56 protein-coding genes and 1 riboswitch (2 of these 57 running past the window's edge) are annotated in these 54,848 nt (G+C 68.4%); of the genes, 20 read left to right on the top strand and 36 right to left on the bottom strand.

What is annotated here, in order from left to right:
- Both B5Y19_RS08760 and purD read right to left on the bottom strand, forming a co-directional pair.
- A protein-coding gene (locus tag B5Y19_RS08760) for an alpha/beta fold hydrolase (RefSeq protein ID WP_055728503.1) crosses the window boundary here: on the bottom strand, positions 1-259 show its 5' end (the start). 656 nt of this gene lie to the left of the window's left edge; the window shows 259 of its 915 coding nt (coding positions 1-259); its start codon is at positions 257-259; its stop codon lies beyond the left edge, outside the window.
- 33 nt (positions 260-292) lie between these two features.
- Complete coding sequence (purD, locus tag B5Y19_RS08755; protein WP_055728502.1) at positions 293-1,570, bottom strand: phosphoribosylamine--glycine ligase; 1,278 nt, start codon at positions 1,568-1,570, stop codon at positions 293-295.
- Between the two features lie 231 nt (positions 1,571-1,801).
- Between purD and xseA the strand changes: the two genes are divergently transcribed.
- Positions 1,802-3,397, top strand: coding sequence for an exodeoxyribonuclease VII large subunit (xseA, locus tag B5Y19_RS08750; RefSeq protein ID WP_079591352.1), 1,596 nt, complete (start codon positions 1,802-1,804; stop codon positions 3,395-3,397).
- A 3-nt stretch (positions 3,398-3,400) separates the two neighbouring features.
- Here xseA and B5Y19_RS08745 read toward each other — a convergent pair whose 3' ends face one another.
- On the bottom strand, positions 3,401-4,213 hold the full coding sequence (locus tag B5Y19_RS08745; protein ID WP_244555535.1) for a dienelactone hydrolase family protein: 813 nt from the start codon (positions 4,211-4,213) through the stop codon (positions 3,401-3,403).
- Between the two features lie 110 nt (positions 4,214-4,323).
- Here B5Y19_RS08745 and B5Y19_RS08740 point away from each other — a divergent pair, with 110 nt between their 5' ends.
- Complete coding sequence (locus B5Y19_RS08740) at positions 4,324-4,545, top strand: DUF2093 domain-containing protein (RefSeq protein ID WP_055730260.1); 222 nt, start codon at positions 4,324-4,326, stop codon at positions 4,543-4,545.
- On the opposite strand, the gene lpxK is transcribed toward B5Y19_RS08740, so the two are convergent.
- The 5 genes from lpxK to B5Y19_RS08715 form a co-directional block, all read right to left on the bottom strand.
- Positions 4,498-5,535, bottom strand: coding sequence for a tetraacyldisaccharide 4'-kinase (gene lpxK, locus B5Y19_RS08735; RefSeq protein WP_055730261.1), 1,038 nt, complete (start codon positions 5,533-5,535; stop codon positions 4,498-4,500). The genes B5Y19_RS08740 and lpxK overlap by 48 nt on opposite strands.
- Positions 5,535-6,839 (bottom strand): 3-deoxy-D-manno-octulosonic acid transferase, encoded by a 1,305-nt coding sequence (locus B5Y19_RS08730; protein WP_055730262.1) that lies wholly within the window; start codon positions 6,837-6,839, stop codon positions 5,535-5,537. The genes lpxK and B5Y19_RS08730 overlap by 1 nt, the downstream gene beginning before the upstream one ends.
- Positions 6,836-7,573, bottom strand: a complete 738-nt coding sequence (locus B5Y19_RS08725; RefSeq protein ID WP_055730263.1) for a lysophospholipid acyltransferase family protein — start codon at positions 7,571-7,573, stop codon at positions 6,836-6,838. Before B5Y19_RS08725 ends, B5Y19_RS08730 begins: the two co-directional genes overlap by 4 nt.
- 26 nt (positions 7,574-7,599) lie before the next feature.
- Complete coding sequence (locus B5Y19_RS08720; RefSeq protein ID WP_055730264.1) at positions 7,600-7,842, bottom strand: DUF4170 domain-containing protein; 243 nt, start codon at positions 7,840-7,842, stop codon at positions 7,600-7,602.
- A gap of 88 nt (positions 7,843-7,930) precedes the next feature.
- Complete coding sequence (locus B5Y19_RS08715; protein ID WP_055730265.1) at positions 7,931-8,758, bottom strand: 3'(2'),5'-bisphosphate nucleotidase CysQ; 828 nt, start codon at positions 8,756-8,758, stop codon at positions 7,931-7,933.
- A gap of 247 nt (positions 8,759-9,005) precedes the next feature.
- Here B5Y19_RS08715 and B5Y19_RS08710 point away from each other — a divergent pair, with 247 nt between their 5' ends.
- A complete protein-coding gene (locus B5Y19_RS08710) occupies positions 9,006-9,527 on the top strand; it encodes a DUF6101 family protein (protein ID WP_055730266.1) in 522 nt (173 codons plus the stop codon).
- A 36-nt stretch (positions 9,528-9,563) separates the two neighbouring features.
- Here the strand turns inward: B5Y19_RS08710 and ubiA are convergent, their stop codons facing one another.
- Both ubiA and B5Y19_RS08700 read right to left on the bottom strand, forming a co-directional pair.
- The gene (gene ubiA, locus B5Y19_RS08705; protein ID WP_055730267.1) at positions 9,564-10,535 is read right to left on the bottom strand and encodes a 4-hydroxybenzoate octaprenyltransferase; all 972 of its coding nucleotides are present in this window, start codon (positions 10,533-10,535) and stop codon (positions 9,564-9,566) included.
- Positions 10,536-10,550: 15 nt separating this feature from the next.
- The gene (locus tag B5Y19_RS08700; protein ID WP_079591351.1) at positions 10,551-11,030 is read right to left on the bottom strand and encodes a hypothetical protein; all 480 of its coding nucleotides are present in this window, start codon (positions 11,028-11,030) and stop codon (positions 10,551-10,553) included.
- Between the two features lie 191 nt (positions 11,031-11,221).
- On the opposite strand from B5Y19_RS08700, the gene B5Y19_RS08695 reads away from it, so the two are divergent.
- The 3 genes from B5Y19_RS08695 to B5Y19_RS08685 all read left to right on the top strand — a co-directional run bounded on the left by B5Y19_RS08695 (position 11,222) and on the right by B5Y19_RS08685 (position 13,803).
- Entirely contained in the window at positions 11,222-11,968 is a 747-nt protein-coding gene (locus B5Y19_RS08695) for a 16S rRNA (uracil(1498)-N(3))-methyltransferase (protein WP_055730269.1), read from the top strand.
- 176 nt (positions 11,969-12,144) lie between these two features.
- Entirely contained in the window at positions 12,145-13,524 is a 1,380-nt protein-coding gene (locus B5Y19_RS08690; RefSeq protein ID WP_055730270.1) for a glutamate--cysteine ligase, read from the top strand.
- Positions 13,525-13,638: 114 nt separating this feature from the next.
- Positions 13,639-13,803 (top strand): Flp family type IVb pilin, encoded by a 165-nt coding sequence (locus tag B5Y19_RS08685; protein WP_197282489.1) that lies wholly within the window; start codon positions 13,639-13,641, stop codon positions 13,801-13,803.
- Positions 13,804-13,819: 16 nt separating this feature from the next.
- Here the strand turns inward: B5Y19_RS08685 and B5Y19_RS08680 are convergent, their stop codons facing one another.
- Positions 13,820-14,701 carry a LysR substrate-binding domain-containing protein gene (locus B5Y19_RS08680; protein WP_055730272.1) on the bottom strand — a complete coding sequence of 294 codons (882 nt, stop codon included), beginning with the start codon at positions 14,699-14,701 and terminating at the stop codon, positions 13,820-13,822.
- Positions 14,702-14,882: 181 nt separating this feature from the next.
- Between B5Y19_RS08680 and B5Y19_RS08675 the strand changes: the two genes are divergently transcribed.
- Both B5Y19_RS08675 and B5Y19_RS26320 read left to right on the top strand, forming a co-directional pair.
- Positions 14,883-15,239 carry a YjiS-like domain-containing protein gene (locus B5Y19_RS08675; RefSeq protein ID WP_139384318.1) on the top strand — a complete coding sequence of 119 codons (357 nt, stop codon included), beginning with the start codon at positions 14,883-14,885 and terminating at the stop codon, positions 15,237-15,239.
- Between the two features lie 164 nt (positions 15,240-15,403).
- Complete coding sequence (locus B5Y19_RS26320) at positions 15,404-17,320, top strand: methyl-accepting chemotaxis protein (RefSeq protein WP_055730273.1); 1,917 nt, start codon at positions 15,404-15,406, stop codon at positions 17,318-17,320.
- 70 nt (positions 17,321-17,390) lie between these two features.
- Here the strand turns inward: B5Y19_RS26320 and B5Y19_RS08665 are convergent, their stop codons facing one another.
- The 3 genes from B5Y19_RS08665 to B5Y19_RS08655 are packed head-to-tail and all read right to left on the bottom strand — an operon-like array spanning position 17,391 to position 21,600.
- Positions 17,391-18,299, bottom strand: coding sequence for a DUF937 domain-containing protein (locus tag B5Y19_RS08665; protein WP_055730274.1), 909 nt, complete (start codon positions 18,297-18,299; stop codon positions 17,391-17,393).
- Between the two features lie 20 nt (positions 18,300-18,319).
- Entirely contained in the window at positions 18,320-19,738 is a 1,419-nt protein-coding gene (locus B5Y19_RS08660; RefSeq protein WP_055730275.1) for an MATE family efflux transporter, read from the bottom strand.
- Positions 19,735-21,600 (bottom strand): monovalent cation:proton antiporter-2 (CPA2) family protein, encoded by a 1,866-nt coding sequence (locus B5Y19_RS08655; RefSeq protein WP_055730276.1) that lies wholly within the window; start codon positions 21,598-21,600, stop codon positions 19,735-19,737. The genes B5Y19_RS08660 and B5Y19_RS08655 overlap by 4 nt, the downstream gene beginning before the upstream one ends.
- A 200-nt stretch (positions 21,601-21,800) precedes the next feature.
- Between B5Y19_RS08655 and ispH the strand changes: the two genes are divergently transcribed.
- The 3 genes from ispH to rnhA are packed head-to-tail and all read left to right on the top strand — an operon-like array spanning position 21,801 to position 24,204.
- The gene (gene ispH / locus B5Y19_RS08650; protein WP_244555534.1) at positions 21,801-22,772 is read left to right on the top strand and encodes a 4-hydroxy-3-methylbut-2-enyl diphosphate reductase; all 972 of its coding nucleotides are present in this window, start codon (positions 21,801-21,803) and stop codon (positions 22,770-22,772) included.
- A gap of 23 nt (positions 22,773-22,795) precedes the next feature.
- Positions 22,796-23,761, top strand: coding sequence for a homoserine kinase (locus B5Y19_RS08645; RefSeq protein WP_055730277.1), 966 nt, complete (start codon positions 22,796-22,798; stop codon positions 23,759-23,761).
- Positions 23,758-24,204 (top strand): ribonuclease HI, encoded by a 447-nt coding sequence (gene rnhA / locus B5Y19_RS08640; RefSeq protein WP_079591349.1) that lies wholly within the window; start codon positions 23,758-23,760, stop codon positions 24,202-24,204. Before B5Y19_RS08645 ends, rnhA begins: the two co-directional genes overlap by 4 nt.
- Before the next feature lie 54 nt (positions 24,205-24,258).
- Here the strand turns inward: rnhA and B5Y19_RS08635 are convergent, their stop codons facing one another.
- From B5Y19_RS08635 to B5Y19_RS08625, 3 genes are all read right to left on the bottom strand, one after another.
- A complete protein-coding gene (locus B5Y19_RS08635; RefSeq protein ID WP_079591348.1) occupies positions 24,259-24,840 on the bottom strand; it encodes a hypothetical protein in 582 nt (193 codons plus the stop codon).
- A gap of 187 nt (positions 24,841-25,027) precedes the next feature.
- Entirely contained in the window at positions 25,028-25,603 is a 576-nt protein-coding gene (locus B5Y19_RS08630; protein ID WP_079591347.1) for a hypothetical protein, read from the bottom strand.
- 375 nt (positions 25,604-25,978) lie between these two features.
- Positions 25,979-26,428 (bottom strand): GNAT family N-acetyltransferase, encoded by a 450-nt coding sequence (locus B5Y19_RS08625; RefSeq protein WP_055730819.1) that lies wholly within the window; start codon positions 26,426-26,428, stop codon positions 25,979-25,981.
- A 450-nt stretch (positions 26,429-26,878) separates the two neighbouring features.
- On the opposite strand from B5Y19_RS08625, the gene B5Y19_RS08620 reads away from it, so the two are divergent.
- Positions 26,879-28,681, top strand: coding sequence for a mechanosensitive ion channel family protein (locus B5Y19_RS08620; protein WP_079591346.1), 1,803 nt, complete (start codon positions 26,879-26,881; stop codon positions 28,679-28,681).
- A 151-nt stretch (positions 28,682-28,832) separates the two neighbouring features.
- On the opposite strand, the gene B5Y19_RS08615 is transcribed toward B5Y19_RS08620, so the two are convergent.
- Positions 28,833-29,318, bottom strand: coding sequence for a peroxiredoxin (locus B5Y19_RS08615; RefSeq protein ID WP_055730816.1), 486 nt, complete (start codon positions 29,316-29,318; stop codon positions 28,833-28,835).
- Between the two features lie 50 nt (positions 29,319-29,368).
- Positions 29,369-30,223: a protein-disulfide reductase DsbD domain-containing protein gene (locus B5Y19_RS08610; protein ID WP_055730815.1), complete on the bottom strand. Its 855-nt coding sequence runs from the start codon at positions 30,221-30,223 to the stop codon at positions 29,369-29,371.
- Positions 30,224-30,469: 246 nt separating this feature from the next.
- On the opposite strand from B5Y19_RS08610, the gene B5Y19_RS08605 reads away from it, so the two are divergent.
- Positions 30,470-31,081, top strand: a complete 612-nt coding sequence (locus B5Y19_RS08605; RefSeq protein WP_055730814.1) for a YqgE/AlgH family protein — start codon at positions 30,470-30,472, stop codon at positions 31,079-31,081.
- A 206-nt stretch (positions 31,082-31,287) separates the two neighbouring features.
- Here B5Y19_RS08605 and B5Y19_RS08600 read toward each other — a convergent pair whose 3' ends face one another.
- From B5Y19_RS08600 to coxB, 12 genes are all read right to left on the bottom strand, one after another.
- Positions 31,288-34,230, bottom strand: coding sequence for an EAL domain-containing protein (locus B5Y19_RS08600; protein ID WP_079591345.1), 2,943 nt, complete (start codon positions 34,228-34,230; stop codon positions 31,288-31,290).
- A gap of 77 nt (positions 34,231-34,307) precedes the next feature.
- Complete coding sequence (locus B5Y19_RS08595) at positions 34,308-34,907, bottom strand: GNAT family N-acetyltransferase (RefSeq protein ID WP_055730813.1); 600 nt, start codon at positions 34,905-34,907, stop codon at positions 34,308-34,310.
- A 6-nt stretch (positions 34,908-34,913) separates the two neighbouring features.
- On the bottom strand, positions 34,914-36,164 hold the full coding sequence (locus B5Y19_RS08590) for a M16 family metallopeptidase (RefSeq protein ID WP_055730822.1): 1,251 nt from the start codon (positions 36,162-36,164) through the stop codon (positions 34,914-34,916).
- An 86-nt stretch (positions 36,165-36,250) separates the two neighbouring features.
- Complete coding sequence (gene thrC, locus B5Y19_RS08585) at positions 36,251-37,666, bottom strand: threonine synthase (protein WP_055730812.1); 1,416 nt, start codon at positions 37,664-37,666, stop codon at positions 36,251-36,253.
- Between the two features lie 70 nt (positions 37,667-37,736).
- Positions 37,737-38,498, bottom strand: a complete 762-nt coding sequence (locus B5Y19_RS08580; protein ID WP_055730811.1) for an SURF1 family protein — start codon at positions 38,496-38,498, stop codon at positions 37,737-37,739.
- Positions 38,495-38,869 carry a DUF983 domain-containing protein gene (locus B5Y19_RS08575; RefSeq protein WP_055730810.1) on the bottom strand — a complete coding sequence of 125 codons (375 nt, stop codon included), beginning with the start codon at positions 38,867-38,869 and terminating at the stop codon, positions 38,495-38,497. The genes B5Y19_RS08580 and B5Y19_RS08575 overlap by 4 nt, the downstream gene beginning before the upstream one ends.
- An 81-nt stretch (positions 38,870-38,950) precedes the next feature.
- On the bottom strand, positions 38,951-39,814 hold the full coding sequence (locus tag B5Y19_RS08570) for a cytochrome c oxidase subunit 3 (RefSeq protein ID WP_055730809.1): 864 nt from the start codon (positions 39,812-39,814) through the stop codon (positions 38,951-38,953).
- 53 nt (positions 39,815-39,867) lie between these two features.
- Complete coding sequence (locus B5Y19_RS08565) at positions 39,868-40,479, bottom strand: cytochrome c oxidase assembly protein (protein WP_055730808.1); 612 nt, start codon at positions 40,477-40,479, stop codon at positions 39,868-39,870.
- A complete protein-coding gene (locus B5Y19_RS26065) occupies positions 40,479-40,652 on the bottom strand; it encodes a cytochrome c oxidase system small membrane protein (protein WP_055730807.1) in 174 nt (57 codons plus the stop codon). The genes B5Y19_RS08565 and B5Y19_RS26065 overlap by 1 nt, the downstream gene beginning before the upstream one ends.
- Positions 40,649-41,593 carry a heme o synthase gene (locus B5Y19_RS08560; RefSeq protein WP_055730806.1) on the bottom strand — a complete coding sequence of 315 codons (945 nt, stop codon included), beginning with the start codon at positions 41,591-41,593 and terminating at the stop codon, positions 40,649-40,651. The genes B5Y19_RS26065 and B5Y19_RS08560 overlap by 4 nt, the downstream gene beginning before the upstream one ends.
- 145 nt (positions 41,594-41,738) lie before the next feature.
- Complete coding sequence (gene ctaD, locus B5Y19_RS08555; RefSeq protein WP_079591344.1) at positions 41,739-43,370, bottom strand: cytochrome c oxidase subunit I; 1,632 nt, start codon at positions 43,368-43,370, stop codon at positions 41,739-41,741.
- A gap of 20 nt (positions 43,371-43,390) precedes the next feature.
- Positions 43,391-44,269: a cytochrome c oxidase subunit II gene (gene coxB / locus B5Y19_RS08550; RefSeq protein ID WP_055730805.1), complete on the bottom strand. Its 879-nt coding sequence runs from the start codon at positions 44,267-44,269 to the stop codon at positions 43,391-43,393.
- A gap of 351 nt (positions 44,270-44,620) precedes the next feature.
- Between coxB and B5Y19_RS08545 the strand changes: the two genes are divergently transcribed.
- From B5Y19_RS08545 to B5Y19_RS08515, 7 genes are all read left to right on the top strand, one after another.
- Positions 44,621-45,139, top strand: coding sequence for an invasion associated locus B family protein (locus B5Y19_RS08545; RefSeq protein ID WP_055730804.1), 519 nt, complete (start codon positions 44,621-44,623; stop codon positions 45,137-45,139).
- Positions 45,136-45,744, top strand: coding sequence for a hypothetical protein (locus B5Y19_RS08540; RefSeq protein WP_079591343.1), 609 nt, complete (start codon positions 45,136-45,138; stop codon positions 45,742-45,744). Before B5Y19_RS08545 ends, B5Y19_RS08540 begins: the two co-directional genes overlap by 4 nt.
- A gap of 74 nt (positions 45,745-45,818) precedes the next feature.
- A riboswitch (glycine riboswitch) is annotated at positions 45,819-45,912 on the top strand.
- 159 nt (positions 45,913-46,071) lie between these two features.
- A complete protein-coding gene (gcvT, locus tag B5Y19_RS08535) occupies positions 46,072-47,235 on the top strand; it encodes a glycine cleavage system aminomethyltransferase GcvT (protein WP_055730803.1) in 1,164 nt (387 codons plus the stop codon).
- A 33-nt stretch (positions 47,236-47,268) separates the two neighbouring features.
- A complete protein-coding gene (gcvH, locus tag B5Y19_RS08530) occupies positions 47,269-47,643 on the top strand; it encodes a glycine cleavage system protein GcvH (protein ID WP_055730802.1) in 375 nt (124 codons plus the stop codon).
- A 177-nt stretch (positions 47,644-47,820) separates the two neighbouring features.
- The gene (gcvPA, locus tag B5Y19_RS08525; RefSeq protein ID WP_055730801.1) at positions 47,821-49,161 is read left to right on the top strand and encodes an aminomethyl-transferring glycine dehydrogenase subunit GcvPA; all 1,341 of its coding nucleotides are present in this window, start codon (positions 47,821-47,823) and stop codon (positions 49,159-49,161) included.
- Positions 49,161-50,732, top strand: coding sequence for an aminomethyl-transferring glycine dehydrogenase subunit GcvPB (gene gcvPB, locus B5Y19_RS08520; RefSeq protein ID WP_055730800.1), 1,572 nt, complete (start codon positions 49,161-49,163; stop codon positions 50,730-50,732). Before gcvPA ends, gcvPB begins: the two co-directional genes overlap by 1 nt.
- 124 nt (positions 50,733-50,856) lie before the next feature.
- A complete protein-coding gene (locus B5Y19_RS08515) occupies positions 50,857-52,116 on the top strand; it encodes a L,D-transpeptidase family protein (protein ID WP_055730799.1) in 1,260 nt (419 codons plus the stop codon).
- A 6-nt stretch (positions 52,117-52,122) separates the two neighbouring features.
- Here B5Y19_RS08515 and B5Y19_RS08510 read toward each other — a convergent pair whose 3' ends face one another.
- The 5 genes from B5Y19_RS08510 to B5Y19_RS08490 all read right to left on the bottom strand — a co-directional run.
- Complete coding sequence (locus B5Y19_RS08510) at positions 52,123-52,926, bottom strand: dienelactone hydrolase family protein (RefSeq protein WP_055730798.1); 804 nt, start codon at positions 52,924-52,926, stop codon at positions 52,123-52,125.
- A gap of 143 nt (positions 52,927-53,069) precedes the next feature.
- A complete protein-coding gene (locus B5Y19_RS08505) occupies positions 53,070-53,546 on the bottom strand; it encodes a F0F1 ATP synthase subunit B family protein (protein ID WP_055730797.1) in 477 nt (158 codons plus the stop codon).
- Positions 53,547-53,557: 11 nt separating this feature from the next.
- Positions 53,558-54,145 (bottom strand): F0F1 ATP synthase subunit B family protein, encoded by a 588-nt coding sequence (locus B5Y19_RS08500; RefSeq protein ID WP_244555533.1) that lies wholly within the window; start codon positions 54,143-54,145, stop codon positions 53,558-53,560.
- Positions 54,146-54,258: 113 nt separating this feature from the next.
- Positions 54,259-54,486 (bottom strand): F0F1 ATP synthase subunit C, encoded by a 228-nt coding sequence (locus B5Y19_RS08495; protein ID WP_038360954.1) that lies wholly within the window; start codon positions 54,484-54,486, stop codon positions 54,259-54,261.
- A gap of 64 nt (positions 54,487-54,550) precedes the next feature.
- A protein-coding gene (locus B5Y19_RS08490; RefSeq protein WP_055730796.1) for a F0F1 ATP synthase subunit A crosses the window boundary here: on the bottom strand, positions 54,551-54,848 show its final stretch. Its footprint extends 467 nt past the window's final position; the window shows 298 of its 765 coding nt (coding positions 468-765); its start codon lies off the right edge, out of view; the stop codon is at positions 54,551-54,553.

Genomic DNA, 54,848 nt, shown 5'->3' with positions numbered 1-54,848 from the left:
CGCGCTTCGTATAGGTTTCCTTGCCGCCGTCGCCATGCGGCGCGGCCGACCAGCCATAGCCGCGCAGGTCCGGACAGACGACTGTGTGCGTCTTCGCCAGCTCCGGTGCCAGCCGGTGCCATTCGGCATGGGTCTGCGGAAAGCCGTGGATCAACACCAGCGGCGGCCCTTCGCCGCCGACGCGGGCGAAGATCTTGCCGGCCGGCCCGTCGATCCAATGCGCCTTGAAGCCGGGGAAGAGGGTGTCGATGTTCGTCATGCGCGGCAGCATAGCGCCGCGCCGACTGTCCTGTCAGCCTTGCTCGCGCTTCACCGCCTGCCAGCCGATGTCGCGGCGGCAGAAGCCTTCCGACCAGTCGATCCTGTCGACCGCCTGATAGGCGCGCGCCTGCGCCTGCCCGACGTTCTCGCCGAGTGCGACGACGTTGAGAACCCGCCCGCCATTGGCAACAAGGTCGCCGTTCGAAAGCTTCGTCCCGGCATGGAAGACGAGAACGTCGTCCAGCTCCTCGGCCTTCTCGATGCCGCGGATGACGCTGCCGGTCTCCGGCTTGCCGGGATAGCCTTTCGCCGCGAGCACGACGGTGAGCGCCGCCTCGTCGCGCCAGCGCAGGTCGACCGTGTCGAGCAGGCCGTCGCAGGAAGCAAGCAGCGCCGGCAGGATGTCGCTCTTGAGGCGCGGCATCAGCACCTCGCACTCCGGGTCGCCGAAGCGGGTGTTGTATTCGATCAGCTTCGGCCCCTGCGCCGTGATCATCAGCCCGGCGAAGAGCACGCCCTGGAACGGCGTGCCGCGCTTGGCCATGCCGGCGAGCGTCGGCCGGATGATCTCGGCCATGACCCGCTCTTCCATCGCGGACGTCATGACGGGAGCGGGCGAATAGGCGCCCATGCCGCCAGTGTTCGGCCCGGTGTCGCCGTCGCCAACGCGCTTGTGGTCCTGCGCCGAGGCGAGCGCCAGCGCGTGCGTGCCGTCGCAGAGCGCGAAGAAGCTCGCCTCCTCGCCGACCATCCATTCCTCGACCACGACCTCGGCCCCGGCGCTGCCGAGCCCACCGGCGAACATCATCTCGATCGCCTCGTTCGCCTGGTCCAGCGTCTCGGCCATGATCACGCCCTTGCCGGCGGCGAGCCCGTCGGCCTTGATCACGATCGGCGCGCCCTGCCGGGCGACATAGGCCTTGGCCGTGTCGGCGCCGGTAAAGCGGCCGAAGCCGGCAGTCGGGATGTTGAATTCGGCGCAGAGCTCCTTGGTGAAGCCCTTCGAGCCTTCGAGCTGGGCGGCCGCCTTGGACGGGCCGAAGACCTTGAAGCCGGCCTGCCGGAGATCGTCGGCGATGCCGGCGACGAGCGGGCCTTCCGGCCCGACGACGACGAGGTCGATCCCCTGCAGGCGGCAGAAGGCGACGACGGCCGCATGGTCGGCGACGTCGATCGCGACATTCTCGCCGCATTGTGCGGTGCCGGGATTGCCGGGGGCGATGAACAGCGTGTCGCAGAGCGGCGAGGCCGAAATCGCCCAGGCCAGCGCATGCTCGCGTCCGCCCGAACCGATCAGAAGAATTTTCATGCTGGCTCCCATCCGCATTGGCGGTTTCGTGAGCCCTCATCCTGAGGAGCGTTCCGGAGGAACGCGTCTCGAAGGATGCTCCAGTGCCCTCTGGATCATCCTTCGAGACGCCGCTGACGCGGCTCCTCAGGATGAGGGCTGAGGTCGGCCGAAAGGATCCTTGCGCAATAGCTGCCCCGGGCCGCGCGGGCAACGCTTCTGCTGCCTCCCCCGTCCCGCTATGGTCCGGCCATGGATCGCGAATCGTCCCTGCCGACCGGCAATGCCCCCGAATGGTCCGTTTCGGACCTCTCCGGCGCGCTGAAGCGCACCATCGAGGATGCCTTCGGCTTCGTGCGCGTGCGCGGCGAGATTTCCGGCTATCGCGGCCCCGTCGCCTCCGGCCATGTCTATTTCTCGCTGAAGGACACCAACGCCAAGATCGACGCGGTGATCTGGAAGGGCGTGTTCGGCCGGCTGAAGACGCGACCGCAGGAGGGCCTAGAGGTCATCGCCACCGGCAAGATCACCACCTTCGCCGGCAAGTCGAGCTACCAGATCGTCATCGATTCGCTGGAGCCGGCCGGCGTCGGCGCGCTGATGGCGCTGCTGGAGGAGCGCCGCAAGCGACTGGCGGCCGAGGGGCTCTTCGGCGAGGAGCGCAAGCAGCTCATTCCCTATCTGCCCTCCGTCATCGGCGTCGTGACCTCGCCGACCGGCGCCGTCATCCGCGATATCCTGCACCGGCTGGAGGACCGCTTCCCCCGCCATGTCCTGGTCTGGCCGGTCCGCGTGCAGGGCGAGACCAGTGCCGCCGAGGTCGCCAACGCCATCGCCGGCTTCAACGCGCTGCCGGAAGGCGGGCGCATCCCGCGGCCGGATGTCATCATCGTTGCGCGCGGCGGCGGCTCGCTCGAAGATTTGATAAGCTTCAACGAGGAGGTCGTGGTCCGTGCGGCGGCGGCTTCCGAGATTCCGCTCGTCTCCGCCGTCGGCCACGAGACCGACACCACGCTGATCGACTTCGCCGCCGATCTGCGCTGCCCGACTCCGACCGGCGCGGCCGAGAAGGTCGTGCCGGTGCGGGCCGAGCTGATGGGCTTCATCGCCGATCTCTCGCGCCGCCACGCCGGGGCGATGCTGCGCCTCTCCGATCGCCGCCGCAGCGACCTGCGGGCGCTCGCCCGTGCCTTGCCGGGGCCCGAGGAGGTTCTCTCCGCCCCGCGCCAGCGGCTCGATCTCGCGGCGGCGCGGCTGGCGCCGGCGCTCGCCCGCAATGCCCGCGCGCATGAGCAGGTGTTGCAGGCGCTGTCGCGCCGGCTGGAGGCGCGCTCGCCGCGCGTCGCGCTCGCCCGGTTGCGGGCGGAGCTCGCCGGTTTCGGGCGCGTGCTCGCTGCGGCCAGGGGCAATGCCATTGCCGGCGAGCGCACCCGTATCGCCCATGCTCGCGACCGGCTGGCGACGCTGGAGGCACGGGCGCGCAACGCCTTCGGCCAGAGCCTGCTCCAGCGCCGCGAACGCGGCATTGCGCTGGACGAGCGGGCTGGGCGCGCCTTCGGCCAGGGGCTGCATCGGCGTGCCGACCGGCTCGCTTCGCTCTGGGCCTTGATCCGTTCGCTGGGGCCGGAGGCCGTGCTCTCGCGCGGCTATGCCCTGATCCGCGACGAGGCCGGCGCGCTGGTGCGCAGCGTCGCTGCGGCCCAGCCGGGCCGTGCGCTGACGATTCAGCTCGCCGATGGCAGCTTCGGCGCCACCGTCTCGGGCGCGGAGCCCGACGTGGCCAAGCCGGCCGCGCCGCGCCCCGCCCGCAAGGGTCCGGCGACGGGCGCGCAGGGCGACCTGTTCTGATCCTCAGGGCGCGCCGAGGAAGGCGTTGACCCGCTTCAGCGCATCTTCGCGCGCGGCCATGTTGGTGCCGACGGTGACCTTGCCGGTGCCGCTCGCGGAATAGGCGATGTTCTCGCGCTCCTTCACCTCGAGGCGCGGATGGTCGAAATCATGCAGGACGCCGGGATAGAGCACGATGCCGACCTGCTCGCCGCGCGCCTGCGCCGCCTTGGCGAGGTAGCTGCAGGGCGCGGCAGGCGTCCAGTCGTCGGCATCCCCCATCAGGATCAGCAGTGGCAAGCGGGTGGAGAAGCTGGCGGATTCCGACTGCACCCGGCAGGCGGGGTAGAAGGCCACGGCGCGCTTGAAGTCGGGCCGGCCATCGGCGGGCGCGCGCTCCTTGCGGATCGCCGAGAGCACCGTCGAACCGCCGCCCGACCAGCCGATCAGCGAGACCATGTCGGGGCGGATGTCGCCGCGCTGTTGCAGCCAGGTCCGCGCCGCGGCCGCGTCGGCCACGCGCTCGCGTCCGGCGCGCACGGTCAGATCCTTGACGCCGCATTGCGAGCCGAGCCCGCGCGAGCCGTAGCTGTCCGGCATCAGCACCGCGAAGCCGGCGGCGGCGAGCCTCTCGCCCCAATCGGCGTGGCGCATCGACAGCATGCCTTGCTCCCGCCACAGCCCGCCGCAACCATGCAGCGCGATCACGGCAGGGAACGGCCCCGGCCCGGCGGGACGATAGAACACGCCGCCGAGGCGATTTTCACCGGCCGGAATGGAGACATGTTGATACCCCCCGGCAAGGGCGACCGACGCTGTGAGCGACAGGAGGCTCATCGCGCATGCCATGAGGCGCTGGAGACTGGACATCGTCGAACAGAAGGTTATCACAAGCGGCTGAGTATCCCGGCTTTCCGTTTCCCGATCAATGATTTGATGCGAATTTGATGAACATCGTCGAGCGTCTTCCGCCCGCAGGCCCCGAAGCGGCCATCGACTACGGCCCCGGCGATTTCCGCGTCGTGAAACCGGGGGCTTTCGTGCGCTGTGCCGTCACGGGAGCGCCGATCCGCATCGAGGATCTGCGCTATTGGTCGATCGAGTGGCAGGAGGCCTATGCCTCACCCGAGGCGGCCCTGTTGCGGCTGCGCCGCGCCGGCCGGGCCTGACGGCCCTGCGAGCAGCGCCTCCACCCGCTCGGGCTCGCCGAAGACGAGCCTGACCGGCACGACGGCGACGCGCTCGGCGGCGGCTGCCGGCCAGAGCGCGGCGAGCTTCGTCCAGTCCTTTTCGGTGGTGGCGATCGGTGCCGCGATGCGGTCGGCCTCCGCCAGTACGCTTGCGACATCCGCCGGGGTGTAGGCGTGGTGGTCGGCGAAGGTACGCTCAGCGGCGATTGACGCTCCGACCTCCCGCAGCGTCGCGGCGAACTTCTCCGGGCGGCCGATGCCCGACAGCGCCACCACGCTCCGGCCCCGCAGCCGCTCGGCCGCGGCTTCGTCGGCCTTGAGCCGGGCGGTGAGGACGGGTTTGCCGCACGCCTGTGCCAGCATGGCTATCCGGGCTCCTGGCTCCCCCTCGCCGATGACGATGACGGCGTCGACCGCCTCGATCTGCTGCGCCAGCGGTGCCCGCAACGGGCCGGCCGGAAGGCACAGGCCGTTGCCGGCGCCGCTCGCCCCGTCGACGACGGCGAGCTTGAGGCGCTTGGCCAGCGCGGGATTCTGCAGCCCGTCATCCATCAGGATCACGCTCGCGCCGAGGCCGCGCGCGAGCCGCGCGCCGGCCAGCCGGTCGCGCGCGATGACGGTGCGGGCATGCCGCGCCATCAGCATCGGCTCGTCGCCGACATCGGCCGCGACATGGCGCTCGGGATCGACCTCGACCGGGCCGGCGAGCCTGCCGCCATATCCCCGCATCAGCACGAAGGGCGCCTCGCCTCGCCGCGCCAGCAGCCCGGCCAGCGCGATCGCGGTCGGCGTCTTGCCGGCGCCGCCGGCGACGAAATTGCCGACGCAGAGCACCGGCGTACCGATATCGGCGCCCGGCTGCCGCATCCGGCCCAGCGTGATCGCGCCGTAGAGGGCGCCGAAAGGCTGCAGCAGGCGGGCCGGCAGCGTCGGGTGCGGCAGCCACCAGAAGCGCGGCGCGCGGAACATCAGGCCGTTGGCTCGCGCTGGCCGAGCGCCACCCGCATCAGCAGCGGCTCGATGGCGTGCAGGGTGCGGTTGAGAGCCCCGCCCAGCTGGGTCGCCGTCTGCGCAGCAGCGCGCGCCGCCTGACGCGCGCTCGCCGGATCGCTCAGCCAGCGATGCACAGCCCCGGCCAGGGCCTGGGCGTCGGCGACGGAGCGCGAGCCGCCGTCTGCGTCGAAGGCGGCGAAGATCTCGGCGTTGTTGTGGACGAACGGGCCGTGCAGCAGGGCGCAGCCGAGCTTGGCGGGCTCGATCGGGTTGTGCCCGCCGATACCTTCGACCAGCGAGCCGCCGAGGAAGGCGACCTGGGAGAGCCGGTAGAACAGCCCGAGCTCGTTCACCGTGTCGGCGACGTAGAGATCGACGCTACGCTCGGGGTTGTCGCCGGCGGCGCGGCGCGAGACGACGACGTCGTTGGCCAGCGCCAGCGCCTCGATCTCCGGCCCGCGCTGTGGATGGCGCGGCGCGACGATGGTCAATAGCTTCGGGAGATAGGGCTTGAGCGCGAGATGGGCGGCAAGCACCAGCTCATCCTCGCCCGGGTGGGTGCTGGCGGCGATCCAGACCGGCCGGCCGGTGGTCATCCCGTCGAGGATACCGAGCATGTCCGGATCGGCCGGCGGGGCCGGCACGTCGAATTTCAGGTTGCCGACGACGCTGACGCGTGGCGCGCCGAGCTGGGCCAGCCGTTCGGCGTCGCCCTGCGACTGGGCGAGGCAGGCCTCGAAGCAGGAGAGCAGGAAGCGCGAGGTCTTCGGCATCCTGTACCAGCGCGCGAAGGACCGTTCGGACATCCGGCCATTGACCATCACCACCGGGATCTCGCGGCGCTGCGCCTCGACCAGAAGGTTGGGCCAGATCTCGGATTCGCAGATCAGGCAGAGCGCCGGCCGCCAGTATTCGAGAAAGCGGCGCATATAGCGCGGCACGTCGAGCGGGATGTACTGGTGGATCACGCCGGCCGGCAGCCGCGCCGCGAGCAGGCGGGCCGAGGTCACGGTTCCCGACGTCACCAGGATCGCGAAGCCGCGCTTCTGCAGGCGCGCGATCAGCGGCAGCAGCGTCACCGTCTCGCCGACGCTGGCGCCGTGCAGCCAGACCAGCGGCTTGTTCGGCCGCCGGACCCCGGCATGGCCGCGGCGCTCGGGCAGGCGTTCGGAATCCTCCTTGCCGCGGCGCTGGCGCCAGAGCAGCAGCCCGGCTGCGGCGGGCTCGAGCAGGGCCGTCGCGTAGCGGTAGCCTCTGAGGATCGGGCCCTTGCCGCTCATGCCGGGGCTCCGGCCGCTTGCTGGCGCTCGCGCAGGCCGGCGCCCGGGTCGCTGCTGCCGACGAGCGCATAGCCGCGGGCATGGACGTCGTCGAGGCTCGCCTGCAGCGCCAGGCGCGCCGCTTCCTGCGCCGCCTCGTCGGCATCGCGCGCGACCAGGATCGGCTCGCCGACCACGATCGCGCAGCGTCCGAAGGGTAGGCCGATCGAGGCCCGGTCCCAGCTGTTGAAGTCGATCCGGCGGCTGGTAACGACGGCGACGGCGCGGAGGGGGCGTCCCGAGGCCCGCGCCAGCGCGATGATGCCCGGGCCGACGATGCGGGCTCGCTTCGGCACGTCCGCGGTCAGCACCATGGTGTCGCCCGCCGCCAGCCGGCGCACCATCGCCAGGAAGGCGCTGGCGCCGCCCTTCTCGCGGATCTTCCTGCCCAGCGCCCCCGAGCCGCGGATCGCGCCGATGCCGAGTTCACGCAGCGCGACTGCGTTGAAGCCGCCGTCGCCATGGCGCGAGACCAGCGAGCAGGCCGGCATCCAGTCCGGCCGGGCGAAGGGGATCATGATGTGCTGGCCGTGCCACATCGCGAAGATGACGGGCAGGTCCGGCCGGACATGGTCGTAGATGTCGGCAGGCTCGAAGACGATCCTGTTGGTGCGCTGCACGAGGCGCAGATAGCCGGCCAGCATGCGGCCGAGCGTCTCCTGCGCCACGCGCGTCTTGAGGATCGAGAAACCCATTGGCTCGCCGTGAACCCCTTTCGGCCTCAGCCCTTGGCCGTTTCGGGGTCGAGCAGGCGGTGCAGATGGACGATGAAGTAGCGCGTCTGCGCCTGGTCCACGGTCTGCTGTGCCTTGGCCTTCCAGGCCATGTGTGCGCTGGCGTAGTTCGGGAAGACGCCGACGATGTCGAGCTTGGCGAGGTCCTTGAAGGTGATGCCGTCGAGCGAGGCGAGCTCGCCGCCGAAGACGAGATGGAGAAGCTGTTTCTGGTCGGGTTCCGCGCTCATCGGTCTCTCCTGGAGGCTGCCTGGCGCCCCCTTAAATCATCACGGCCTCGCAGGCGAGGCGGCTGGGCGGCCAGCCTTCAAAAAAACCTCAGGCAGGCTGCGTCTCACCGTCGCGCAGCCGCACGAGCGCCTGCCTGAGCGGAGCTGCCAGCGCGCCGTTGCTCGCCATCAGCGCGCCATGCATCGGCACCTCGCGATTGTAGCTCACGCTGCCGCCGGCGAGGTCGCTGAGGAGGCCGCCGGCCTCGCTCAGCACCAGGTCGGCTGCCGCGAGGTCCCAGTCGCGCGCGTTGGCGGAGATCAGCCCGGCATCGATCGAGCCGTCGGCGATGCGCGTCAACCTGAGCGCGAGCGAGGGGATCTTTGGAACCGCCTCGAAACGTTCCACCTGCGCCAGCTCGTCCAGCATCGGCTTGGGGCCGGCGATCCGCGCGCCGACGAGCGCGCCGGCCGTGGAGGTCCGGATCGTGTCGCCGTTGCGGGCTGCGCCCCTGCCGCGCAGGGCGGTGTAGGTGGCGTCGCAGGCGGGTGCGTGGACGATGCCGAGAATGGGCTCGCCCGCATCGAGCAACGCGACGCACACCGCCCAGTCCGGCGCGCCACTCATATAGGCGCGGGTGCCGTCGATCGGATCGACGACCCAGACGAAGCGGTGCGACAGGCGCAGCGCATCGTCGACGGTCTCCTCCGAGAGCCAGGCCGCCTCCGGCAGCAGGGCCGAAAGACGGACGCGCAGGAAGGTGTCGACGCCGATATCGGCTTCCGTCACCGGCGAGCCGCCGCTCTTCGACCAGATCCGCGCCGCAGTGGTCGCACCGGGGCGAAACAGGTCCAGTGCGAGGGTGCCGGCTTCCCGGCAGCTTTCGCCGACCGCCTTCAGGAGGTTGGCCGCGGTCGGCCCCGTTATTGCGTTCATCCCCCCGTATCGACCGCGAAAGTCGCGGTTTCAAGCCGAAAATGCGGCTGCGGATCGAAAGATTCCGTCAAGCATCAGGCTGGAAACCGGCCCTTCCTGCCGATCCGGAGGCGGAATCACGGTCCTTTAACCGAACCCTTTAAGCGCTCGGACACGGCTGGGGCACATCCTCGCATGGCAAGCACGAGAGCCCCGGCATCGACAGAGGGCTCCGCTGCAGCAGGGATTTAGAGAGGCGTTATAACCGATGGCCAGCGTCACGCCGGCCGCCGGAGAGAGCGGTTTTGTGCCGCATCTCTCCGGCGGGCCGACCAACACAGTGATCGTTTCCCGCAACCCGATGCCGGCGCGTCCGGCGGCGCCGGCGATCGAGCGCGTCGGTTCCGTGCGGATCCTGCGTGGGACGGCCGGCTGGCGCGGTGTCGCGCTGCGGCTGGCCAACCCGTCCGGGGACGATGAGCGTTTCGAGCTGGCGCTGACAGCCGGCGACGGCCGGTCGATCGTGGTCGCCTGCGCCGAAGAGGCCGATGCCGTCGCGCTCTGGCGTGATTTCGGCCGGGCCAGCGGGCTGCCGCTGCTGCTCGAGACCGCCGACGGCACCGTGACCGCGCCGTTTCCGCAGATCGGCCGCCTGGCCCTGGGCCCGGTCCGGATCCGCCGCCGCCATGGCCTGTTGAACGGCCGCCGCCCACGCTTCCTGACCCGCCGCAAGACCGGCCGGCTGGCCGATCTGCCGGTAGTCGTCTCCGGCGAGAGGTTGACGGACTAGGCCTGAGGATCGAGCGGCGGCGTTGCGGCTGGCGTCTTAGCCGGCGAGCAGGGCGCGGCTCAGAGGATCGAGTGCCAGTCCCGCCGCCAGGAGCAGGCCGGCATTGCGGTTCGAGCGGAACAGCATCAGCGCGACAGGGGCGCTCGCGCCGGCGATGCGCGTGACCTGCCAGCCGAGATGGCCGGCGAAGGCTGCGTAGCCGAGCCAGGCGACGGGGCCGCCGCCCACCAGCCAGATCGCCATTCCGCTGAGCAGTGCCGTCAGGCCGAAGCAGAGCGCCACGGCCTCGCGTGTATGATTGCCGAAATAGCGTGCGCTCGACTTGATGCCGACGATGGCGTCGTCCTCGATGTCCTGCATCGCATAGATCGTGTCGTAGCCGACGGTCCAGGCGATGGCGGCGGCATAGGCGAGATAGGCCGGTGCATCGAGCCGGCCGAACACGGCGCTCCAGGCGAGCAGCGCGCCCCAGGAGAAGGCGAGGCCGAGCACGAATTGCGGCATGTTGGTGACGCGCTTCATGAACGGGTAGATCACCACGATGACGAGCGAGGCGATGCCGAGCACGACCGTGAAGCGGTTGAATTGCAGCAGCACCGGCAGCGCGAGGAGCGCCTGCGCGATCATGAACAGGACCGCCGCCGCGACGCTGACCTGCCCCGAAGGCAGAGGCCGGCCGCGCGTGCGCGCCACCTCGGCGTCGAGCTTGCGGTCGATGATGTCGTTGAAGGTGCAGCCCGCCCCGCGCATCAGGATCGCGCCGACCAGGAAGAGCAGGCAGTGCCAGGGATCGGGATAGGGGCGGCCCGCGGCGATCGCCGCCAGCCCGGCCCCCCACCAGCATGGCAGGAGGATGAGCCACCAGCCGATCGGCCGCTCGATCCGGGCGAGCTTCAGGAAGGGGCGGAAGGAACGCGGCGCCCGCGTGTCGACCCAGTGGCCGCTGAGCGCGTCGGGCAGCGGGGCGTCGGGCCCCGGCACGGTTCCTGCGGGAGCAGGGTCAGGCATGGCGCCGCGCGCCGGTTAGAGCGCGCCTTGCGGGATGCGCATGCCGCCGCCCGCGCCGCTGGTGATGGAATCGGCGCCGCCGAAGGGGTTCGCGCCCTGCGCCTGCTTGCGCGCGCGCTGCTCCATCGCCGCCTGCTGCTTGACCGCGTTGCAGGCCTGGGCGCGGAAGGTCGCGACCTTCTTGTTGTCGGCCTGCATGCCCTCGATGAAGGAGGCCGGGATCTGGCACCAGTCCTGGTTGGCGGTCGCGAACTTGAGCGCGGCGTCGCCATTGTTGGAGAGGCGCCCGAATGTGCTGCAGGCTTCCTGCGGCGTCATCTTCTTCTTCGCCTTCTGCGCGGCCGAAAGCCGGGCGACGATCGACTGCCGCTCGGTCAGGAGCTTCTGCATCTGTTCGCAGCCCGAGACCTGGGCGCTGGCCGGGGCGGCGTCCAGGAACGAGGCCACGGCAAGGCCGAGCGTCGCGATTACGCCTGAAGCCATCCTGCGCCGCATGATGTCGGTCTCCGAGTTGCCGGCCAGGCCGGCCGATCTTTAAAGATGTCCTTAACAGCAGGCGCTGTTAACGCCAACGACCCTTGCGAGTCTACTTGTCGTCTGTCGGGAAGCGTCCGCTGCTAGAGGATGATTGTGGCGTTTTTCACGTCATCCACAACCGTTGCCCATCCGAGGAAGCGTTTGCGCCCATGTCCGTTCCCGATCTCGCCCGCCACAGGCTTTTCATCGACCGGGCTTTTGCGGCGCAGGCCGTCCTGCCGCTGGAGCGCGAGCAGGCCAACTATCTGCTCAACGTCCTGCGGCTCAAGGCCGGAGACGGCGTGCTCGTCTTCAACGGCCGCGACGGCGAATGGCTGGCGAACGTGGTGCCGGAAGGGCGCAAGCAGGCCGGCCTCGCACTTCTCCGGCAGGTCAGGGAGCAGCCGCCGGCGCCCGACCTGCATTACCTTTTCGCGCCGCTGAAGCATGCGCGGCTCGACTATATGGCGCAGAAGGCGGTCGAGATGGGGGCGGGGCTGCTGCAGCCGGTGATCACCCGGCGTACTCAGGTCTCGCGGCTCAATCTCGACCGGATGCGCGCCAACGCGGTCGAGGCCGCCGAGCAATGCGGCCTGCTCGCTTTGCCGGAGGTCGCTCCGGAGCAGCCACTGGAGGCGGCGCTCGCCGGACTTTCTCCCGACCGGCTGCTGGTGTTCTGCGACGAGGCGATGGAACAGGCGAGCCCGGTGGCGGCGCTGACGGCGCACAAGCCTGCGCCGCTGGCCGTGCTGATCGGCCCGGAAGGCGGCTTCGACGAGGCCGAGCGCCAGCTGATTCGGGCACGGCCCAACACGCTCTCGCTCTCGCTGGGGCCGCGCATCCTGCGCGCCGACACGGCGGCCGTCGCGGCGCTCTCCCTCGTCCAGGCCGTTCTGGGCGACTGGCCGCGCCCCTGAGCAGGAGGTCGCTTGGCCGGTTCCGGCCTGCTGCCAGCGCCGGTCGCCCTTTCGCGAATGCGGGGATCTGATCGTTGTCGAGCGTCCGGCGCTCGCCTATGTCTGTCCTCCCATGTCCGCTTCCCGGCGCTCGCCGCGGGGAGACGGGCTCTCATGTCTGTTCTGCCGGAGCACCCATGGCTCGCGACGTGTCCGATTCGACCCCGATCGGGTCCAAGGATGAATTGGTTTCCTGGATTGAAGCCGGCGAAAAACCGGCCTCTTCCTTCCGGATCGGCACCGAGCACGAGAAGTTTCCGTTTTACCGCAGCGATCTCGCGCCCGTTCCCTATGAGGGGCGCGCCGGCGCCGGCGGCATCCGCGCGCTGCTGGAAGGCATGCAGCAGCGGCTGGGCTGGGAGCCGATCGTCGATGCCGGCAACATCATCGGCCTCGCGGGCCCCGAGGGCGGCGGCGCGATCTCGCTGGAGCCGGGTGGGCAGTTCGAGCTCTCCGGCGCGCCGCTGGAGACGCTGCACGAGACGCAGGCCGAGCTCGCCGCCCATATCGCCGACGTCAAGGCCGTGGCCGTGCCGCACGGCATCGGCTTCGCCGCGCTCGGCGCTTCGCCGCTCTGGACCCGTGCCGAGACGCCGGTGATGCCGAAGGGGCGCTACAAGATCATGGCGAACTACATGCCGAAGGTCGGCACGCTCGGCCTCGACATGATGTTCCGGACCTGCACCGTGCAGGTGAACCTCGATTTTGCCACCGAGGCGGACATGGTCCGCAAGCTGCGGGTGTCGCTGGCCCTGCAGCCGCTGGCGACGGCGCTCTTCGCCTCCTCGCCCTTCCTGGAGCGCAAGCTCAACGGCTTCCAGTCGATGCGCTCCGAGATCTGGCGCGATACCGACAATGCCCGCTCTGGCATGCTCGCCTTCGCCTTCGACGAGGGCATGTCCTATGAGGGCTACGTCGACTGGGCGCTCGACGTGCCGATGTATTTCGTCAAGCGCGGCGACACCTATCACGACGTCGCCGGCGCCTCCTTCCGCGACCTGCTCGCCGGCACGCTGCCGCAGCTGCCGGGCGAGCGCGCGACCATGTCGGACTGGGCCAATCACCTCTCGACGCTGTTCCCCGAGGTGCGGCTCAAGCGCTTCCTCGAGATGCGCGGCGCCGATGCCGGCCCGCCCGAGATGCTGACCGCTCTGCCCGCCTTCTGGGTCGGCCTGCTCTACGATACCTCGGCCCTCGATGCCGCCTGGGATCTGGTCCGGGGCTGGAGCGCGCAGGAGCGGCAGGCGCTGCGCGATGCCGTGCCGAAGCAGGGTCTCGCGGCGACGGTCGCCGGGCGCCCGCTGCATGAGGTCGCGGCCGAGGTGCTGGAACTGTCGCGGGCCGGCCTCGCCCGGCGTGCCCGCGCCGACGGGGCAGGGCAGGACGAGAGTGTCTTCCTGGCGCCGCTGCATGAGATCGTGGCGCGGCGGCGGAGCCTCGCCCAGGATCTGGAGGAGCGCTTCCGCTCCGCCTGGAACGGCAAGGTCGAGCCGGTCATGACCGAGCTCGCCCTCTAGCTCGGCGGGACGTCTGGCGCGCGATGCGAGATGCGGCGCATTGCGCGACGGAAATTAACGAGTTGGCGGGGAGCTTGTGCCTAACCTAGCGGCATGAAGCGGTTCGGCACGGCCATGGCAGATTTTGTCGGCGACGAGCGCGGGGCGACCGCGATCGAATACGCCTTCATCGCCGGCTTGGTTTCCATGGCGATCGTCGCCGCCGCGACGCAGATCGGCCTGAAGGTTTCCGATATGCTCGCCGCCGTTCTGCCGGGGCTGAAGCTGAAGGACTCCTAGCTCCCGGTCGCGCGACTTATTCCGCCGCCGTCTTGAAGCTCGCCAGATTGTCCAGGCTCTGGATGATGTGCTCGGCCAGCGCGTTCGACAGCACCGAGGGGTCGAAGCGGGTGCGCAGCAGCCCGATCTTGCAGGAGGGCAGGGTGGCGTAGCCTTCGGAGGGGCCGAGGATGCGCATGCCCGGGCGGACCGCGCTTTCCGGCAGCACCGAGACGGCGAGGCCGGCCAGCACCGCGGCGCCGACAGCGGTCGAGTTCCAGCTCGCATAGAGCACGCGGAAGCGGCGCCCCTTCGCCTCCAGCGCGTCGACCGCGGCCTGGCGCCAGTTGCAGGTCGGCCGCCCCAGCGCCAGCGGCAGCGGGTCTTCCTCATGGACGCCATGGCGGGCCGAAGTGACCCAGAGCAGCGGCTCGATGCGGATGATCTCACCCTGGCCGCGGCTTTCGACATGGGTGATGATGGCGAGGTCGATGTCGCCGGTGGCGATCCGCTCGGCCAGCATCGGCGTCGGCTCGCAGACCACCGTGACCTCGGCGCGCGGATTGGAATGCGCGAAGCGCGCCAGGATCTCCGGCAGGTAGCGATCGGCATAGTCGTCCGGCACGCCGAGCCGGATGCGGCCCTTGAGATCCGCATCGGCGAAGGAGGCGACGCATTCCAGGTTCAGCCGGACGATGCGGCGCGCATAGTCGAGCAGGCGCTCGCCATCCTCGGTCAGCTTGGCATGGCGGCCGTCGCGGCCGAACAGGGGCCGCCCGACCCGTTCTTCAAGCCGCTTCATCTGCATGGAAACCGCCGATTGCGTCTTGAAGACGATCTCGGCGGCGCGGGTGAAAGACCCGGTATCGGCGATGGCGACGAAGGTCTTGAGCTGATCGGCATCCAGCACATGGGCCATTGGCGACCTCCCCGTAGCGTCCATCAAAATCAGTGTTGTCAGAGATCATAAGCATTCGTTTGGCTGATGGCCAGCCCTTCGCTATCGTTCAGTCACTCTCCGATCTGCGGTCAATGGCGCGTCCGGGCCGGGCGGGGAAATCCGATCGTATCCGTCATTCCGCTCACCCCAGGAGGCCGTCATGCTGCTCATGACCATTGCCGCGAAGTCGCTCTCGTCCGTTTCGGCCGGCGCCACGCGTGTCGCCGCCACGGGTTTTGGCGGGGTGGCCCAACTGGTGCGGGCGCTGATCCATCGCCGCGAGGTGCTGCGCCTCGCCGAGCTCGACGAGCGCGGGCTCAAGGATGTCGGGCTGGTCCGTTCCGACGTCGCCGGGGCGCTGGCGACGCCGTGGTTCAGCGATCCCTCGACCGTGCTGGCCGCCCGTTCGCGTGCCCAGACCAGCGCCGCCGCCGAGCGTCGCGACCACGCCCTTCGCCATGCCGGCGTCAAGCCGGTGCTGGCCAAGACCGATATTGCGGTTGCACGCTGCGCCTGACCCCTTGGTGCTAGCGTCCCTGTGGGCGGGAGCTTCGTGCTTCCGCCCTTTTTTGTATCAAATTTGATGGCCTCTCGTTCGGAATAACCCAAATTTCACCATTTTGGCGGAAATCTGGCCGCCGCGCCGTCCTGAGCGGCCGCGTTGAAGCGTGGGTCGCCGGCATGAAGCTCTCGTTGCGCCTCAAGGAACTGCCCTTCCGCCTCAAGGATCTCCGGATCCGCACCAAGATCGCGATACCGCTGATCGCGATGGGCCTCATCGGCCTGGGCACGGCGTTCTATGCCGGGCAGGAATATGCCCGGATCCAGAAGACCTATTCCGATCTGATCGACCAGCGCGCCACCGCGATCCTCGATTCCGCGCAGTCGACGCTGGCGACGAGCTCCATCCTGCGCGATCTCTACAAGGCGATCGCCTATCCCGAGTTCATGAAGCAGAACGCGACCAGCATCGAGGATGTCCGCAAGGGCTACGATCGCGCGCTGCAGCAGCTGGTCAACGCCAAGATCAGCTTCCCCGAGAAGCACGCGGAATTCGACGTTCTGTCCCGGCGGATCGCCGAACTCAAGCCGAAGATCGACGACGTCACGGCCCAGGCCGCGCGCGACGAGGACCTGCCGGCTCTTTCGGTGATGTCCGAGCTCGACCGGGCCTTCGGCAGCATCATCGCCGATGCGGTGAAGCTCAACGACGCGATCAAGGGCGACACGCTGACGACGGCGCATGCGCTCGATGCCGAGGCCAAGCAGCTCGACTGGCTGATATTGATCCTCACCGTCGCCGGCACCCTGCTGGGGCTGGCCGGCGCGATGCTGCTCGCCCGACAATCGATCACCCGCCCGCTCGACTTGCTCAAGGCGCGCATGGGCGATCTCGCCGCCGGCAATTATGCGGTCGAGATCGAGGGCCAGGCGCGGCGTGACGAGATCGGCGCCATGGCGCGTACCGTCCAGGTCTTCCGTGAGAATGGCCTCGCGGTGCAGCGGCTCGAGGCGGAGACGGCCGAGAGCCGCGAGGCTTCCGAGACGCAGCGCCAGATCGTCGAGCAGGAGCGCGCCGCCCGGTCCCGCGAGCAGGACCGCCTCGCCGCCGAGCAGCGCCAGGTGATGGATGCGTTGGCCGAGGGGCTCGACCGGCTGTCGCGGGGCGATCTCACCTGCCGCATCGAGGCCGAGCTCGCGGCCGAATACGAGAAGCTGCGCGACGACTTCAATCTCGCGGTCGGCCATCTCGCCGAAACGATCCGCACGATCCAGGCGACCTCCGGCGACGTCGGCAATGCGGCGCTGGAGATCAACACCGGTGCCGACGACCTGTCGAAGCGCACCGAGGAGCAGGCTTCCTCGCTGGAGGAGACGGCGGCGACGACCGAAGAGCTGGCGGCTTCCGTGAAGGCCTCCGCTCAGTCCTCGCAGCAGGCGGTCGCGCTCGCCGAGGAGGCGATGGACGTGGCGCGCAAGGGCGGCGCCATCGTCCATGACGCGGTCGACGCGATGGCCCGCATCGAGGCGGCCTCGCGCAAGATCTCCGATATCACCACCGTGATCGACGAGATCGCCTTCCAGACCAATCTGCTGGCGCTCAACGCCGCAGTCGAGGCGGCGCGTGCCGGCGATGCCGGCAAGGGCTTCGCGGTCGTCGCCTCGGAGGTGCGTTCGCTGGCGCAGCGCTCCGGCGAGGCGGCGAAGGACATCACCGCGCTGATCACCGAATCCGGAACCGAGGTGGCACAGGGCGTCGGCCTCGTCCGCTCGGCGGGCGCGGCGCTGGAGCGCATCGTCGAAGCCTCGCGCAAGGTCTCCGCCACCGTCTCGGAGATTTCCGCCGCCGCGACCGAGCAGTCGCACGGCATCGACGAGATGAGCCAGGCTGTCGCCCATATGGACGAGATGACCCAGCAGAACGCGGCGCTGGCCGAGCAGAGTGCGGCTTCCGCCACGGCGCTCGCCAATCAGATCCAACGCCTCAATGATCTCGTCGCCAGCTTCCGCACGCGCGACGACGTCGCCGAGCTGCGCGACCTGGCGGCGAGCATGGTGCAGGCGGATCGGGATTGGTCGCAGCGGCGACAGGCCTGAGCGGCTCCTCAGGATGAGGGTTGTGGCTCTTTGAGAGGGCGCCGGACGCCGCCGCGTTCGGCCTGACGTTTCAGCGGCGCTGGCCGCCGCCGAGCATGGCGTCGAGGATCGATTTCAGCGCGTTCTGATGGTCGTCCTGGATCTGGCGGCCATGCTCGAACATCTGGTTGAGCGCATCGAGGCCGATCGATCCGGGCCCCGTCGCCTGCGGGGAGGGCGGAGCCTCGGTTTCTTCCGGCTCGGGCTCGGGGGCCGGCGCACGGCGCTGCGGGGCGCTGCGCGGCGCTGGCTCCGGTTCCGATCCGGCGGCGGCGCCGCCGAACATGCCGCCGAGAATCTGGCCGAGCGCGCCGCCGAAGGGATCGTTCGGATCCGCCTGCGGGCGCCCCTGCGGCTGGCCTTCCGTCGGAGCCCCGCCCTGGCCGAACATGCCTTTCAGGATGGCCTCGAACGGATTCGCCGGCATCTGCGGCTGTTGCTGCTGCGGAGCCGGCTGCATTCCCGGCATCTGGCCGCGCATCATCTCGGCGAACTGGCCGAGGATGCCGCCGAGGCCTTCATTGCTGCTTGATTTGGTCAGCCCGCCCATCAGCATGGCGGCGATGACCGGCAGCATCTGCTTGAGGATCGCCTGGCTGACGCCGCTGGTCGCTGCCGCCTGCGCGGCGATCGCCTGGCTGACCTCGCGCGAGCCGAAGAGCTGGCCGAGCACGTCGTTGCCGGCGGTCTGGGCGCCGGAGGGAATGCCGCTGCCGGCCGCCTCGAAGAAGCGGGCATAGGGCGAGGCGGTCATCATCTGGGCCAGCGAGCCGAAGGCGTAGGGGTCCTGCGTCTGGCGTTGCAGCCCCATCGAGAAGGCGGGCAGCAGGGCGTCGAGGGCGGCTTGCGTCTGCTGCTGGCTCAGCCCGTATTGCCGGGCGAGGTTCTGCATCGCCTGACCGTTCTGGGCCGATTGCATGATATCGAACAGATTCATCATGGACGCCTCCCGGGCCGGTTTCAGCTCCGTGCCTCCGAGGACGATAGCAGGGTGTCATGGTCTGGCAACTCAACCCGGGCCTGGCGCTGCAGCGCCTCGCGTTCCAGCCGGCTGATCCCGCGATAGGCGAAGATCAGCGCCAGCACTCCGAAGGCGACGGCGCCGAGCGCCGAGCCGGCAAGCGCCCCTTTCGGCCCGGCGAGCTGCGCACCGAGGAAGGCGAAGGGCATCGTGCCGAGCGTGGCGCGGCCCCAGCTGAACAGCGTCGACAGGAACGGCATGCCGAGATTGTTGAAGGCGGCGTTGGCGACGAAGAGCATGCCGACGAAGAGCCACATCGGTCCGGCGATCAGGCAGAAGAACACGACGAGCTCCGCCGTCAGCTCGGTCGCATGGAAGGCCGAGACGATGACGCCGCTCAGCGACAGCAGCAGGAGCCAGGAGATCACGACGCAGCCCGCTGCGAAGATCGCGGAATCGGTCAGGCCGCGCCGCATCCGGTCGAAGCGGCCGGCGCCCCAGTTCTGGCCGAGGATCGGGCCCACCGCGCCCGACAGCGCGAACAGCGCGCCGAAGGCGACCGGCACCAGCCGGTCCATGATCGCCAGCGCCGCGACCGCCGCGTCGCCGAAGCGGGCGACGACACCGGCGAAGACGGCGTTCGCGATCGGATTGGAGAGGTTGGTCAGGATCGCCGGGCCGGCGATCGCGAAGGTGCGGGCGCTGTCCTGCCGGATGGCGTCGAGCCGCGGCCGTGCCATCATGCCGTGGCGGATGACGGTGCCGTGGAAGCCGATGGCGACGATGATGATGCGTGCCAGCACGATCGCGATGGCGGCGCCGTCGGGGCCGAGGTGGAAGCCGAAGATCAGCAGCGGGTCGAGCCCGGCCGTGACGATGCCGCCGCCCAGCGTCACGAACATGGCGCGGCGGGCGTCGCCGATGGCGCGCAGGATGCCGGAGAAGCCCATCCCGATCGCCATCAGCACGTTGGAGGGCAGGACGATATGCAGGAAGGAGAGCGCGATCGCACGGGTTTCGCCATGCGCGCCCAGCAGGTCGAGCAGCCAGGGCAGCAGCGGTAGCGCCGCCAGCGATAGCGCGAGCGCGATCAGCGCCATCAGGACCATGGTCGAGCTGGCGATGCGCCTTGCGGCCTCGCGTTCGCCGGCGCCGATGCTGCGCGAGGTCAGGGCCGTGACGGCGATCATCAGGCCGACATTCACCGACACCATCAGATAGAGCACGATGGTGGCGAAGCCGACGCCGGCGGTCGCCTCCGGCCGGCCGAGCCAGGAGACGTAGAGCAGCGACAGCAGGTCGACGACGAAGACGGCCATCAGGCCGATCGAGCCTGTCGCGGTCATCACCGCGACATGGCGCATCAGCGGGCCGGTGGTGAAGACGGCCTGCACGGATCGGGACGGGGCGTGGCTCACCGTTCGGGCTCTCCTACGCCGCCAATGGCGACTTCGGCCCCGCCATCCTCGATGACCTGCCGGGTTTCCGGCGTCAGCGGCTTCGACTTCGCCCGCGGCGGCACGAGCGGCTCGGGCGCGACACGCGGCACGCGGTTGATCGCCGCCGCGAGGCCCTCATGGAACTGGATCTCCATGCGCTGGGCGTCGCGGTCGCGGACATGGTCGATGACGAGATCGGCCTCGTCGCGGGTCAGCCCGAGGGTCTCGAGCGTGACACGGCCGAAGCCGAGCGCCGATTCGAAGGTCTCGCGCGTCTGGAAGTCGACATTCGCCTTCATCAATTCGATTGCGTGGATGCGGTCATAGGCGCGCACATGCAGGCGCACGCCCGGGAACTCCGCCTTGATCATTTCGACGATGTGCAGCGCCGCCTGCCTGTCGTCGACGCAGACGCAGATCACGCGGGCCTTGCCCGCGCCAGCCGCGCGCAGCACGTCGAGCCGGGTGCCGTCGCCATAGTAGACCTTGAAGCCGAACTGGGCAGCCGAGCGGATCCGCTCGACATCGGAATCGATGACGGTGACGTCGATGTGCTGCAACAGCAGCGCCTGCGTCACGATCTGGCCGAAGCGGCCGAAGCCGATCACCATCACCGGGCTGTTGCCGGCGCCGTCGAAATCCTCCTCCATCGTCTCGGGTGCGACCCGGGAGAGGAGCGCGGCATCGATCAGCCTGGCTGCGATCGGGCCGAGCAGCATGCTGATCGCCGCCAGCGCGGTGGCGACCCCCGCCTGCTGCGGGGTGAGGAGCCCTTGCGCCAGGCCGAGCGGCAGCAGCACAAAGGCGAACTCGCCGGCGGGCGAGAGCAGCGCGCCGGCCCGGATCGCCTCCAGCCAGCTCGAGCAGGAGAGCCGCAGGATCGAGGTGACCACCGCGATCTTGAACAGCAGCAGGAGGGGCGCCGCCAGCGCCAGCAGCAGCCAGTTGGCGGCCACCAGCTCGAGATCGAGCGACATGCCGACCGCCATGAAGAACAGGCCGAGCAGCACGCCGCGGAAGGGCTCGATATCGGCTTCGAGCTCGTGCCGGAAATGCGAATCGGCCAGCATCACCCCGGCAAGGAAGGCGCCCATCGCCATGGACAGGCCGACATGCTCCATCAGCAGCGCCGCACCGAGCACGATCAGCAGCGCCGCCGCCGTCATCACCTCCTTGGCGCCACTATGGGCCAGGATTCGGAACAGCGGATTCATGACGTAGCGCCCGGCCAGCACGATCAGCACGAGAGCGAACAGCGCGATGCCGAGGCTGGCGATCGCCCGCATCGGGCTGCCGGCGTCGGGCCCGCCCGTCGTCGCGAGCAGCGGCAGCAGGGCCAGCACCGGCGCGATCGCCATGTCCTGGAACAGCAGGATCGAGAAGGTGCGCCGGCCATAGGGCTCGCTGCCATGGCCGCGCTCCTCGAGCTGCTGCAGCGCGATCGAGGTGGCCGAGAGCGCAAGCGCCACGCCGACCGCCACCGCACCGGCCGCGGAGAGGCCGAACCACCAGCCGGCGAGCCCGATGCCGGCGGCGCTCAGCCCCATCTGTGCCAGACCGGAACCGAGAATGTCCTTGCGCATCGAATAGAGGCGCGACGGCTGCAGTTCGAGGCCGACGAGGAAGAGCAGCAGCACGACGCCGATCTCGGCGGTGCTGCGGATCGCGTTCGGATCCTTGATCACGCCCAGGAGCGAGGGGCCGATGACGATGCCGGCGGCGAGATAGCCGAGCACCGCCGATTGCCCGAGCTTGCGGAAGATCGGGACAGCGATCACCGCCCCGGCGCAGAAGGTCAGGATCGGCGGGAGATAGCTGGCATGCGAGGCGGCGTCGGCCATGCGGGACTCGTCGGGAGGGAACGGGCGGGCGGTGGCCGGGTGCGGCGCGTCGCGCGGCGGCCATGGCCCTATCTAGGGCCTCACGGGCGATCCTGCGAGAGGCAATCGGCGAAGGGCGGGGGGCTGCGCGGTTCCGCTTCCTTGACATCGCCGCGATCCCGCCGAAAGAAGGCGCGGACCGACCGGAGATTTCCCTGCTCGTGACCAAGCCACCGCTCGACATCCTGCTCTGCGCCCCGCGCGGCTTCTGCGCCGGGGTGGTGCGCGCCATCGACGCGGTCGAGAAGGCGCTCAGTCTGCATGGCGCGCCGGTCTATGTCCGCCACGAGATCGTCCATAACAAATACGTCGTCGAATCCCTGAAGCGGAAGGGGGCGGTCTTCGTCGCCGAGCTCGACGAGGTGCCCGACGAGACCCGGCCGGTGATCTTCTCGGCCCATGGCGTCGCCAAGGCGGTGCCTGCGGCGGCGAAGGCGCGCAACCTCTTCGCCATCGACGCGACCTGTCCGCTGGTGACCAAGGTGCATCGCGAGGCCGAGGTCCATCACAAGCGCGGCCGCCATATCCTGCTCGTCGGCCATGCCGGCCACCCGGAGGTGATCGGCACGATGGGCCAGCTCCCCGAGGGCGCGATCACGCTGATCGAGACGCTGGAGGATGTCGCCGCGCTGACCCCGCCGGCCGGCCAGCCGCTGGCCTATGTCACCCAGACGACGCTCTCGGTCGACGACACCCGCGGCATCGTCGAGGCGCTGCAGGCCCGCTTCCCGGAGCTGATCGCCCCGCACAAGGAGGACATCTGCTACGCGACGACGAACCGCCAGGAGGCGGTGAAGCGTGTCGCGCCGCAGGTCGACGGACTGATCGTGGTCGGCTCGCCGAACTCCTCGAACTCGCAGCGCCTGCGCGAGGTGGCCGAGCGCGCCGGCTGCCCGGTCGCGCGGCTCGTCCTGCGCACCGACGAGATCGACTGGTCGGTCTTCGGCAACATCCGCAGCCTCGGCATCACCGCCGGCGCCAGCGCGCCCGAGGTGCTGGTCGAGGAGATCATCGACGCCTTCGCCGCGCGCTACGAGGTCCGCGTCGAAACCGTCTCGACCGCCGACGAGAACGTCTTCTTCCCGCTGCCGCGCGAGCTGCGCGACGAGGCGGCGCCGACGGCGGCCGAATAATTCCAGAACAAGAGAGCCCGATCTTGGCCGTCTATACCGAAGTGCCCGATGACGAGATGGCCGCCTTCGTGGCGCGCTACGGCATCGGCGAGCTGCTTTCCGCCAAAGGCATCGCCGAGGGCGTCGAGAATTCGAACTACCTGCTGCACACGACGCAGGGTTCCTACATCCTCACCCTCTACGAGAAGCGGGTAAATCCCGACGATTTGCCCTTCTTCCTGGGGCTGATGCAGCATCTCGCAGGCCGCGGCCTCATCTGCCCGCAGCCGGTCAAGGACAGCCGCGGCGAGATGCTCGGCCGCCTCGCCGGGCGCCCGGCCGCGATCGTCACCTTCCTCGATGGGCTGTCTGTCCGCCGCCCCACCGCCGCCCATTGCCAGGAGCTCGGCCGCGGCCTCGCGCTGTTGCACGAGGCCGGCGCCGATTTCGCGATGGAGCGGGTCAATGCGCTCTCGGTGCCGGGCTGGCGCCCGCTGGCGCATCAGGCAGGCCCCGACGCCGACAAGGTCTCGCCCGGTCTCGCCCGCCGGATCATGGCCGAGATCGCCGTGCATGAGGCGAGCTGGCCGAAGGACCTGCCGCGCGGCGTGATCCATGCCGATCTCTTCCCCAACAACGTCTTCTTCATCGGCAGCCGGCTCTCCGGGCTGATCGACTTCTATTTCGCCTGCACCGACGCCTACGCCTACGATCTGGCGATCTGCCTGAACTCCTGGTGCTTCGAGGCTGACGGCTCGTTCAATCTCACCAAGGGCCAGGCGCTGCTCGCTGGCTACGAGAGCGTCCGGCCGCTGAGCGAGGCGGAGGTCGCGGCGCTGCCGCAGCTCTGCCGCGGCTCGGCCCTGCGCTTCCTGCTGACCCGCCTGGTCGACTGGCTGAACGTGCCGCCGGGCGCGCTGGTGAAGCCGCACGACCCGCTGGAATACGACCGGAAGCTCGCCTTCCACCAGCGCGTGCTGGACGCTCGCGAATTCGGGCTGAAGCGGTGAGCGATACTGTCGAAGTCTGGACGGACGGGGCCTGCTCGGGAAATCCCGGTCCCGGCGGCTGGGGCGCGATCCTGAGCTATAACGGCGTCGAGAAGGAGCTTTCCGGCGGCGAGGCGCAGACGACCAACAACCGCATGGAGCTGATGGCGGCGATATCCGCGCTGGAGGCGCTGAAGCGGCCCGTCACGGTCGCGCTGCACACCGACAGCCAGTATCTGCGCCAGGGCATCACCGGCTGGATCCATGGCTGGAAGAAGAACGGCTGGAAGACGGCCGATCGCAAGCCCGTCAAGAACGCCGAGCTCTGGCAGCGGCTCGAGGCGGCGCTGGGCCGCCACAAGATCGAGTGGAAGTGGGTCAAGGGCCACGCCGGCGACGAGATGAACGAGCGCGCCGACGCGCTGGCGCGCGCCGGCATGGCGCCGTTCAAGGCCGGGCGCTAGCGCCGAATCGACGGCCGACCCGGGAGCCGGGCAGGCCGTCGCAGGCGAGAGGCCTTACTTCAGGACGATGTGGAAGGCCTCGGCGAAGCTGAGCTCGACCAGATCGCCGCGCTTGAACTTGCGCAGCCCAGCCTTCACCGCCGGATCGGTCACGGTGAGCGAGCGCGGTCCGAACGGGCCGGTATAGTGGACGACGCTGGTTTCCGCGTCGAAGCGCTCGAACCGCGCCGTCAGCGTCACCGCGCGCACGACGTATTTGTCGGGCAGGTTCTGGAAGGTCGGCTCGGTCGCGGCCTCGGTATAGGTGATCCCCGGCTTGGCGCCCCGCCGCGGACGCCGGACATCGACGATGACGCCCTCGACGCGGTTGATCTGGACCATGTCGCCTTCGCGGAGGTTCTCGAGATTGCCGAAGACCGGCGGCACTTCCACGAGCCATCTGCTGCCGCGCTGCTCGACGATGACACTGCGGCTCGCCCGGTCGATCGACACGACCCGGACGCTGAGGCGCTCGACCTCGACGGGGCCGACGCCGGCGACGATCACCGTCTCGGTGGTGACGACCGGGGTGGTGGCGCAGCCCGCAGCCCCCAGTGCAAGGGCGACGGCAAAAAATAGTCCGATAAACTTCGACATGGAAAACCTCCTCGCTTGAAAAAATGCTTCAAACCTTGAGTTGTGCTTGTAGCCGCATCCTGTGGTCGGTGAGTTCCTTTCGATGTCCTGGATGATGTTGGCGAGCCGCGCGTCCTGTGCGGCTGCCCTGGAGCGGGATGCGCAGCCGAGCTCCGGGGCGCCCTGGTGAAGGGCGCCGGTGCGCGGCTCAGTTCGGGCAGACGTCCCAGAAACCCTGGGTCCGCTGCGGATTGGTGTAGTACCAGCAGGAGCCCGGCGCCGGGGCGCGGGAATTGACGTAGGCGGTCGCTGCGGCAGCGGTCACGAAGCCGATGGCCGCGCCCGAGGCAATGGCCGTTCCAGGACCCCACCAATAGGCCGGCGGGCGGACCCAGGCACCGCCGGGAACGGGGCGGTAGCCCGGGCGGGCGACGGCAGCGCCTCTGCCGACCGCGACATTGCCTCTCGGTCCGCGCACGGCATAGGCGCCGCCCGCGGCCACGCCGCCTCCGGGGCCGCGGGCGACATAGCCGCGCCGTGCGACCGCGCCGCCGCGCGGGCCGACGGCAACCCCGCGCCCGACGGCGACGCCGCGTCTCTGGACGGTTTCCACGAAATTCGGTGCGGCGATCTGCAGGCCGGACGCGACCGGCGCGCCTGCCAGGGCATGGGAACCTGCGAAAGGCCAGAGCAGCAGGGCGAGGGCGAAGGCCTTGCCCGCAAATTCCGGCGACGGCGTTGGGAGAAGCGGGAAAGCCCCGATCTTGCGGTGGGTCGACAGCATGATGGTCCTCCTCGGGGTCGCAGCTGCCCTAGCGTCATCTGCGGCCGTCTCCGAGTATCGGCACCGCGCGCCGCAGATGGCAAGTATTCCAGCATGAAGAATCTGCTCGGCGGCCCTGTTATTGGAGCACGCTGCTCAGCCATGCGCCGGCTCCGCCGTCATGCTCGGGCCCGTCCCGAGCGTCCATGTCTTGCGCAACTGATGGCGGATCGGGGACTGACGAAAGGGGCTCACCCGGCCGTTTCGGCAAGGACGCAGATGGTCGGGGCGATCCCGGCCATGACGTTGCTGATCCCGGGCATGGACGCGAGGCTACGCTCGGGCAAGCCGGCGAGGCTTCCAGCCGCCATTCGAGGAGGCGCGTCAGGGAGGAGGTCAGACCAGGGGCTGGCGGTAGACCATGAAGCCGGATTTGTCGGCGACCTTGTTGTAGAGTTCCTGCGCCTGCAGGTTCGATTCATGCGTCTGCCAGTAGACGCGGAAGCAGTTTTTCGCCCGCGCCATCTGGTTCACCGCGTCGATCAACTTGCGCCCGACGCCGCTGCCGCGTGCCTCCGGCGCGGTGAACAGGTCCTGCAGGTAGCAGATGGGCTTCTCGCTCCAGGTCGTGCGATGGATGACCCAATTGGTCATGCCGAGGGCCTGGCCGTCGCGCTCGGCGATGAAGCCGCCCATCGGCTCCTGGCCGCCCGTCAGCCTGTCGAAGGTGATGGCGTCGATCTCCGGCGGCAGCGTCGCCTTGTAGAAGGTCAGGTAGCCATGCCAGAGCGGCGTCCAGGCGGCACGGTCGGCAGCGGTGAGCGGGCGGATGACGATATCGGGCATGGGCGTGTTCCTCCGCGGGAAAGCTAGCGACTGCCCGCCGCGTTGTCTCATGACAAGCCGCGATCGAAAGGATCAGTGAAACGGTATCCAGTCCTGGAGAAGGGCTGGAAGCCTGGCCGGAATGCCAGCCCACGACTCGTCTTGGGCGTGTCGCACCTGCTGAGTGATCAGAAAAAGAGGCTCTTGGGGCAGCGGTTCGTCCAGCGGCATATCACCTACAGTCGAGGGAACTGGGGTGTAGCCGGGCGCGATTGTCGCGAAATGACAAGACAGACGGTCACCTGTGCTGGGAAGAGTCCGGTTCAATGCCGGACGGGGCTGTCGACGCGAAAGTTGTGCTGGGACGGCAACGTGCGCTCGCTCCTGTGACGGGGCCGAACGTTCTCGGGGTTGACCAACCGTTAGGCGTGGACAGGCTAGCGTCGTCGAGCTGTACCCGAGATTGAGATCATGGCTGCCGATTCAAGAACCGACGAGCTCGAGGCCGCTTCCGCGATGTTCCATCGCTTCTCCGAACTGGTCGAGAAAGGCCTGACCACAAGATTATCCGGCTGGGCTTCTTCTGGTGACGCGTGGAATGATTTCATGCAGGGACTGGAAACCGCTGGTTACAATCCCGCGCTGCTGGCTCTCGGCATTGCAGCGATTTGCCTGGTTGCCGCTACGGCGACGGCAGCGGTTGCCAACTCGATCATCAGCAGATCGAAGGTGACACCGCTTCTGTACGCGGCCATCTGGGTCTCGGCGGCCTTGCTGGTGATCCTCGCGTCCTGGATCCTGCTTCTAAGCTTCGTCAACGATTCAGTGTTCCGCGGCGCCTTGCTGAACTGCGTCGTGATCTCGGCCGTGGCGACGATAATATGTCTCCCGTTGATCGCGGGTCGCAGGTCGATCCTCTGGCGTTGGCAGCGCGATCTCGCGGTGGCCATCGGCCTCGCAGCCATCGGCTTGGTGGTATTGGCCTGTCTGCGCATATGGAATGCGGCTGATCCGCTACGCGATCTCTTCGCAACATTCGCGGTGTCTTTGCCGTTCACGGTTCTAGTCGCAACCGCGTATCTTCGTCATCGCGGCTTGGTGACGAGAGCTCTGTCTTTCGGGAGCAGGGCAGGATCCCTCCGCCGGAAGGTGGCCTCGATCTGGCCCTGGCTCGTCGTCGCGGTTGTCGTACTGGCCTTTGTCTTCATCCAACTGGACTTGACCATCGGAAGGCCGACGCGGGGCGGGCTGTTGCTGCTTTCGCTTCTTCTCGTTCTCGCCGGGCCTCATCTCGACGTCGCCATCGAAAGACGAAGCTGGCGGGCGGTTCGATCACAGGGAGGCGAACTGGCCGGGGCGCTGTGGCGCACTTTCCGCATCGTCGTCGCCTCATCGATTCTCGGGGTGTTGGCGACGCTCTGGCTCCTGCCCATTCTGGATGTCTTCGGCGTTCAGCGGGGCACTGTCATGCTGAAAGCCGCCGAGATCCTGCTGCTCGTGCTGGTCATTGCCTTCTGCTGGAACTGGGTGGCCATCATGGCCGCGCGCATCAGACCTCATGCGTCGGGCGATCCCCATCTCAACACCGCCGTGATCGGCACCCGGCTGACCACCGTCGGCCCCCTGCTCGTGGGGCTCACCAAGGCCGCGCTTCTGGCGCTGGGGGCTCTGACCGTCCTGGTCATGCTGGGCATCAATGTCTGGCCGCTGATTACCGGTCTCTCGATCTTCGGCCTGGCGATTGGTCTCGGCTCCCAGACGCTGGTCAAGGATGTGGTCGCCGGTCTGTTCTTCCTCGTCGATGATGCCTTCCGCCACGGCGAATACATCGAGACCTCGGGGGCCAAGGGCACCGTCGAGAGGATTTCGCTGCGCTCGGTCTCGTTGAGGCATCCGCGCGGCCCGGTTGCCACGATCCCCTTCGGGCAGATCGGGAAGATTCAGAACTTCAGCCGCGAATGGGTCATCGAGAAGATGGTGTTCCGGGTTGCCCTGGACACCGACGTCGAAGCCGTGCGGAAACTGTTCAAGAAGATCGGGCAGGAGGTCGCCGAAGATCCGGAACTGAACGCCGATCTCCTTGAGCCGTTCAAGAGCCAGGGCATTGCCGCCCTCGAGGAAGGCACTCTGCTGATCCGCGGCAAGTACAAGGCCCGGGCCGGGCGGCAATTCCAGATCCGCAAGGCGATCCTGTCCAAGGTCCGGATCACACTGGCGGAGAACAATATCAAACTGGTGCCCAAGCCGCTCCACGTGCCGCAGATGAGCGGCTGACGGTCAGCGATCGCAAAGCGTCGAGCGGACAGCACATGTCCGCTTTCCACCCAGCCGAGACATTCCGTGCGGGAATGCCTTGTCTCAGAACACCCGAAAAAAGAGCCCGCGCGGCAGCGCCGCGCGGGCTCGGAAACAGCTGCGGGGCGGCTCAGAGCTGGCCGAGCATGGCCTCTGCCCCGGAGGCGTCGGCCTTGCCGGGCGCTTCCTCGACATTGAGGGCCTTCACCACGCCGTCCTCGACCAGCATCGAGTAGCGCTGCGAACGCGTGCCCATGCCGAAGCCGGAGCCGTCCATCGACAGGCCGATCTCCTTGGCGAAGTCGGCATTGCCGTCGGAGAGGAATTCGAGCACGCCGGCGGCGCCGGTCGCCTTCGACCAGGCATCGAGCACGAAGACGTCGTTGGTCGAGGTCGTCAGGATCGCGTCGACGCCCTTGGCCTTGATATCGGCTGCCTTGGCCAGATAGCCGGGCAGGTGATTCTTGTGGCAGGTCGGCGTGAAGGCGCCGGGAACGGCGAAGAGCACGACCTTGCGACCCTTGAACAGGTCCTCCGTCGTCTTGGCGGCCGGGCCGTCTGCGGTCATGACGCGGAACGTCGCCTGCGGAAGCTTGTCACCCACCTTGATCGTCATCGGCTGTTCTCCGTGAAGCCCGCGGCGCGAAGGCCGCTTCGCCTCAGGGATTAGGGCTTGCCGGCGGGGATGTCGAGTTCGAGCCGGGTCTCGACCGGCTTTGGCGTGCCGCGGATGGTGAAGATCAGCGGGATCGGGCCGGCGGCGCTCTTCGGGCGCTCGTCGATGCGGATCTGGGCGAGGACGGTTCCGTCCGGCTGCGGTGTCAGCCGGGACTTGCCGAAGGACCACATGCCCGGCCCCTCGACGAAGATATCCTCGATCCTGCCTTCCGGCGGCGGCTGCAGCACGAGCTTCAGCCCGGGATCGACCACGGTGTCGTCGAGCCCCGCATCGACGATTGCGGCCTTTTCCTTGTGGGGCCCCGGCTTGGCCGGCAGGGGGACACGCGCCTCGAAGCTCTCCAGCCGCGCCGAGGTCACCGTCGTCACGCCCGGTTCGAGCCACAGGCTCGCCTCGCCCTGAGCGGGGATGCAGATCTTCTCGCACACCGCATAGTCCAGCTTGAGGACGACCATGACCGGCCGCGACGGATCGACCGGCTGGACCGAGATCGGAATCACCACCTCGCCGACATAGCCGATCGAATAGCCGGCCGAGTCCTGGAAGCGCTCGGGCACCGGCCAGCGCACGTCGAGCCCGCCGATATTGGTCGAGCCGGTCCAGTCGAAGCTCGGCGGCACGCCGAACTGGCCGGGGCTGCGCCAATAGGTCTTGTAGCCCGGCGACATCACGATCTCGACGCCGACGCGCTGCTTGCCGCTGGCGGTGGTGGGCCCGGCGATCAGGCGCAGCTTCGCGTGTTCGCTCGCCGACCAGGGCGACGTGGCGGCCTCCTCCTGCGCAAGCGCAGCAGGGCCGAGCGCAACGGACGCCAGGGCCAGCAGGGGAAGAATGCGGTTCACGGCCCTGCCTTAGACATTGCGAAGCCGAAAAGCGAACAAAACCTGCATCTCCTGCGATTGGCATCCGTTGCCCAGCACCACAGGCTCGCGCAGGAATGGGGCGCAATCACGGTGTCGCCCGGTGCTGCGCGCTTGCGGGGGCGCGGTCCACGCGAACGTGATGGCGATGCCGGCTGCTCCGGGCCGCACAACGGGCCTTTCATCGAAGCCTTGCCGATCCGGCCCGACAACATCTAGCATGTCGGCATGAAGATCGGCTCGCAACCACGGCTCGACGGCCGCAGCTATCTCGACGGGCAGTGCCTGATTGCGATGCCGGGCATGGCCGACACGCGCTTCAGCCGCAGCGTCGTCTATGTCTGCGCCCATTCCGAGGATGGGGCGATGGGCATCATCGTCAACAAGCCGGCCGGCGATACGAAGTTTCCCGATCTGCTGGTTCAGCTCGACGTCATCCCGTCGGAGGAGGTCATCCGCCTGCCGAGCCGGGCCGAGAAGATGCAGGTGCTGCGCGGCGGGCCGGTGGAGACCAAGCGCGGCTTCGTGCTGCATACGGCGGATTTCTTCCTGGAATCGGCAACGCTGCCGATCGATGACGGCATCTGCCTGACGGCGACGCTCGACATCCTGCGCGCCATCGCCGTGGGCAGCGGCCCGGAGAGCGCGGTGCTCGCGCTCGGCTATGCCGGCTGGGCCGCCGGCCAGCTCGAGGCCGAGATCCAGTCCAATGGCTGGCTGCATTGCGCGGCCGATCCGGGTCTGCTGTTCGACGAGAGCGTCGAGACCAAGTACCAGCGCGCGCTGAACAAGATCGGCATCGACCCGGCCTTCCTCTCTCGCGACGCCGGCCACGCCTGAGGCGGCGGCTCTCGTCATTCCGGGCTTTGTGCCAGCGAGGCCCGTCATGGTCGGCCTTGTGCCGACCATCCACGTCTTCTTCCGGCGAGGGCAGTGTTCAAGACGCGGATGCTCGCCACAAGGGCGAGCATGACGTCTCGGGAACGGAGGTCGGTCTCAGGAGCCCGAGCTCGCGCCTTCGCGCCGCGCGAGAATGACCGCCTGCGTCAGGCCGCTTCGGTCGCCGCCGCTGCCGCCGCGCCCATCAGGCGCCGCGCCTCGGCCGCGGACATCGGCTGGCCGAAGATGTAGCCCTGCGCGTACTGGCAGCCGAGCTGGTAGAGTTCGATCGCGTCGGACTCGCTCTCGGCGCCCTCGGCGACGACGTCCATGCCGAGATCGGCGGCGAGCTGCACGATCGAGCGCAGGATCACCGGCGGCCGGCCATTGCCCATCTGGCGCACGAAGCTCTGGTCGATCTTGATCGTGTCGAAGGGGAAGCGCTGCAGATAGGACAGGGAGGAATAGCCCGTCCCGAAATCGTCGAGCGAGAGGCCGGCGCCGAGATCGCGGATGCGCTGCAGCATCTGCGAGGCATATTCCGGATTCTCCATGACGAGGCTCTCGGTGATCTCGAGCTTGAGCGTGCCCGGCAGCACGCGCCGGCGCCCGAGCACGGTCTTCACGTCATGCAGCAGGTCGTGGCGCAGCAACTGCCGGCTGGAGACGTTGACGCTGGCGAAGATCGGCGGGTCGACCTCGAGCGCCGCCTGCCAGGCCTCCAGCTCGCGCGCGGTCTTGTCCATGACATAGACGCCGAGATCGACGATCAGCCCGGTCTCCTCGGCGATGGCGAGGAAATCCTGCGGCATCAGCCGGCCTTCGCGCGGATGGTCCCAGCGCACCAGCGCCTCGAAGCCGGCGATGGTGCGGTCCTCCAGCCGGACGATCGGCTGGTACATCACCTGGATCTCGCCGCGCTCGATCGCCCGGCGCAGGTCGCTTTCGAGCGCGAGCCTGTCGTTCCGGTCGGTCCGCATTGCCGGAACGAAGACCTCGATCTTGTTGCCGCCCTGGCGCTTGGCATGGGCCATGGCGAGCTCGGCATTCTTCAGCGCGTCGTCCTTGCGCGCGGCGGGGGAGGGGTCGAACAGGGCAAGCCCGATCGAGGGCGTCAGCACGATCTCGCGCTCGGCATAGGTGATCGGCGTCGAGACGGCGCGGCGCACCAGCTCGGCCAGAGCCAGGATCCGCTCCGGATCGCGCTCGGAGACCAGGATCATCGCGAAGGTGTCGCCGCCGATGCGGGCGAGCGTGTCCTGTGCCCTGAGCAGCCGGCCGAGGCGGCGTGCCAGCGTCAGCAGGATCGAGTCGCCGGCAGAGAAGCCGACCGACTCGTTGACCTGCTTGAAGCGATCGACATCGATGACCAGCACGGTCGGGCGGATGTTGTCGTCGGCGCGGGTGAAGCCGAAGATCGCTCCCAGCCGGTCCTGGAACAGCTTGCGGTTGGGCAGGCCGGTCAGGTTGTCGTGCACGGCGTCGTGCAGCAGGCGCTCCTGCGCCGTGCGCTGCTCGGTGACGTCGGAGAGCGTGCCGATGACGCGGATGACCTCGCCGTCCGAGCCGAGGACGGGCCGCGCCTTGACGTTGAACCAGTGATAGGCGCCGCTCGCGGCGCGCAGCCTCAGGTCGAGATTGAGCTTGCCGCGGCGCTGCTCCAGCACCGCGTCGAGCGTGACGCGGTAGCGGTCGCGGTCGGCGACGTGCATGTGCTCCAGCCAGCGCGCGGCCGAGCCTTCGAGCGCGCCCTTGGGCAGGCCGAGCAGGGCTTCGATCTGCGGCGAGACGAAGACCTTGTCGGAGCTGACGTCCCAGTCGAAGACGAGGTCGCCCGAGCCGGAGAGCGCAAGCGCCCGCCGCTCGGTGTCGGAGACCAGCCCCTGCGAGATCGCGCCGCCGGCGAAGGCATGCTGGATCACGGTGAAGCCGATCAGCAGCACGATCAGCACGAGGCCGCCCAGCAGGGCAGGCGCGACCAGATCACGCTGGAACTGCCCGGTCACGGTGAAGCTCGCCGCCGTCACCCAGACCGCGAGCAGGAACCAGGTCGGGATCAGCATCACCGCGCGCTCGTAGCCATGGGTCGCCAGATGCACGACGAGCACGAAACCGACGGCCGCGACGGCGGCGATCGAGATGCGCGCGATGCCCGACGCCATCGGCGCGTCGAAGACGGCGAGCCCGATCAGCCCGGCGAGACCGAGGATCCAGATGGCGGTGACGTGGCTGTAGCGCACATGCCAGCGCGACAGGTTGAGATAGGCGAAGAGAAAGACGAGCAGCGTCGCCGCCAGCACCACCTCGGCGCCGGCCCGGTAGATCCGTTCGATCGCCGGCGTGAGCGGGAATAGTCGCTGGAAGAAGCCGAAATCGAGGCCGGCATAGGCCAGAACGGCCCAGGCGAGCGCCGCCGCGGCCGGGAAGATCACCGCGCCCTTGACCACGAAGATGATCGTCAGGAACAGCGCCAGCAGGCCGGCGATGCCGATGATGATGCCCTTGTAGAGTGTCAGCCCGTTGGTCTTCTGCCGATAGGCCTCCGACTCGTAGAGATAGAGCTGCGGCAGGTTGGGTGATTTCAGCTCGGCGACGAAGGTCACGGTCGTGCCTGGGTCGAGCGTGATCAGGAAGACGTCGGCGTCGGGGCTCGGCTCGCGGTCGGGCGAGAGGCCCTGGCTGGCCGTCACCGCCTCGATGCGTTTGTCGCCAAGATCGGGCCAGACCACGCCGGAACCGATCAGCCTGTGGAAGGGCGCGACCAGCAGGCGGTCGATCTGCTCGTCGGAATCGTTCGTCAGCGCGAAGACGATCCAGTCCGGCCGCGCGCCGGATTCGCGGGCCCTGACCGCGATGCGCCGGACGATGCCGTCCGGGCCGGGAGCGGTCGAGATCTGGATGACGTCGCCGTCGGACTTGTTGCGCTCGACGACGTTGGTGAGGTCGATCACCGGAACGTCGACCGGGACGCGCACCGCATCGACGGCGGCGGCCGGCGTCACGCCCGCGAGGCTGAGCCACAGGGCAAGGCCGGCGACGGCGAGGCCGATCCGGAGGATGCGCTCGGAAATGGACAAGCTGTGCTCGGCTATCAGGCGGGAAACGATCATTCGACTTTGAACGAAAATCCCTATTGGCCGCTCATGGCAAGGGCAAGGCAGCGCGCGGCTGTGGTCAACCGCTGCCGTCAAGGTTTCTCTCCCGGCTGCGGATCGGTGGAGAGCATGGCGTAGAGCAGGTGATCGGCCCAGGCTCCGTTGATCCGGAGATAGGCGCGGGCCTGCCCCTCATGCCGGAAGCCGACGCGCTCCAGCAGGCGCCGTGACGGCTCGTTGTTGGGCAGGCAGGCGGCCTCCACCCGGTGCAGCGCCAGATCGGAGAAGGCGAAGCGCACCGCGCCGCGCACGGCCTCGGTCATGTGGCCCTTGCCGGCATGGCGCTTGCCCATCCAGTAGCCGAGCGTGCAGGCCTGGGCGACGCCGCGCCGGATCAGCCCGAGTGTCAGCCCGCCGAGCAGCATCTCCGTGTGCGCCTCGAAGATGAACAGCGAATAGGCCTCGTCGCTCGCGATCTCGCGGGCGGCACGCTTGGCGCGCAGCCGGAAGGAGGAGCGCGTCAGGTCGTCTTCGTTCCAGGTCGGCTCCCAAGGCGTCAGGAACTCGCGGCTTTCCATGCGCAGCACGGCCCAGGCCGAATAGTCGCTGGCCTGCGGCGCGCGCAGATAGAGATTGGGCGTCCGGATCAACGGGCGGCTCGGCGGCTCGCTCGGGAAACGGAAGAGCGCCATCGTCGTTCAGTCCGCCACCCGGGCCGCCTGGCGCAGGCGCTTGGCCGGAGGCACGCCATGGATCGGCCCGATCGCGGCGATCGTCGGCTGGTGGCCGAGCAGCGAGCGACCGGCGGCGCGGACATCCTCGAGCGTCACCGCATCGAGCCGCGCGCTGAGCTCCTCGCGCGGGATGGCGCGACCGAAGATCAGCACCTGCCGCGCCATCTGTTCGAGCTTGCCGCCGGGGCTTTCGAGCGAGGCGAGCAGCCCGACCTTCATCTGCGCCCGGGCGCGCGCCACCTCGACCTCGCTGACATCCTCCGCCGCCTGGCGCAGGCAGGCGAGAGCGACCTCGATCAGCTCGTTCGCGTCCTCCGGCGCTGTGCCGGCGCCGATGCCGAAGACGCCGCAATCGGAGAAGGGCCAGTGGAAGGCGTCGATCGCATAGGCCAGGCCGCGCTCTTCGCGGACCTCCTGGAACAGGCGCGACGACAGGCCCCCGCCGAGAACGGAGGCGAAGATCTGGAGCGGATAATGCGCCCCGTCGGCGAAGGGCTTTCCAGGCAGGCCGAGAACGAGATGGACCTGCTCCTCGTCGCTGCCGATCCTTGCCTCGCCGCCGCGATATTGCCCTGGCTCGCGCTTAAGGGGCTCGGCGGGCATGGCCGGCAGCTTCGAGAGATGCTGGCGCGCGAGCGCGACGAGCTCGTCATGGTCGACGGCGCCGGAGGCCGCGAGCACCAGGTTGCCGGCGTGGTAGTTTCGCGCGAGATAGGCGCGGATCGCGTCCGACGTGAAGCTCCTCACCGTCTCGGCGGTGCCGAGGATCGGGCGGCCGATCGGCTGGTCCGGGAAGGCCGCCTGCAGGAAGCGGTCGTAGACGAGGTCGTCCGGCGTGTCCTGAACGGCCGAGATCTCCTGCAAAATCACGCCCTTCTCGCGCTTCAGCTCCTCGTCGGTCAGGGCGGGCGAGGTGATGATGTCGGCGAGGATGTCGACGGCCAGGCTGAGATCGGAGCCGAGCACGCGGGCGGTGTAGCAGGTGTATTCGACTGACGTAGCGGCGTTGAGATCGCCGCCGACGCTTTCGATCTCCTCGGCGATCGCGCGGGCGCTGCGCCGTGCCGTGCCCTTGAACGCCATGTGCTCGAGCAGATGGGCGAGCCCATGCTCATGGGGCAGCTCGTCGCGCGAGCCGGCACCGATCCAGATGCCCAGCGAGACGGTCGCCGCATGTTCCATGTGTTGCGAGACGATGCGCAGGCCCGAGGGCAGGGTGGTGAGCCCGACCTCCGGATCATGCGCCCCTTCCGGCCGGGCGGGCGCGGCGAGGTCGGCGGCCTCGGCCGGCCCGGTCGCGCTCACGCTGCCGCCCCGCGGACGGCGCGCGCATGCTCGCGCACGAAGGCCTCGACCTTGCCGAGATCGTTCGGGAGCAGCGTCAGGCGCTCCTGGCGCTCCATCAGGTCTGCGAGATGGGTGGGCAGCTCCGGCTCGACGCCGCTCGCCGCCTTGACTGCGGCCGGGAACTTGGCCGGATGGGCGGTGCCGAGCACGATCATCGGCGTGGCGGAATCGCGCTTGAGCGCGCGTCGCGCGGCGCCGACGCCGATCGCGGTATGCGGATCGAGCAGATAGCCGGCCTCGTCCCAGCTCTTGCGGATCTCGGCTGCAACCTCTTCCTCGCTCTGGGCGGCGGCGTCGAATTCGTCGCGGATGCGCTTGAGCGGCTCGGCCGCGATCTCGAAGCGGCCGGATTGCTGCAGCGACTGCATCAGCCGGCGGACGGCGGCGGCGTCGCGGCCATGGGCCTCGAACAGCAGCCGCTCGAAATTCGACGAGATCTGGATGTCCATCGAGGGCGAGGTCGTCGCCGCGACGCCGCGCATCTCATAGGCGCCGGTTTCGAGCGTTCGCGCCAGGATGTCGTTGCTGTTGGTCGCGATCGTGAGCCGCTCGATCGGCAGGCCCATCTGCTTGGCGACCCAGCCGGCGAGGATATCGCCGAAATTGCCGGTCGGGACGGTGAAGGAGACCTTGCGCCCCGGCCCGCCGAGCGAGACCGCGGAGGTGAAGTAGTAGACCACCTGCGCCGCGATGCGGGCCCAGTTGATCGAATTGACGCCCGACAGGCCGATCTCGTCGCGGAAGGCGTGATGGTTGAACATCGCCTTCACGAGGTTCTGGCAGTCGTCGAAGGTGCCTTCGACCGCGATGGCGTGGACGTTCGGCGCGTCGACCGTGGTCATCTGCCGGCGCTGCACGTCGGAGACGCGGCCTTGCGGATAGAGGATGAAGACGTCGACGCTCTTCAGCCCCTTGAAGGCGTCGATGGCCGCGCCGCCGGTGTCGCCCGAGGTGGCGCCGACGATGGTCGCGCGCTGGCCGCGCTGGCCGAGCACATGGTCCATCAGCCGGCCGAGCAGCTGCATCGCCACGTCCTTGAAGGCGAGCGTCGGGCCGTGGAACAGCTCCAGCACGAAGAGGTTGTCGCCGATCTGGGTCAGCGGGCAGACGGCGGGATGGCGGAAGCCGGCATAGGCCTCGCGGATCATGCCGGAAAGGGCGCCGCTCTCGATGTCGCCGTCGCTCAGCGCGCCGAGCACGCGCTCCGCCACCGCCGCGTAGGGTTTCCCGGCGAAGCCGGCGATCTCCTCGGCGGAAAGCGTCGGCCAGCTCTGCGGCAGATAGAGCCCGCCGTCGCGGGCGAGCCCGGTCAGCAGCGCGTCGGAAAAGCTGAGCGCCGGGGCTTCACCCCGGGTGGAGATATGCAGCACGGTCGTGGCCTCAATGATATCAGTCTGATGCTATAGGCCGGTCCGCCGCTTTCGGCAAAACCGTTCCCGATCAGGCGGCCGATTTCCCCCGGCTCTGCCAGACATAAGCCGCGAAAACGCCGAGCAGCGTCAGCGCCAGCCCGAACCAGGTCAGGGCATATTGCAGGTGGTTGTCGGGAATGCGGCCGATCAGTTCGCGCACGTCGACGCCGGCCGGCGGCATCAGGCCGTCGCCCTTCCGCTCCGCCTCGAGGTAGAACGGGGCCGGCGGCAAGCCGAGCGCGGCGGCGATGGCGGCGGGGTCGCGCGTGTAGAACTCGCGGATCGCCGGAAGGTCCGCCGGGGTGAAGCTGTTGCGGCCTTCGGGCGCGCGCAGGAAGCCCTGCACCGCGTCGGCGCCGCTGGCAGGGCCGACCTGGCCAAGCCGGCTCTCGGGCACGAAGCCGCGATTGACCAGGATGACGCCGCCGTCCTCGAGGCGAAAGCCTTGGAAGATCCAGCGGCCGAAGCCCGAAAGCTGGCGCGTGCCGGGCGGTCCCGAGGCGATCGTCGTGCGCACGCCTGCGATGGGGCCGTCGATATAGCTGCCCCGGGCGACGACATGGGTCAGGTCGAGCGCTGTGGCGTCGAGCTGCGCCCAGCCGCTGCTCGCCGGCATCGCCGCCGGCTCGCCGGCGGCCTCGGCCTGCAGGCGGTCGATATAAGCGTGCTTCTCCTCCATGCGCAGGAGCTGCCAGGCGCCCAGGCCGCAGAGGACCGCGATGCCGACGATGGTCAGGACCGTCGGCAGGACCAGCCCGGGGCGCCGCTTGACCTCAGGTTGCGCGTTCACTTGTCGCGCCTGCCTTCCTCGGCCTTGTTGGCGTATTGCAGCGCGACCGCGAGACCCTTCATCGGCCGCAGCAGCGCGAGGCAGATGATCACGGCCAGCGGCAGCCAGATCATGAGATGGAGCCAGATCGGCGGCTCATAGGCGATCTCGACATAGAGCGCCGCGCCCAGAACGACGAAGCCGGCGATCAGCATGATGAAGACGGCCGGACCGTCGGCCGAATCGGCGAATTTGTAGTCGAGCCCGCAGGCGTTGCAGCGCGGCTTCAGCTTGAGGAAGCCGTCGAACAGCGCGCCTTCCCCGCAGCGCGGGCAGCGCCCGGCGAGGCCGGTCGAATAGGGGGAGGGGGGTGTGGGTTCAGGACCGGCCATGGCAGCCTCCGAAGCAGGAAAGGCGGCCTCGCGGCCGCCTTTCGTCAGACGAGAACCGCGAGGACGCGGTGAAGCGCTGGCTCAGTGCGCGGCGGCCGCGTGCGCGCCGGCGCCCCAGACATAGATCGACGCGAACAGGAACAGCCAGACCACGTCGACGAAGTGCCAGTACCAGGCGGCGAATTCGAAGCCGAGATGCTGGTCCGGCTTGAAGTGGCCGAGATAGGCTCGGTAGAGGCAGACCGCCAGGAAGATCGTGCCGATGATGACATGCGCGCCGTGGAAGCCCGTCGCCATGAAGAAGGTGGCGCCGTAGATGTTGCCGCTGAAGGCGAAGGCGGCGTGCGAATACTCGTAGCCCTGCGTGATCGTGAACAGGACGCCGAGGATCACGGTCAGCCACAGGCCTTGCTTCAGCCCGGCGCGGTCGTTGTTGATCAGGGCGTAATGCGCCCAGGTCACGGTCGTGCCCGAGGTCAGCAGGATCAGCGTGTTGAGCAGCGGCAGGTGCCAGGGATCGAAGGTCTCGATGCCCTTCGGCGGCCAGTGCCCGCCGGTGAAGTCGTAGCGCAGATAGTTGATCTGCTCGCCCGCAAACAGGCTGGCGTCGAAATAGGCCCAGAACCAGGCGACGAAGAACATCACCTCGGAGGCGATGAACATCAGCATGCCGTAGCGGTGATGGATCTGGACGACGCGGGTGTGGTGGCCTTCCTTCTCGGCCTCGCGCACCACGTCGATCCACCAGGAGAGCATGGTGTAGAGCACGCCGATCACGCCGACGCCGAAGACGAGCGGGCCGATATGCATGCCGCCCACCGGCAGCGCCTTCATCCACATCACGGCGCCGATCGCCATGATCGTCGCGCTCGCGGCGCCGACGAGCGGCCACGGGCTCGGATCGACGAGGTGGTAGTCGTGGTGCTTCGTATGGGCCCCGGCCATCGTGTTCAGTCTCCGCGTACGGCTTCTTGTCCGCGCTCGTGTGCTAGCGCGTTCTACAGTTTCGAATTGCCCACGTCATCCTTGACGGAGCCGGCCTTGTCCTCGGCGACGGGCTGGCCCGCCTTGGAGGCGAAATAGGTGTAGGAGAGCGTGATGGCGTGGACGCCGTCGAGCTCGCGGTTATCAGCGATCTCGGGGTCGATATAGAACACCACCGGCGCCTCGAAGCTCTCGCCGGGCTTCAGCGTGTGCTCGGTGAAGCAGAAGCACTGGATCTTGACGAAATAGGCCGCGGCCTTGTCCGGCGCGACGTTGTAGGTCGCGACGCCGGTCACCGTGCGGTCCGAGCGATTCGTCATCTTGTAGAACACGGTCTGCGTCGCGCCGACCTTGACCTTGATCTCGGGGCTTTCCGCCTCGAACTTCCAGCCCAGCCCCGGCGCGACATTGGCGTCGAAGCGCACCGACATCGTCCGGTCGAGAATCTTGCCGGCGCCGGCCGTGCCGACCATCGGCGTGCCGCCGAAGCCGGTGACCTTGCAGAACAGGTCGTAGAGCGGCACCGCCGCGAAGGAGGCGCCGAGCATGCCGAAGGCCACGCCGACGCAGATCAGCGCGGTGCGCGCCGGGTTGCCCTTCGGCTTCTGGGGGGCGGGGTTCGTCATCACAGCGGCCGGTTCAGGATCGCGGGGCCGGTCTTCACCAGCGTCACCACGAAGAAGAAGATCACGAGCCCGCCGAGCACCAGCGCGAGCGCGATGGAGCGGCGGCGGCGGCGCGCCATGTCCTCCGGCGAGAACGGGGCCGGCACGGGCTTCTGGGGCTGCTGCTCGCTCATCCGATCACCTTCGGCAGGGCCCACATCAGGCCGAGCCCGTTCTCGACCAGCAGGACCGCGAAGAGCAGGAAGAGATAGAGGATCGAGAAGCCGAACAGCGACCAGGCGGCCTTCACGGCGGGCTTGCCCTCCGTGCGGCGCCAGACCTGGATCGAAAGCCAGATCATGGCGAGGCCGGTCGTGACCGAGACGGCCAGATAGAGCAGCCCGCCGAAGCCCATCAGTGCCGGCAGGACCGCAACGGGGGCCATGATCAGCGAATAGAGCACGATCTGCCGGCGGGTCGCGGCGGGGCCGGCGACATTCGGCATCATCGGGATGCCGGCGCGCTCGTAGTCGCCCGACTTGACCAGCGCCAGCGCCCAGAAATGCGGTGGCGTCCACAGGAAGATGATCGCGAACAGAACGAGCGAGTGCCAGCCGAAATCGCCGGTCACCACCGCCTCGCCGATCATCGGCGGGAAGGCGCCGGCAGCGCCGCCGATGACGATGTTCTGCGGCGTCCAGCGCTTCAGCCACATCGAGTAGACGACGGCGTAGAAGAAGATCGTGAAGGCGAGCATGAAGGCCGCGAGCGCGTTCGCGATCAGGCCGAGCACCAGCACCGAGCCGACCGACAGCGTCAGGCCGAAGGCGAGCGCCTCCGAGGGCAGGATGCGGCCGGCGGGAATCGGGCGCTTGGCCGTGCGGCTCATCAGCGCGTCGATATCGGCGTCGTACCACATGTTGAGGCAGCCCGAGGCGCCGGCGCCCACCGCGATGGCGATCAGGGCGGCCAGCGCAAGGACCGGGTGCACCGAGCCCGGCGCCGTGGCCATGCCGGTCAGCGCCGTGACCACGACGAGCGACATGACCCGGGGCTTCAGCAGCGCGAAGAAGTCGCGCGCTTCGCCTGTCGAGGCAACCAGGCTGTCGGTACGGGTTTCGAACGCAGCAGACATCACTCGGGTCGTCTTCGTACTCTTCAACGGCGCCCGTGGGCGCAGGGGTGTTCGCGGCTGTTTCATGCCGCCCGTCTCCGGAACGCCCGTCATGGGCGCTCGGGGGAGGGGCGGCGGCGGGCCGGGAAGGCCCGCCGCCTTTGTCTCAGTGGTCCGAGCCGGTGATGCGCGGCAGCGTCTCGAACTGGTGGAAGGGCGGCGGCGAGGACAGCGTCCACTCCAGCGTCGTCGCGCCTTCGCCCCACGGATTGTCGCCGGCGAGCTGCTTCTTCGTGAAGGCGACCACGAGGCCGTAGAAGAAGATCAGCAGGCCGAAGGCGAAGATGTAGGAGCCGATCGACGACCAGAAATGCCATCCCGCGAAGGCGTCCGGATAGTCCACATAATGACGCGGCATGCCGGCGAGCCCGAGGAAGTGCTGCGGGAAGAACAGCAGGTTGGCGCCGATGAAGGCGACCCAGAAATGCAGCTTGCCGATCCAGTCCGGGATCACGTAGCCGCTCATCTTCGGGAACCAGTAGTAGAAGCCCGCGAAGATGCCGAACACGGCGCCGAGCGACAGCACGTAGTGGAAATGCGCCACCACGTAGTAGGTCGCGTGCAGCGAGCGGTCGACGCCGGCATTGGCCAGCACGACGCCGGTGACGCCGCCGACGGTGAACAGGAAGATGAAGCCCATCGCCCAGATCATCGGCGCGGTGAAGCGGATCGAGCCGCCCCACATCGTCGCGATCCAGGAGAAGATCTTGATGCCGGTCGGCACCGCGATCACCATCGTCGCGAACACGAAGTAGCGCTGCGTGTTGAGCGACAGGCCGGCCGTGTACATGTGGTGCGCCCACACGATGAAGCCGACGACGCCGATCGCGACCATGGCGTAGGCCATGCCGAGATAGCCGAAGATCGGCTTCTTCGAGAAGGTTGAGATGATGTGGCTGACGATGCCGAAGGCCGGCAGGATCATGATGTACACTTCGGGGTGACCGAAGAACCAGAACAGGTGCTGGTAGAGGATCGGATCACCACCGCCGGCCGGATCGTAGAAGGTCGTGCCGAAGTTGCGGTCGGTCAGCAGCATGGTGATGGCGCCGGCGAGCACCGGCAGCGACAGCAGCAGCAGGAAGGCGGTGACCAGCACGCCCCAGGCGAACAGCGGCATCTTGTGCATGGTCATGCCAGGCGCGCGCATGTTCAGGATCGTGGTGATGAAGTTGATCGCGCCCAGGATCGACGCCGCACCCGCCAGGTGAAGCGACAGGATGCCGAAGTCGACCGCGGGGCCGGGGTGGCCGGAGGTCGAGAACGGCGGGTAGACCGTCCAGCCCGTGCCGGCGCCGTGCGCGCCGGGGGCGCCCTCGACGAACATCGAGATCACCATCAGCGTGAAGGCGGCCACCGTCAGCCAGAACGAGATGTTGTTCATGCGCGGGAAGGCCATGTCCGGCGCGCCGATCATCAGCGGCACGAACCAGTTGCCGAAGCCGCCGATCACCGCGGGCATGACCATGAAGAAGATCATGATCAGGCCGTGGCCGGTCACGAACACGTTGTAGCTCTGGCCATTGGCGAAGATCTGCAGGCCGGGCTCCTGCAGCTCGATCCGCATCATGATGGAGAGGAAGCCACCGACCAGGCCCGCCATGATCGCGAAGATCAGGTAGAGGGTGCCGATGTCCTTGTGGTTGGTGGACAGGAGCCACCGACGCCACCCGGTCGGGTGGTCGTGGTGGGCCTCGTCATGTCCGTGGCCTTGAGCGTGCGGAGCCGCGGTTGCCATCGTCTAGTCTCCTCGGCGAATTACTTGGACGCGGCGGCGAGCTTGCGGCCCGCGTCTTCGGCATTGGCGAATTTCTGCTTCGCTTCCGCGAGCCAGGCGGCGTAGCGCTCCTGGCTGACGACGCGGAAGGCGATCGGCATGTAGGCGTGGTTCTGGCCGCAGACGAACGAGCACTGGCCATAATAGATGCCTTCGCGCTCGGCCTTGAACCAGGTCTCGTTCAGGCGGCCGGGGATGGCGTCGATCTTGATGCCGAAGGACGGCACCGTGAACTTGTGGATGACGTCGGCGCCGGTGACCTGGACGCGGACGATCTTGCCGACCGGGACCACCGCCTCGTTGTCGACGGCGAGCAGGCGGGGAGCCTCGGCCTCGGCGATCTTCTTGCCGGCGATCGCCTCGGCGCGCTGCTTTTCGTCCAGCATCAGCGAATCGAAACCGAAGGCGCCGTTGTCCTGGGCGTATTCATAGGACCAGTACCACTGCTTCCCGGTCACCTTCATGGTGATGTCGGCCTGCGGCACCTCGAGCTGCAGCTTCAGCAGACGGAAGGAGGGAATCGCGATGACGACGAGGATGAGGACCGGAACCACGGTCCAGATCACCTCGATCAGGGCGTTGTGGGTGGTCTTCGAGGGGATCGGGTTGGCCTTCTCGTTGAAGCGGAAGACCACATAGATCAGCAGCGCGAGCACGAAGAGCGTGACGCCGATGATGATGACGTTCAGCCAGTCATGGAACCAGTGGATGTACTCCGCGACCGGAGTCGCGGCGCCCTGCAGGTTCAGCTGCCAGGGGGAGGGCATGCCGGTGCCGGCGACGGCCGGGACGGTCGCCAGCGCGGCGACGGCAAGGGCCGTGGCGGCCGCGGTTGCAAAGGTCCTGCTCAGAAATCGCATCGATCCGACATGCTCCTCAATCGACCTGCGCGGGGCCTGACCGGTATCGGTCGCTGTTTTGGTCCCACGCACGAAGGGGCGACCGCGAGGCCGCCTTGCTCTTCGGGATTGCGATAAATCAAAGATCACGCTTGCGCCAGTGGGGCAATGAAGACCGCCCCCGCCGACAGTGCGGCATAATCGCGCGAGGTCTTGACCGAAGGGCGCGGGCGTCGGCCGGCCCGCCTTGACAGGGCCCGGCCTGCATGGTCCCAACGCATTTTACGAAGAAGGGCGGCGGGATTCTCGCGCGCGGTCGGCGTTTTGCCTGATTCTTGCGCTCCTGCTGCGGTTCGCAAAACGGTTTGGAGGATGGCAGGCATGATGAGGATCATCGGGGCGGCCGGCGCCTTGGCGCTTGCGCTCATGGGAGCGACCCTCGCCGCCGGCTCCGCTTTCGCGCAGGGTGCGGTGCGTTCGACACATGGCGACTGGCAGATGCGCTGCGAGGTTCCGCCCGGCGCCAAGACCGAGCAATGCGCGCTCGTCCAGAACGTCGCGGCCGAGGACAGGCCGAATCTCACCCTGCTCGTCATCGTGCTGAAGACAGCCGATCAGAAGAGCCGCCTGCTGCGCGTCGTCGCGCCGCTCGGCGTGCTGCTGCCCTCCGGCCTCGGCCTGAAGATCGACGACAAGGATATCGGCCGGGCGGGCTTCGTGCGCTGCCTGACCACCGGCTGCGTTGCCGAGGTGGTGATGGACGACAATCTGATGGGCCAGCTCAAGGGCGGCAAGAACGCCACATTCATCGTATTCCAGACGCCGGAGGAGGGGGTGGGCGTGCCCGTCTCGCTCAACGGCTTCGGCCCTGGCGTGGAGGCGCTGCCTTGATCGATCAGACTTTGACTGCGGGCCGCTGGCTCGCCCTGCCGCTTCTCTGCCTCGGCCTTGCCGGCTGCGGCTCCTCCTCCTCGACGGGCCAGCCGAGCACGGCGCAGACGATCGGCAACGTCCTGATGTTCCAGTCGACGAAGCCGCCGGTGGCCGATCAGCTGCCGAAGGACGACGACATCGATCCGCTGGTCTGCCCGCAGGTCATCGTCGCCGATGGCGGCGCGGCGATCCGGGCCCAGGCCGGCCAGGACAGCGGCGGCCTGCGCTACCAGATCTCGATCAACGATGTCGCGCGCGAGTGCACGCCGACGGGCAATGGCGGCTTCCGGCTCAAGGTCGGCGTCGAGGGGCGCGTTCTGCTCGGCCCGGCCGGCAGCCCGGGCAGCTACGGCGCGACGCTGACGACGACGGTCACGCGCGGCACCAGCGTCGTCGCGCGCCGTTCGTCGCGGGTCGGCGCGACGATCGCGGGCGGCCAGGGCGGCGCCGACTTCACCCATGTCGAGGACGGCATCGTCGTTCCGGCGGGCAGCGGGGATGTCGAGATCATCGTCGGCCTGGGCGGCGGCGGTCCCGCGCCGGCGCGCCATCGCCGCCGATAAGCGCGGCTTTGCCGTGAATCCGGGCAGCGCGCCGATTGACTAAGCCGGTGCGTCTTGTATCTGTGCCCAAGCCGCATATCCCCGCGGGAGAGACCGGGCCTTTCGAGGCCCGGCGCCGAAGGCGCAACCGCCCCGGAAACGCTCAGGCAAAAGGACCGCTGGGGACTTGGCGCTCTGGAAAGAGGCGGGAGCGATCCCGCCCACCGACGGGTGTAACTTGTCCGGCTTCGCGGCCGGGCGGGGAAATCTCTCAGGTCCCGAGACAGAGGGGGCGCGTTCCGGACGATACCGTCCGGAGCTTGCGCTCGATTCTGGGAGGGGCATGCCATGGCTGCCGAGGCTCTTGAGGCCACAACCGACACCGCCGGCGCGCCCGCGCCGCTGAAGACGCCGCTTCATGCCCGCCATGTCGCGCTCGGCGCCCGCATGGTGCCCTTTGCCGGCTACGACATGCCGGTGCAGTACCCCTCGGGCATCCTGACCGAGCACAACTGGACGCGCGAGAAGGCTGGGCTTTTCGACGTCTCGCATATGGGCCAGGCCTTCCTGGTCGGCCCCGACCACGAGACCACCGCGAAGGCGCTCGAGGCGCTGATTCCCGCGGACATCGTCAATCTGGCCCCCGGCAAGCAGCGCTATTCGCAGCTTCTCAACGATGAGGGCGGCATCCTCGACGACCTGATGGTGACGCGCTCGGCCGACTCCGACGAGGACGGCGCGCTCTATCTCGTCGTCAACGCTGCCTGCAAGGACGCCGACTATCCCCATATCGAGGCGCGCCTGCCGTCCAATGTGAAGCTGATCCGGGCCGAGCATCGCGGCCTGATCGCCCTGCAGGGCCCGGGCGCCGAGGCTGCACTCGCCGCGCTGGCGCCGGAAGCCGCCGAGATGGGCTTCATGACCTCCCGCACGATGAAGATCGCCGGCATCAAGGCGAATGTCAGCCGCTCCGGCTATACCGGTGAGGACGGCTACGAGATTTCGGCCGCCGCGACGAAGATCGGCGAGATCTGGGACACGCTGCTGCTCGACGGCAACGTCAAGCCGATCGGCCTCGGTGCCCGTGATTCGCTGCGTCTCGAGGCGGGCCTGTGCCTCTACGGCCACGACATCGACACCACCACTTCGCCGATCGAGGCGGGACTGAACTGGTCGCTCCAGAAGCGCCGCCGCGAGGAAGGCGGCTTCCCCGGCGCCGCGCGCATCCAGCGCGAGCTCGCCGAGGGCACCTCGCGCGTCCGTGTCGGCCTGCTGCCCGAAGGGCGCGCCCCGGCCCGCGAGGGCACCGAGATCGCGACGCCCGAAGGCGAGGTGATCGGCACCGTGACCTCGGGCGGCTTCGGCCCGACGCTGAACGGCCCCTGCGCCATGGGCTACGTCGCCAAGGCGCATTCCGCGCCGGGCACGAAGCTCAACCTCATCGTCCGCGGCAAGCCGCTGCCGGCGGTGGTGGCGCCGATGCCTTTCGTGCCGCACCACTACAAGCGCTGACCCGATTTTCCAATTTTTCGCCAGGAGGAAACCATGGCCGAGACCCGTTACAGCAAGGACCACGAATATATCCGCGTCGAGGGTGACGTCGGCACTGTCGGCATCTCCGACTACGCCCAGTCGCAGCTCGGCGACGTCGTCTTCGTCGAGCTGCCGGCTGTCGGCAAGGCGCTGAGCAAGGGCGGCGAGGCTGCCGTGGTCGAGAGCGTCAAGGCCGCTTCCGAGGTCTACGCCCCGGTCTCGGGCGAGGTCGTCGAGGTCAATGCCGAGCTCGAGGGTGCGCCGGGCACCGTCAACGAAGATCCGGCCGGCAAGGGCTGGTTCCTCAAGATCAAGATCAAGGACGCTGCCGAGCTCGACGCCCTGATGAACGAGGCCGAATACCAGAACTACGTCAAGACGCTCTGAAGAGGCGTCATCCCGCACGCGCCGCAGCACGTGAGTAGCTGCTGCGCAGATGCGGGACCCTCCTCCGAAAGAGGCGCCTTCTCGTCATGCGATCCCCTGTCTGCGCCGCATCGTTCAAGCGCTGCGGCGCGCACGGGATGACAACAAGCACCGCGATCTCCGAAACGGAATCACCCCATGCGCTATCTCCCGCTCACCGATACCGACCGCGAGGACATGCTCGCGCGCATCGGCGTCCCCGATATCGACGCGCTGTTCAGCGACGTGCCGGCCGGCAAGCTCCTGAAAGGCCCGGTCGACCTGCCGCGCGCCCGGGGCGAGCTCGAGGTCGAGCGCATCCTCGGCAAGATGGCGGGCAAAAACACTGCCGCCTCGGCCGTGCCCTTCTTCGTCGGCGCCGGCGCCTATAAGCACCATGTTCCGGCGACGGTGGACCACCTGATCCAGCGCTCCGAGTTCCTGACCAGCTACACGCCCTACCAGCCCGAGATCGCGCAGGGCACGCTGCAATATCTCTTCGAATTCCAGACCCAGGTCGCCGCTCTGACCGGCATGGAGGTCGCCAACGCCTCGATGTATGACGGCTCGACCGGCACCGGCGAGGCCGTGCTGATGGCGCATCGCGTCACCAAGCGCCGCAAGGCCGTGCTCTCCGGCGGCCTGCACCCGCACTACACCGCGGTTGTCGAAACCCTCTCCGAGATGGCCAATGACGAGGTCGTGGCCCTGAAGCCGGACGTCTCGGCCAATGAGGACATCCTCTCCCAGATCGACGACAGCGTCTCCTGCGTCGTCGTGCAGTCGCCGGACGTCTTCGGTAATCTGCGCGATCTCAAGCCGATCGCCGAGAAGGCGCATGCCCATGGCGCGCTGCTGATCGCGGTCTTCACCGAGGTCGTCTCGCTCGGCGCCGTCGTGCCGCCGGGCGCGCAGGATGCCGACATCGTCGTCGGCGAGGGCCAGTCGATCGGCAACGCGCTGAACTTCGGCGGCCCCTATGTCGGGCTCTTCGCCGCCAAGTCGAAATATATCCGCCAGATGCCGGGCCGGCTCTGCGGCGAGACGGTCGATTCGACCGGCCAGCGCGGCTTCGTGCTGACGCTCTCGACCCGCGAGCAGCATATCCGCCGTGACAAGGCGACCTCGAACATCTGCACCAATTCCGGCCTCTGCGTGCTGGCCTTCACCATCCACATGACGCTGCTCGGCCAGGCCGGTCTCGCCCGTCTCGCCGAAGTGAACCATGCCAATGCCGTGAAGCTCGCCGACGCGCTCGCGAGCGTCGAAGGCGTGAAGGTGCTCAACGACAGCTTCTTCAACGAGTTCACCGTGAAGCTGAAGAAGCCCGCCGCCGAGGTCGTCGAGGTGCTCGCCGCCAAGGGCATCCTGGCCGGCGTCCCCGTCTCGCGGCTCCTGCCCAAGGCCGGGCTCGACGACCTGCTGATCATCGCCTCGACCGAGGTGAATACCGATGAAGACCGGGCGGCCCTCGTGGCGGCGCTCGTGGAGGTGCTGTGATGCTGAACCGTCAGGGACGTCCCACCCAGGCCGGCGAGGCCGCTCACGCCGAGCACGCCACATTCACCGGCAACAAGGCGCTGCAGCAGGTCGAGCCGCTGATCTTCGAGATCGGCCATCACGAGGCGACTGGCGTCGACATCGACAAGCCGGCCCCGTTCAAGAGCCGCCTCGGCAAGCATGCGCGCCAGGGCGAGATCGGCCTGCCCGGCCTCTCCGAGCCCGAGGCGATGCGCCACTATGTGCGGCTCAGCCAGAAGAACTACGGCATCGATACCGGGCTCTTCCCGCTCGGCTCCTGCACGATGAAGCACAATGCCCGCCTCAACGAGAAGATGGCGCGGTTGCCGGGCTTCTCCGACGTGCATCCGCTGCAGCCGCTCTCGACCGTGCCCGGCGCGCTCGACCTGATGCTGGAGCTTGCCCGCTACCTGATGACGCTGACCGGCATGCCGGCCGTCGCCCTTTCGCCGAAGGCCGGCGCCCATGGCGAGGCCTGCGGCATGATGGCGATCAAGGCCGCGATCGCGGCGAAGGGCGAGGGCGCGACCCGCAACGTCGTGCTCGTCCCCGAATCGGCGCACGGCACCAACCCGGCGACTGCGGCCCTGATCGGCTTCTCGGTGAAGGCTGTTCCGGCCCGTCCGGACGGCACCGTCGCGGTCGAGGACGTCAAGGCCCTGCTCGGGCCGGACATCGCCGCGATCATGCTGACCAACCCGAATACCTGCGGCATCTTCGAGCCGCAGATCGTCGAGATCGCCGCAGCGATGCATGAGGCTGGCGCCTATTTCTACTGCGACGGCGCCAACTTCAACGCCATCGTCGGCAAGGCGCGTCCGGGCGATCTGGGCGTCGACGCCATGCACATCAACCTGCACAAGACCTTCTCGACGCCGCATGGCGGCGGCGGTCCCGGTGCCGGCCCGGTCGTGCTCTCCGAGCGTCTGGCGCCCTTCGCGCCGGTGCCTTTCATCCATGTCGAGAACGACAAGCCGCATCTGATCGAGACGCGCGGCGAAGCGCCGGCGGGCAACAAGCCTTTCGGCCGCATGACCGCCTTCCACGGCCAGATGGGCATGTATGTCCGCGCGCTCGCCTACATGCTGAGCCACGGCTCGGACGGCATGCGCCAGGCCTCCGAGGATGCGGTGCTCAACGCCAACTACATCCGCGCCGGCCTCGCCGACCTGATGTCGCTGCCCTTCCCGGACCATCCGTCGATGCACGAGGTGCTGTTCGACGACGAATGGCTGAAGGGCTCGGGCGTCTCGACGCTCGATTTCGCCAAGGCGATGATCGACGAGGGCTACCATCCGATGACGGTGTATTTCCCGCTCGTCGTCCATGGCGCCATGCTGATCGAGCCGACCGAGTCGGAATCGAAGGCTGCGCTCGACCTCTTTATCGCGACGCTGCGCGATCTCGCGATGGCGGCCAAGGGCAACGACAAGGAACGCTTCACCAGCGCCCCGCATCACGCTCCGATCCGCCGCCTCGACGAGACTCGCGCCGCCCGTTCGCCGGTCCTGAAGTGGGAGAAGCCGGCTCCGGCCAAGGCGGCGGAGTAAAGGCTCGGGCCCATGCTGACGGCATTCGTCAGCATGGTGAAGGACGCCAGCCGCTTCTTAAGCATTCCTTGACCATGTCGCGGAATGATCCCCCGGTGCCGCTCTCTGCGGCCCGGGGGTTTTCATGTCTGTGCGTCCCTCCATCCTCGCTGCGGCGGCCGCGCTCCTGCTGGCCTCGACGGCGTTCGTGCGCGCGAACGAGCCAAGCTATGGCCCGAACACCTATGACCGCACGCTCGAGGCGCTGATCGCCCATGAGGATGTCGCCAATCGCGGCGGCTGGCCGAAGGTTCCCGGCAGCGCCACGGCGCTGAAGCCGGAATCGCAAGGCGCGGATGTCGTCGCGCTGAAGCAGCGCCTGCTCGCCAGCGGCGATCTGGCTCCCGAGGCGCTCGCGGGGGATGTCTATGACGCCGCCGTGGTCGAGGCGGTGAAGCGCTTCCAGCGCCGCCACGGCCTGTCGGATCTCGGCACGGTCGGCCGGCTCACCCTCAAGGCGCTGAACACGCCGGTCGAAATGCGCCTCAACCAGCTCACCGCGACGCTGGAGAGGCTCAAGGGCAACGGCTTCAACTTCGCCAGCCGCTATGTCGTGGTGAATATCCCCGGCGCCAGCGTCGAGGCGGTGGAGAACGGCACGGTCCAGCAGCGCCACCTCGCCATCGTCGGCCGGGCGGACCGGCCCTCGCCGGTGATCCAGGCCAACATCACCTCGGTCAACCTCAACCCCTACTGGACGGTGCCGATGTCGATCGTGAAGGCCGACATCATTCCGCACATGCGCAAGGATCCAGGCTTCATCGCCAAGTCGAACATGAAGCTGCTCGGAGCCGAGAACAAGGAAATCGACCCGGCGAGCGTCAACTGGTCGACCTTGAAGAGCCCCTATTTCTACGTGCGCCAGGAACCGGGACCGACCAATTCGCTCGGCCAGCTGAAGATCGACATGCCGAACGGCGAAGCCGTCTACATGCACGACACGCCGAAAAAGACGCTGTTCCGCAACGATGTGCGCTTCAACTCCTCGGGCTGCGCGCGCATCGAGGGCGTGCGCGACCTCGCCGCCTGGCTGCTGGAAGGCTCCGAATGGAGCCGGCAGGCGATCGAGGACGAGATCGCCAAGGGCGAGCGCAAGAACATCACCCTGAAGAAATCGGTGCCGGTGGCCTGGGTCTATCTCACCGGCTGGCAGGGCGCGGACGGGCAGGTCCAGTTCCGCGACGACATCTACCAGCTCGACACGCCGCAGGGCATCGTCACCTCGACGATCCAGGCGCGAAAGCCCAAGCCGAAGGCGGCGGTGGTGCCGCCGTCGCGGCCGGTCGTCACGCCGGTGACGGCGGCGGGCAATCCGCCGGCGCCTGCGACGACAGCCAGCAACTGACGGCACTCAGGGCCGCTTCAGGATCGCCATCACCGCGTCGATGGCGTCAGCGCGGGCCTTCGGATCGCTGCCGATCGTGACCAGGTCGTCGGGCCTCTGCGAATACGCCGCCTTGCGCTCGCGCAGCGGCAGGTTCGGATGGTCGAAATCGTGATAGGCGCCGGGGAAGCCGACGAAGCGTGCGCCACCGCGCCGCGCGAGCTCTTCGCAAGGAGCCGCCGGCGTCCAGTCGTCTGCCAGACCCTGGAAGATCGCCGTATCGGTCTGCGCCTGCCAGCCGCGCTTCAGGATGACGCGGCAGCCGGGATAGAAGGCGATGACGTGGCGCAGGCGTCTGGCTTCGGGCGCGGCCGCGACGCGCAACGCCGTCGAGCCGCCATTCGACCAGCCGATCAGGGCGATGCGCTGCTTCGCGGCGAAGCCCTGCTTGTCGAGCCAGTCGATGGCTGCGAAGGCATCTCGGGTACGGTCGGCCGGCGTCAGCGAGCGTTCGCGCTGGTTGCAGAGCGCCTTGATGCTGCGCGGTCCGAAGCTGTCGACGAGCAGCACGGCATAGCCGGCTCCGGTGAGACGCTGCGACCAGTCGCTCTCGCGGGCGCCGAGCTCGCCCGAGCGGGTGTAGAGCCCGGCGCAGCCATGCAGGCCGATGACCACGGGGAAGGGGCCTGCTCCCGCGGGCCGCGCCAGCCATCCCACCAGATCGCCCGAATCGCGTGACGGAAAGCTCACCTTCTCGAAGGCGTTCGCTGGGCCCGCAGCGGCGAGCGGCAGGAGGGCGACGATGCAGGCGCGGACAAGGCGAGCGATCAATCCGAAGCTCCTCGGATTCCAGATGCGCGACAACCGGTCGCGAAGGTCGCATCCCGCATCGGGAATCCGGCGGGAGAGGGGCAAAGAAAAACGCCGCGTCCTTGCGGGCGCGGCGTCGTGTTGTCGAGCGATCGGCTAAAGGCTCAGTTGAGCTTGGCCTTGACCTCGTTCAGCCCGGCGGCGAAGGCGGCTTCACCGGCCTTGCCGGCCATCTGGCCGCGCAGGATGCTCTCGGCGGCCTTGGTGGCAGCCTCCGCAGCCGCGGCGCGAACCTCGGCCTCGGCCTGGCTCTCGGCCTGCGCGATCTTCTCCTCGGCGGCCTTGGTGCGGCGGGCGACGAAGTCAGCCAGCTTCACTTCGGCTTCCGCCGCGAGGCGCTTGGCCTCCTCATTGGCGGAGGAGACGATCTCGGCGGCCTCGGCCTCGGCGGCCTTGCGCTTGGCATCGTACTCGGCGAGCAGCTTCTCGGCCTCCTGACGCAGGCGACGGGCTTCCGCCAGCTCCTGCGCGACCTTCTCGCCGCGAGCGTCGAGCGCCTTCACGATCGCGCCCGGCACGCCGAACTTGACCAGGATGGCGAGGAAGATGACGAGCGCGACGCCGACCCAGAAAGTATCCATCTGATCTCTCCTCAGCCGCGCGTCAGGGCCTGGTCGATAGCTGCCGACGCCTCGCTGGCGCTGGGAGCCTGACCGGTCAGCTTGGTGACGATCGCGACGGCGACGTCGCTGCCGAGATCGCGCACATTGCCCATCGCCTTGACCTTGGTCTTGGCGATGGTCGCCTCGGCCTGGGCAAGCTTAGCCGCGAGCTCCGCTTCGGTAGCATGGCGCTGGGCCTCGCTCGCCTTGGCGCCCGTCTCGCGCGCCGTCTGGGCGATGCCCTGGGCGTTCTTGCGGGCCTCGCCGAGGGCCTTCTCATAGGCCTGGGCCATTTCTTCGGCCTTGGCCTGCATCTCGGTGGCCTGGTCGAGATCGCGGCCGATCGTATCCGCACGCTCTTCCAGGATCGAGCCGAGGCGCGGCAGCGCGACCTTGGACATCAGCCAGTAGAGCGCCGCGAAGGTGATCGCGAGCCAGAACAGGTTGCTGGCGAAATGCGCGGGGTCGAAGGGCGGGAAGGAGGCCTTCTCGCCGCTCAGGCCCGGAGTGGCAGCCTGCGCCGCACCCGCCACCAGAGTGGCGAACGAGCCGACAGCCAGAAGCCATCCTTGTCGCACGAACCCTGAAGATCGAACCGGCATAGCGTGCCTTTCAGCGCTTAAGATAGGAAACCGTCGCGCGCTTGGCCGGATGACCCGAGCGCGCGACGAGAAAGCGGTCGACGAAAGCGTCAGACCACGAAGAGCAGGACGAGCGCGACGACGAACGCGAAGATGCCCAGACCTTCGGCGAGCGCCGCGCCGATGAAGGCGCGCGGGAACTGGCCGTCGGCGGCCGACGGGTTGCGCAGGGCGCCCGAGAGGAAGTTGCCGAAGATGGTGCCGACGCCGATGGCGGCGAGGCCCATGCCGAGCGAGGCGAGGCCGGCGCCGATGAACTTGGCTGCAACAGGATCCATGGTCTTTCTCCAGTGTGGAAGGTTTTAAAGGGTGGGATGAACTCTCGCGAGCGCTGCCCTGGCCTCAGTGGCCGGGGTGCAGCGCGTCGTTGAGATAGACGCAGGTCAGGATCGCGAAGACATAGGCCTGCAGGACTGCGACGAGGACTTCGAGCGCCGTGAGGGCGACGGCTAGCAGCAGCGGCAGCGGCGCGATCGCATAGTTCAGCGCGGCGCCCGAGCCGAGCAGGACCACGACGAAGCCGCCGAAGACCTTGAGCGCGATGTGGCCGGCGAGCATGTTGCCGAAGAGACGAAGCGAGAGCGAGACCGGGCGCGACAGGAAGGAGACGGCCTCGATCAGCACCATGAAGGGCAGCAGC

Origin of the sequence: Allobosea thiooxidans (assembly GCF_900168195.1) — a bacterium.
Taxonomy (GTDB): Bacteria; Pseudomonadota; Alphaproteobacteria; order Rhizobiales; family Beijerinckiaceae; genus Allobosea; species Allobosea thiooxidans.
Note: the sequence above shows the minus strand (reverse complement) of the source record. Positions and strands in the feature narration are given on the sequence as shown.

Excerpts from the sequence above, each read along its gene's own strand:
- B5Y19_RS26065 (WP_055730807.1), bottom strand. The coding sequence starts at position 40,652 with ATGAGCGAGCAGCAGCCCCAGAAGCCCGTGCCGGCCCCGTTCTCGCCG.
- B5Y19_RS08695 (WP_055730269.1), top strand. The coding sequence starts at position 11,222 with ATGTCCGTTCCCGATCTCGCCCGCCACAGGCTTTTCATCGACCGGGCT.
- B5Y19_RS08630 (WP_079591347.1), bottom strand. The coding sequence starts at position 25,603 with ATGCTGTCGACCCACCGCAAGATCGGGGCTTTCCCGCTTCTCCCAACG.
- B5Y19_RS08740 (WP_055730260.1), top strand. The coding sequence starts at position 4,324 with ATGAACATCGTCGAGCGTCTTCCGCCCGCAGGCCCCGAAGCGGCCATC.
- B5Y19_RS08700 (WP_079591351.1), bottom strand. The coding sequence starts at position 11,030 with ATGCGGCGCAGGATGGCTTCAGGCGTAATCGCGACGCTCGGCCTTGCC.
- B5Y19_RS08655 (WP_055730276.1), bottom strand. The coding sequence starts at position 21,600 with ATGGCCGACGCCGCCTCGCATGCCAGCTATCTCCCGCCGATCCTGACC.
- B5Y19_RS08515 (WP_055730799.1), top strand. The coding sequence starts at position 50,857 with ATGTCTGTGCGTCCCTCCATCCTCGCTGCGGCGGCCGCGCTCCTGCTG.
- B5Y19_RS26320 (WP_055730273.1), top strand. The coding sequence starts at position 15,404 with ATGAAGCTCTCGTTGCGCCTCAAGGAACTGCCCTTCCGCCTCAAGGAT.
- ctaD (WP_079591344.1), bottom strand. The coding sequence starts at position 43,370 with ATGGCAACCGCGGCTCCGCACGCTCAAGGCCACGGACATGACGAGGCC.
- B5Y19_RS08570 (WP_055730809.1), bottom strand. The coding sequence starts at position 39,814 with ATGGCCGGGGCCCATACGAAGCACCACGACTACCACCTCGTCGATCCG.
- gcvT (WP_055730803.1), top strand. The coding sequence starts at position 46,072 with ATGGCTGCCGAGGCTCTTGAGGCCACAACCGACACCGCCGGCGCGCCC.
- B5Y19_RS08675 (WP_139384318.1), top strand. The coding sequence starts at position 14,883 with ATGCTGCTCATGACCATTGCCGCGAAGTCGCTCTCGTCCGTTTCGGCC.
- B5Y19_RS08690 (WP_055730270.1), top strand. The coding sequence starts at position 12,145 with ATGGCTCGCGACGTGTCCGATTCGACCCCGATCGGGTCCAAGGATGAA.
- B5Y19_RS08575 (WP_055730810.1), bottom strand. The coding sequence starts at position 38,869 with ATGGCCGGTCCTGAACCCACACCCCCCTCCCCCTATTCGACCGGCCTC.
- B5Y19_RS08680 (WP_055730272.1), bottom strand. The coding sequence starts at position 14,701 with ATGGCCCATGTGCTGGATGCCGATCAGCTCAAGACCTTCGTCGCCATC.
- coxB (WP_055730805.1), bottom strand. The coding sequence starts at position 44,269 with ATGCGATTTCTGAGCAGGACCTTTGCAACCGCGGCCGCCACGGCCCTT.
- B5Y19_RS08615 (WP_055730816.1), bottom strand. The coding sequence starts at position 29,318 with ATGACGATCAAGGTGGGTGACAAGCTTCCGCAGGCGACGTTCCGCGTC.
- gcvPA (WP_055730801.1), top strand. The coding sequence starts at position 47,821 with ATGCGCTATCTCCCGCTCACCGATACCGACCGCGAGGACATGCTCGCG.
- B5Y19_RS08620 (WP_079591346.1), top strand. The coding sequence starts at position 26,879 with ATGGCTGCCGATTCAAGAACCGACGAGCTCGAGGCCGCTTCCGCGATG.
- B5Y19_RS08595 (WP_055730813.1), bottom strand. The coding sequence starts at position 34,907 with ATGGCGCTCTTCCGTTTCCCGAGCGAGCCGCCGAGCCGCCCGTTGATC.
- B5Y19_RS08600 (WP_079591345.1), bottom strand. The coding sequence starts at position 34,230 with ATGATCGTTTCCCGCCTGATAGCCGAGCACAGCTTGTCCATTTCCGAG.
- B5Y19_RS08665 (WP_055730274.1), bottom strand. The coding sequence starts at position 18,299 with ATGATGAATCTGTTCGATATCATGCAATCGGCCCAGAACGGTCAGGCG.
- B5Y19_RS08715 (WP_055730265.1), bottom strand. The coding sequence starts at position 8,758 with ATGAACGCAATAACGGGGCCGACCGCGGCCAACCTCCTGAAGGCGGTC.
- gcvPB (WP_055730800.1), top strand. The coding sequence starts at position 49,161 with ATGCTGAACCGTCAGGGACGTCCCACCCAGGCCGGCGAGGCCGCTCAC.
- B5Y19_RS08565 (WP_055730808.1), bottom strand. The coding sequence starts at position 40,479 with ATGACGAACCCCGCCCCCCAGAAGCCGAAGGGCAACCCGGCGCGCACC.
- B5Y19_RS08745 (WP_244555535.1), bottom strand. The coding sequence starts at position 4,213 with ATGAGCCTCCTGTCGCTCACAGCGTCGGTCGCCCTTGCCGGGGGGTAT.
- lpxK (WP_055730261.1), bottom strand. The coding sequence starts at position 5,535 with ATGTTCCGCGCGCCGCGCTTCTGGTGGCTGCCGCACCCGACGCTGCCG.
- B5Y19_RS08725 (WP_055730263.1), bottom strand. The coding sequence starts at position 7,573 with ATGGGTTTCTCGATCCTCAAGACGCGCGTGGCGCAGGAGACGCTCGGC.
- gcvH (WP_055730802.1), top strand. The coding sequence starts at position 47,269 with ATGGCCGAGACCCGTTACAGCAAGGACCACGAATATATCCGCGTCGAG.
- B5Y19_RS08605 (WP_055730814.1), top strand. The coding sequence starts at position 30,470 with ATGAAGATCGGCTCGCAACCACGGCTCGACGGCCGCAGCTATCTCGAC.
- ubiA (WP_055730267.1), bottom strand. The coding sequence starts at position 10,535 with ATGCCTGACCCTGCTCCCGCAGGAACCGTGCCGGGGCCCGACGCCCCG.
- B5Y19_RS08710 (WP_055730266.1), top strand. The coding sequence starts at position 9,006 with ATGGCCAGCGTCACGCCGGCCGCCGGAGAGAGCGGTTTTGTGCCGCAT.
- B5Y19_RS08685 (WP_197282489.1), top strand. The coding sequence starts at position 13,639 with ATGGCAGATTTTGTCGGCGACGAGCGCGGGGCGACCGCGATCGAATAC.
- B5Y19_RS08545 (WP_055730804.1), top strand. The coding sequence starts at position 44,621 with ATGGCAGGCATGATGAGGATCATCGGGGCGGCCGGCGCCTTGGCGCTT.
- B5Y19_RS08720 (WP_055730264.1), bottom strand. The coding sequence starts at position 7,842 with ATGAGCGCGGAACCCGACCAGAAACAGCTTCTCCATCTCGTCTTCGGC.
- purD (WP_055728502.1), bottom strand. The coding sequence starts at position 1,570 with ATGAAAATTCTTCTGATCGGTTCGGGCGGACGCGAGCATGCGCTGGCC.
- B5Y19_RS08625 (WP_055730819.1), bottom strand. The coding sequence starts at position 26,428 with ATGCCCGATATCGTCATCCGCCCGCTCACCGCTGCCGACCGTGCCGCC.
- B5Y19_RS08635 (WP_079591348.1), bottom strand. The coding sequence starts at position 24,840 with ATGTCGAAGTTTATCGGACTATTTTTTGCCGTCGCCCTTGCACTGGGG.
- B5Y19_RS08505 (WP_055730797.1), bottom strand. The coding sequence starts at position 53,546 with ATGGATACTTTCTGGGTCGGCGTCGCGCTCGTCATCTTCCTCGCCATC.
- B5Y19_RS08560 (WP_055730806.1), bottom strand. The coding sequence starts at position 41,593 with ATGTCTGCTGCGTTCGAAACCCGTACCGACAGCCTGGTTGCCTCGACA.
- xseA (WP_079591352.1), top strand. The coding sequence starts at position 1,802 with ATGGATCGCGAATCGTCCCTGCCGACCGGCAATGCCCCCGAATGGTCC.
- B5Y19_RS08495 (WP_038360954.1), bottom strand. The coding sequence starts at position 54,486 with ATGGATCCTGTTGCAGCCAAGTTCATCGGCGCCGGCCTCGCCTCGCTC.
- B5Y19_RS08730 (WP_055730262.1), bottom strand. The coding sequence starts at position 6,839 with ATGAGCGGCAAGGGCCCGATCCTCAGAGGCTACCGCTACGCGACGGCC.